Annotated in this window: 34 protein-coding genes and 4 pseudogenes; 8 read left to right on the forward strand and 30 right to left on the reverse strand. The window is 45.2% G+C overall.

What is annotated here, in order from left to right; translation table 11 throughout:
• Positions 1–274 (forward strand): annotated as a pseudogene (locus tag B9Z54_RS22305) (IS4 family transposase); the annotation flags it as partial.
• 171 nt (positions 275–445) lie between these two features.
• Here B9Z54_RS22305 and B9Z54_RS22310 read toward each other — a convergent pair.
• The 13 genes and pseudogenes from B9Z54_RS22310 to B9Z54_RS22370 form a co-directional block, all read right to left on the reverse strand.
• Positions 446–889 carry a GNAT family N-acetyltransferase gene (locus B9Z54_RS22310; protein WP_113930549.1) on the reverse strand — a complete coding sequence of 148 codons (444 nt, stop codon included), beginning with the start codon at positions 887–889 and terminating at the stop codon, positions 446–448.
• 103 nt (positions 890–992) lie between these two features.
• Positions 993–1,850: a stage II sporulation protein R gene (gene spoIIR / locus B9Z54_RS22315; RefSeq protein ID WP_113930550.1), complete on the reverse strand. Its 858-nt coding sequence runs from the start codon at positions 1,848–1,850 to the stop codon at positions 993–995.
• A gap of 886 nt (positions 1,851–2,736) precedes the next feature.
• Positions 2,737–3,603: a peptide chain release factor N(5)-glutamine methyltransferase gene (gene prmC, locus B9Z54_RS22320; RefSeq protein WP_113930551.1), complete on the reverse strand. Its 867-nt coding sequence runs from the start codon at positions 3,601–3,603 to the stop codon at positions 2,737–2,739.
• Positions 3,603–4,673, reverse strand: a complete 1,071-nt coding sequence (prfA, locus tag B9Z54_RS22325) for a peptide chain release factor 1 (protein ID WP_113930552.1) — start codon at positions 4,671–4,673, stop codon at positions 3,603–3,605. Before prfA ends, prmC begins: the two co-directional genes overlap by 1 nt.
• Before the next feature lie 91 nt (positions 4,674–4,764).
• Positions 4,765–5,196 (reverse strand): hypothetical protein, encoded by a 432-nt coding sequence (locus B9Z54_RS22330; RefSeq protein WP_113930553.1) that lies wholly within the window; start codon positions 5,194–5,196, stop codon positions 4,765–4,767.
• Between the two features lie 368 nt (positions 5,197–5,564).
• Positions 5,565–6,179 carry a thymidine kinase gene (locus B9Z54_RS22335; RefSeq protein WP_113930554.1) on the reverse strand — a complete coding sequence of 205 codons (615 nt, stop codon included), beginning with the start codon at positions 6,177–6,179 and terminating at the stop codon, positions 5,565–5,567.
• 332 nt (positions 6,180–6,511) lie between these two features.
• Positions 6,512–6,724, reverse strand: a complete 213-nt coding sequence (rpmE, locus tag B9Z54_RS22340) for a 50S ribosomal protein L31 (RefSeq protein ID WP_113930555.1) — start codon at positions 6,722–6,724, stop codon at positions 6,512–6,514.
• Positions 6,725–7,009: 285 nt separating this feature from the next.
• Positions 7,010–8,274 (reverse strand): annotated as a pseudogene (gene rho, locus B9Z54_RS22345) (transcription termination factor Rho).
• 580 nt (positions 8,275–8,854) lie between these two features.
• Complete coding sequence (glpX, locus tag B9Z54_RS22350; protein ID WP_113930556.1) at positions 8,855–9,817, reverse strand: class II fructose-bisphosphatase; 963 nt, start codon at positions 9,815–9,817, stop codon at positions 8,855–8,857.
• Positions 9,818–10,280: 463 nt separating this feature from the next.
• The gene (locus tag B9Z54_RS22355; RefSeq protein ID WP_113930557.1) at positions 10,281–11,567 is read right to left on the reverse strand and encodes a UDP-N-acetylglucosamine 1-carboxyvinyltransferase; all 1,287 of its coding nucleotides are present in this window, start codon (positions 11,565–11,567) and stop codon (positions 10,281–10,283) included.
• Between the two features lie 269 nt (positions 11,568–11,836).
• A complete protein-coding gene (gene fsa, locus B9Z54_RS22360; RefSeq protein WP_113930558.1) occupies positions 11,837–12,481 on the reverse strand; it encodes a fructose-6-phosphate aldolase in 645 nt (214 codons plus the stop codon).
• 127 nt (positions 12,482–12,608) lie between these two features.
• A complete protein-coding gene (locus B9Z54_RS22365) occupies positions 12,609–13,466 on the reverse strand; it encodes a class II fructose-bisphosphate aldolase (protein ID WP_113930559.1) in 858 nt (285 codons plus the stop codon).
• A 165-nt stretch (positions 13,467–13,631) separates the two neighbouring features.
• Complete coding sequence (locus B9Z54_RS22370; RefSeq protein WP_113930560.1) at positions 13,632–13,994, reverse strand: response regulator; 363 nt, start codon at positions 13,992–13,994, stop codon at positions 13,632–13,634.
• A gap of 515 nt (positions 13,995–14,509) precedes the next feature.
• Between B9Z54_RS22370 and B9Z54_RS22375 the strand changes: the two genes are divergently transcribed.
• Positions 14,510–15,031: a DUF2529 domain-containing protein gene (locus B9Z54_RS22375; RefSeq protein ID WP_113930561.1), complete on the forward strand. Its 522-nt coding sequence runs from the start codon at positions 14,510–14,512 to the stop codon at positions 15,029–15,031.
• A 442-nt stretch (positions 15,032–15,473) separates the two neighbouring features.
• On the opposite strand, the gene B9Z54_RS22380 is transcribed toward B9Z54_RS22375, so the two are convergent.
• The 10 genes from B9Z54_RS22380 to B9Z54_RS22430 form a co-directional block, all read right to left on the reverse strand.
• Entirely contained in the window at positions 15,474–17,075 is a 1,602-nt protein-coding gene (locus B9Z54_RS22380; RefSeq protein WP_113930562.1) for a CTP synthase, read from the reverse strand.
• A 431-nt stretch (positions 17,076–17,506) separates the two neighbouring features.
• Positions 17,507–18,076, reverse strand: a complete 570-nt coding sequence (rpoE, locus tag B9Z54_RS22385) for a DNA-directed RNA polymerase subunit delta (protein WP_113930563.1) — start codon at positions 18,074–18,076, stop codon at positions 17,507–17,509.
• A gap of 375 nt (positions 18,077–18,451) precedes the next feature.
• The gene (locus B9Z54_RS22390) at positions 18,452–18,643 is read right to left on the reverse strand and encodes a hypothetical protein (RefSeq protein WP_148954985.1); all 192 of its coding nucleotides are present in this window, start codon (positions 18,641–18,643) and stop codon (positions 18,452–18,454) included.
• Positions 18,644–18,877: 234 nt separating this feature from the next.
• Positions 18,878–22,144 (reverse strand): fused isobutyryl-CoA mutase/GTPase IcmF, encoded by a 3,267-nt coding sequence (gene icmF / locus B9Z54_RS22395; protein WP_113930565.1) that lies wholly within the window; start codon positions 22,142–22,144, stop codon positions 18,878–18,880.
• A 221-nt stretch (positions 22,145–22,365) separates the two neighbouring features.
• Positions 22,366–22,995 (reverse strand): TetR/AcrR family transcriptional regulator, encoded by a 630-nt coding sequence (locus B9Z54_RS22400; RefSeq protein WP_113930566.1) that lies wholly within the window; start codon positions 22,993–22,995, stop codon positions 22,366–22,368.
• A 434-nt stretch (positions 22,996–23,429) separates the two neighbouring features.
• On the reverse strand, positions 23,430–24,569 hold the full coding sequence (locus B9Z54_RS22410; protein ID WP_113930567.1) for an acyl-CoA dehydrogenase: 1,140 nt from the start codon (positions 24,567–24,569) through the stop codon (positions 23,430–23,432).
• A gap of 85 nt (positions 24,570–24,654) precedes the next feature.
• Complete coding sequence (locus B9Z54_RS22415; protein ID WP_113930568.1) at positions 24,655–25,791, reverse strand: acyl-CoA dehydrogenase; 1,137 nt, start codon at positions 25,789–25,791, stop codon at positions 24,655–24,657.
• 66 nt (positions 25,792–25,857) lie between these two features.
• On the reverse strand, positions 25,858–26,709 hold the full coding sequence (locus B9Z54_RS22420; RefSeq protein WP_113930569.1) for a 3-hydroxybutyryl-CoA dehydrogenase: 852 nt from the start codon (positions 26,707–26,709) through the stop codon (positions 25,858–25,860).
• 218 nt (positions 26,710–26,927) lie between these two features.
• On the reverse strand, positions 26,928–28,115 hold the full coding sequence (locus B9Z54_RS22425) for an acetyl-CoA C-acetyltransferase (protein WP_113930570.1): 1,188 nt from the start codon (positions 28,113–28,115) through the stop codon (positions 26,928–26,930).
• A gap of 245 nt (positions 28,116–28,360) precedes the next feature.
• Positions 28,361–30,478 carry a 4Fe-4S dicluster domain-containing protein gene (locus B9Z54_RS22430; protein WP_113930571.1) on the reverse strand — a complete coding sequence of 706 codons (2,118 nt, stop codon included), beginning with the start codon at positions 30,476–30,478 and terminating at the stop codon, positions 28,361–28,363.
• A gap of 794 nt (positions 30,479–31,272) precedes the next feature.
• Between B9Z54_RS22430 and cls the strand changes: the two genes are divergently transcribed.
• From cls to B9Z54_RS22450, 3 genes are read left to right on the forward strand one after another with little or no spacing between them, the layout of a single operon-like run.
• Positions 31,273–32,475: a cardiolipin synthase gene (cls, locus tag B9Z54_RS22440; RefSeq protein WP_113930572.1), complete on the forward strand. Its 1,203-nt coding sequence runs from the start codon at positions 31,273–31,275 to the stop codon at positions 32,473–32,475.
• A gap of 48 nt (positions 32,476–32,523) precedes the next feature.
• Positions 32,524–33,477, forward strand: a complete 954-nt coding sequence (gene uvsE, locus B9Z54_RS22445) for a UV DNA damage repair endonuclease UvsE (protein WP_113930573.1) — start codon at positions 32,524–32,526, stop codon at positions 33,475–33,477.
• A 15-nt stretch (positions 33,478–33,492) separates the two neighbouring features.
• Positions 33,493–34,155: a Dph6-related ATP pyrophosphatase gene (locus tag B9Z54_RS22450; RefSeq protein ID WP_113930574.1), complete on the forward strand. Its 663-nt coding sequence runs from the start codon at positions 33,493–33,495 to the stop codon at positions 34,153–34,155.
• An 818-nt stretch (positions 34,156–34,973) separates the two neighbouring features.
• On the opposite strand, the gene B9Z54_RS22455 is transcribed toward B9Z54_RS22450, so the two are convergent.
• The 3 genes from B9Z54_RS22455 to B9Z54_RS22465 all read right to left on the reverse strand — a co-directional run bounded on the left by B9Z54_RS22455 (position 34,974) and on the right by B9Z54_RS22465 (position 37,818).
• Entirely contained in the window at positions 34,974–35,153 is a 180-nt protein-coding gene (locus B9Z54_RS22455; protein WP_113930575.1) for a XapX domain-containing protein, read from the reverse strand.
• Between the two features lie 536 nt (positions 35,154–35,689).
• Positions 35,690–37,360 carry an arginine--tRNA ligase gene (gene argS / locus B9Z54_RS22460; protein ID WP_113930576.1) on the reverse strand — a complete coding sequence of 557 codons (1,671 nt, stop codon included), beginning with the start codon at positions 37,358–37,360 and terminating at the stop codon, positions 35,690–35,692.
• Complete coding sequence (locus tag B9Z54_RS22465; RefSeq protein WP_113930577.1) at positions 37,357–37,818, reverse strand: YwiB family protein; 462 nt, start codon at positions 37,816–37,818, stop codon at positions 37,357–37,359. Before B9Z54_RS22465 ends, argS begins: the two co-directional genes overlap by 4 nt.
• 177 nt (positions 37,819–37,995) lie before the next feature.
• Here B9Z54_RS22465 and B9Z54_RS25065 point away from each other — a divergent pair, with 177 nt between their 5' ends.
• A complete protein-coding gene (locus B9Z54_RS25065; RefSeq protein WP_162785331.1) occupies positions 37,996–38,490 on the forward strand; it encodes a hypothetical protein in 495 nt (164 codons plus the stop codon).
• Between the two features lie 179 nt (positions 38,491–38,669).
• On the opposite strand, the gene speB is transcribed toward B9Z54_RS25065, so the two are convergent.
• Together speB and speE are read right to left on the reverse strand one after the other, a co-directional pair.
• Positions 38,670–39,542 (reverse strand): agmatinase, encoded by an 873-nt coding sequence (gene speB, locus B9Z54_RS22475; RefSeq protein WP_113930579.1) that lies wholly within the window; start codon positions 39,540–39,542, stop codon positions 38,670–38,672.
• A 450-nt stretch (positions 39,543–39,992) separates the two neighbouring features.
• Complete coding sequence (gene speE / locus B9Z54_RS22485) at positions 39,993–40,823, reverse strand: polyamine aminopropyltransferase (RefSeq protein ID WP_113930580.1); 831 nt, start codon at positions 40,821–40,823, stop codon at positions 39,993–39,995.
• Between the two features lie 223 nt (positions 40,824–41,046).
• Here speE and B9Z54_RS22490 point away from each other — a divergent pair.
• Positions 41,047–43,114, forward strand: a pseudogene (locus B9Z54_RS22490) (transglycosylase domain-containing protein).
• A gap of 405 nt (positions 43,115–43,519) precedes the next feature.
• On the opposite strand, the gene B9Z54_RS22495 reads toward B9Z54_RS22490, so the two are convergent.
• Both B9Z54_RS22495 and B9Z54_RS22500 read right to left on the reverse strand, forming a co-directional pair.
• Positions 43,520–44,029 carry a YwhD family protein gene (locus B9Z54_RS22495; RefSeq protein WP_113930582.1) on the reverse strand — a complete coding sequence of 170 codons (510 nt, stop codon included), beginning with the start codon at positions 44,027–44,029 and terminating at the stop codon, positions 43,520–43,522.
• A 19-nt stretch (positions 44,030–44,048) separates the two neighbouring features.
• A pseudogene (locus B9Z54_RS22500) lies at positions 44,049–44,710 on the reverse strand (site-2 protease family protein).
• 405 nt (positions 44,711–45,115) lie between these two features.
• On the opposite strand from B9Z54_RS22500, the gene B9Z54_RS22505 reads away from it, so the two are divergent.
• On the forward strand, positions 45,116–45,304 hold the full coding sequence (locus B9Z54_RS22505) for a 2-hydroxymuconate tautomerase (RefSeq protein ID WP_113930583.1): 189 nt from the start codon (positions 45,116–45,118) through the stop codon (positions 45,302–45,304).
• Positions 45,305–45,936 lie beyond the last annotated feature (632 nt).

The following is a 45,936-nucleotide window of genomic DNA, read 5'->3' on the forward strand; positions in this document are numbered from 1 at the left end:
CACAAAGCCCCAAGGAATCTGGAATCAAATGTTCTTAGCTGTCATTGCCTTTGGTTTATCTGTGATCGTTAAGCTTATGACACGATCCACCAAGACTACATGGGGATTCTTTCAATCACTTCAAACCTATCTCTATAAAACGTATAGCGATCTATTATTAGAATTAGGTAGAAAGAAGAAAGAATCAAAAGGCAGACAAAAAGTTCCGATCCCTTCGAAACCTAAACCTGATTTTGGAACTGTAGCCATGGTAAAAGGAAAACGACGAATTTAACTATAAGTATGTAAAAAAATGGGAACAAGGTCTTTTACAACCATGTTGCCCTTTTTTAATTCTCGAGCTAGAAATAACTGTAAAATTTTTGAATAAATTTAAGAAATTTACATAGATGCATTGCTAGTGACATTCCCTCTCACTGCTTTAATGCGTTAACATGTTAAGTTATCAGAATTGGAAGTGCATGATTGTACAGTTATCCACTGTGGATACTGCTTTTGCATGCGTGAATTGCTGTAACTCTTCTACGCATTTAGACTTATCCACTTGTTGAAAACCCAGCAAGTGAAAAAATTGGACCGACGCCTGTTTATTGGACACGAGATACAGCGTGGATAACTGCTTTTCCCTGCCCAACTGGAGGATATTCTGGAAAAGAGCGAATAAATCGTCTCCATCCATTGTCGGCTTAACCACCAATGACCTCAACAATCCGGTCCTTTCCAGAATCTCAAGGCCCAGCGTTCCTTCAATCTCGAATGCTTCATTCTCCACGATTAAAAAGTTATCAATGCTGTCCTCGATCCCCACGGTACTTAATTCTGCACGTTCAAGGAATCTCTTGATTCTTTCGCTGTCTTTTTCCAAAGCTCTCCTGATTGTTTTCAACATATTCAAGCCCCTCTCGCATTTATCTATATAGTTAATAGATATGTAATGAGAGAGTGAATAGAACAAAAAAGAGATTCTTTTACAGAAGAATCTCTCTTTCACCTTAATTCACAAGTCCTTTCAGGAAATCTACCACGAAGAATCTTACCTCCACTTCGCTTTCCTCTTCTTCTACAAAAAGCTGTTCTTCTGATAATGCTTTCTCTGCTTCAACCTTTTCTGCTATTGGTTTATCCACAACTTGTCCACCCGCTGCGTTAATTTCATTCTCTTCAACGATATATGACCCTGCTTCACCTGCAACCGCTTCTTTTTCTGCACTCTGAACTTCCACCTGTTCCACTTCATCCGAAGCAGTAAGTGATTCACCAGAACCTTCCGTTACAGGCACATTAACTTCCTGTTCCACTTCACTTGCTTCAGCCGTTGATTCAAATCCAGGACTTCTGACAGCCGTTCCGCTTGAAAAATCCAGGAAACACAGCGGCGGATAAAGAACACACCACCAGTTGGCTCCTTGGCCGCTTCCCAACGTAATCAGGATCGCTTCGTATTCACCCGCAGGATATAAAAACTGGCCATAAAGCTTCGTAGGAAAATCGACTTTCCCAAATTCAACGTTAACCGATTGCGACAGCCCTTCCTCTTCCATCACTTGTTCGGCAATCTCCTGTAGTTCTGGAAGACCCGCCTTGATTGTAGAGCGTGCTTCCTCAAGTGAAACAAGGCTTTCCACCCATTCTGTTATTTCCTCATTGACTCTGTCACGGATCAAGCGTTTTACTGCCTGATCTTCTTCCTTGTCGCTGTCAGCCAGAATCCTCAATCGGATCGCTTCATTCGGAATGACTTGAACCTCCTGCTGAGCAGAAATTGACTCCTGTTTCGGTATATATAAACTTAAGATTGTTCCAATACTTAAAGTGATTATGTACATCCAGGCTAATTTAGTTGATTTCATTTCCTCCACCGTCCCTTCAGTAAAACAGTGTGGACAGAAATCTCAATTCTTAAACTAGCAAAATTGAAAAAATTTAAACTAGCATTCTACTAAAGTTATAGTTATATGATTTTCTGCTCATGCTAATCACAAAGATTGTGGCTGTTGAAAAGCAATGGATTTCCGCTCCAGCCGCACGACTCCGCGGGGCGGGCGGTGAGCCTCCTCGGCTTTATATAAAGTGGAAGCGGCCGTTCAGCGACGTACAGATTTTAGGGCTCTCGCATGAGATAAAGGAATCACGAGGAGCGATAGCGATTCGATGATGACTTATCGCAAGGAGAGAGACCGAAATCTGCTAGTCGCTGGCCGCTGGAGCTAGATTTGCCTGCGGGGTCTCACCTGTCCCGCTAGTCCCGCAGGAGGTCGCGCGGCTTCCGCTCCAATCCTCCTACCTAAAAATGGGGTGGAGGATAATAAAGTATTCAAAGGCAACAATCTTTTTGAAAGGCTGTTTTCGCATATATTAATGCTTTCAAAAAAATCCCAAGAGCCGGATTCTTCTCCGGATACTAAGAGTTTTATCTCTTATCGGGGGAGACTTTTCGTTGTTACCAGTTTTCACCCCTCTTAATATGGTTACTTTTCCGGAATTAGTATCAAATAGCAACAAGGTTTGCGAAAAGAGCCTTTAGAAAGATCCTTTCATAATCTTTGTAAGTAAGTATACTCCTTAATTCTCTATGAAAATATTCATACCTGCAAGAAAGAAAACCCCTAGTATTAAGGTAATAAAAAAAGCAGAAGAGACAGCCTCCTCCAGCAAAGCAACGCGTTAAATGCGCTGCCAGGCTAAAAGGGACTGTCCCTATTAGTGCTTTAATGGACTAAAGTTCAATTGAACCCTTCATCCTCTTGTACTGAAAACCATCCGGTCTTTGCCATTGATGTCGTGGATAATTTCCGTGCGGGCATCAGGGAATGCGCCTCTGAGCATTCCGGCAACCGCTTCACCCTGTCCAACCCCAATTTCAAATCCGATCAGATACCTGCTATTCATGACTTTTGGAAGTTCTTCCATAAAACGCTGGTAGAAATCCAAGCCGCTTTCGCCTCCAAAAAGTGCCGAGTGCGGCTCATGGTCCTTCACCACTTCCGATAAAGAATCCAGGTCGCTCAAGGGGATATAAGGCGGATTCGAAACAAGCACATCCAGCTTCTCCTCAGCCAAAATTATAGGCTGTAGCAAATCGCCTTCTAAAAACGAAACCTGCGCACCCAATGCCTCGGCATTTTTCTCCGCCACCGTCAAAGCTTTCGAGGAAATATCTACTGCCGATACAGCCAGCTGCGGTTTCTCCAATTTCAGCGTCACCGCAATCGCACCGCTCCCTGTTCCGATATCGGCCAGTTTCAATTGATCCTGCCCGGCAAAATGCTTCTTGATTTTATCTAAAGTATGATACACCAGTTCCTCAGTTTCAGGACGTGGAATCAGGACATGCTCACTGACGCGAAATCTCCGGCCGTAAAACTCCTCATGGCCGATGATATGCTGAATCGGTGTTCCCTGGATATGACTGGTGATTCCACGAACAAACTCAAGCTTCACCTTGTCGCTCAATACCAGTCTTTGATTAGCCAGCAGCTGGGACCTGTCCATCTCTAAAAGATGCTTCATTAATAGTTCTCCCGCATTTTCATCCCGCTTATTTTCTTTCAAAAAAGAAGAAGCCCATTTAAGGGCTTCAAAAACAGTTTTGCAACTGCTCATTATTCTTCCAATCTCTCTAGCAGTTTAGATTGGTCTTCAAGGATGAGTGCGTCGATGACGTCATCCATTTTCCCTTCTAAAATCTGATCGAGTTTTTGAATTGTCAAACCAATGCGGTGATCCGTTACGCGATTCTGCGGGAAATTATACGTACGGATTCGCTCGGAGCGGTCGCCGGTACCGACAGCTGACTTACGATTGGCATCATATTCTGCCTGTACTTCTCTTTGGAACTTGTCGTAGACACGGGCACGAAGGACTTTCATCGCTTTTTCTTTATTCTTGATCTGGGATTTTTCATCCTGACATGAAACGACAACACCAGTAGGCATATGCGTCAAACGCACAGCTGACATCGTAGTGTTAACACTCTGTCCGCCCGGTCCGCTGGATGCGAATGTATCGACACGGATATCTTTTTCATGGATATCGATCTCCACTTCTTCCGCTTCAGGAAGACATGCAACGGTTGCCGTTGACGTATGGATACGTCCGCCTGATTCTGTTTCAGGAACACGCTGTACTCGGTGTGCGCCATTTTCATATTTCATTTTGGAATAGGCGCCATTTCCAGTAATCATGAAAATGATTTCCTTATAACCGCCGACACCAGTAGAGTTCGCTTCCATGACTTCGGTCTTCCAGCCTTGAGCTTCCGCAAAACGGCTGTACATACGGTAAAGATCGCCGGCAAACAATGCCGCCTCGTCTCCGCCTGCTGCTCCGCGGACCTCCATGATTACGTTCTTGTCATCATTAGGGTCTTTAGGAATAAGAAGAATCTTCATTCTCTCTTCCAATTTCCCAATTTGTTCTTCCAATTCGGAAACTTCCTCTTTGACCATTTCACGCATCTCCGAATCAAGCTTTTCTTCAAGCATTGATTTGGCGTCTTTGAACTGGGACGTAGCTTCCTTATATTCACGATATGCTTCAACAGTTTCCTGGATGTTAGATTGTTCCTTGGAATATTCTCTTAGCTTCTTTGGGTCATTCACAATTTCCGGATCGCTCAAAAGCTCATTCAGCTTTTCATAACGATCTTCCACTGCCTGTAAACGATCGAACACAGCTATTCACCTCAATTTTAATCCATAACAGTCTAATTATATTATATGCCGGCCTCAAACACAAGAAACGGTAAAAGGACGAGTCTCCCTTTTACCGTTCATGGATCTGTACATTCACCTTATATCTTGGAAATGCCCTTGTCAGACGCTTGCCAAGTTCTGCTTCTTCTTTATTCCTTTTGTCCTGCGCCATCTCGTCATGAGTATAGGCAGTGACCCACATCTGCTGGCCGTTAAGCCAAACCTGACCGGGCTCAAAGTCTGTGTACTCTTCTATGACATCCCTCGCCTTATTGACATCCGTGCCTTTATTCGGCTGCGTTTCTGCTAAATCAATAAAGTTGGGGTTTTGATTCGTCTCCATCGGCTGGTCGACATTTTGATTCGTATCCACATCATTTAAATCATTATTGACGAACCTTCTCCCGCCTTGATCTTCATCCCGCACGTAAAGATTATCATTTTGTGCTCCACATGCTGTCAGTAAGATGGTAAGAGCCGCTAAACTTAAGACCTTCCTCATCTGAAACACCTCCTGAGCATAGGTTGTCCCATGAATTGAAGGTTATACAGCCTGCTTTTTGACAGTGAAAAAATGCGAGAAACACTTTCAGGACGAAAGCGTCGAAAGAAGAAAAATATCTTACCTGCGAATTGGAGCTGGGGTTGCAGATATTTAAGTAAAGGAATTCTCTCCATGCACACAATGGCTTTCGTAAGAGACAAACCTTTCTCGAATAGCTTTTGCCTGAAAGTATTAGGAAAAAGGAAACTAAGCACTTGAGTAACTAGCCTTAAAAAATAAGGGAACATTTTACCGCAAATTTATTACACGCGATATACTTCGTGACAAATAAAAAAACCGAGAGCAGAACGGCTCCCGGCAAAAAATTATATTTTCTTCACGATCGATTCCTGGCTGACACTGATACCCTTAGGCACCTGGTGATGATGCCTGCATCTTGGTTCATACGCTTCCGAAGCTCCCACAAGGATGATTGGATCATCATATCCAGCAGGACGACCATCGATCAGGCGCTGTGTACGGCTTGCGGGGGATCCGCAAACAGAACATACAGCCTGGAGCTTGGTCACTTGTTCAGCAGCCGCCATCAAGCGGGGCATCGGACCAAATGGTTCTCCGCGGAAATCCTGGTCAAGCCCTGCAGTGACGACACGATGACCTGCATCGGCAAGTTTCTGCACGACTTCCACAATACCTTCATCAAAAAACTGGACTTCGTCAATAGCAACGATATCGACACTGGCTGTCACCTCTCCGAGAATCTCCAATGAAGATTCAACAGGCTTGGCGATCACAGATGTTCCATTATGGGAAACTACAGCTTCCTCACTATAGCGGTTATCTAATTTCGGTTTGAAGACCATGATTTCCTGCTTGGCAAATTGCGCTCTTCTGACGCGCCGAATCAACTCTTCAGATTTTCCAGAGAACATGCTTCCGCAAATTACTTCCAACCATCCGGTCTGTTTCATGAGATACATGAAATTAGCCCTCTCCTTCCTCGATCGATGAATTTATGAAATACATCCTATGTATTCCGAACAGCACCTTTAATAATATAAAATAAGTGCAATAACAGGCAGTGCAGCCGGAAAAGAATGTCTTAAAAGGTCTGATTCAGAAAAAAAGAGGCGCAGTCTTATTTACTGCCTCCACTTGATTTTTCCTTATTTTCTCATAAAAGAGAAATAAAAAACAGGCAAGCATAATTCCTTGCCTGTTTTCTTTAAAGATTAGAAAGGGAGAATTCCAGGGAAGCTGTTAAGCACATATGCTTACAGGAACCCTGAAACGCTCCGCTGTTTTTCTAAAATTATTGTTGTTGGTTTTTAAGGCCGTATTTCTTGTTGAAACGATCAACACGTCCGCCGGCATCAGCGAATTTTTGACGACCAGTGTAGAAAGGATGGCACTCAGAGCAAACCTCTACTTTCACTTCGTTCTCAACAGAACCTGTTTCGAACTCGTTACCGCAAGCACATGTAACCATCACTTTTTTGTAATCTGGATGAATTCCTTGTTTCATTCTTTTTCATCTCCTTCCGCCCTGAATCATCTGAGACAGAGTTATATATTCCAAAATATGCGATATGAGCGTAAGCCATTTGACCAGCCCCTTACCGCATCCAATTTAAAAACACACTGACAATATTATAACAAGTCCATCAATGAAATGCAACCTGGTTTTCAAGCTGGATATATTTCACTTCACCACTTTAAACTGCAGAAAGAGACAGTCCCTTTATGCGGTTTAACGCTCTAAAGCAACAAAAGGGACTGTCCCTTGCGCTGCTTTAAAGGAGGCAAGCGCTTAGGAGCGCCTGCCTTTGGATTCTTCATGCAGGATTTCGAAGAACTCTTCGTTTGTCTTGGTTTTCTTCAGCTTGCGCAGGAATTTTTCCGCAAAGTCCGGAGCGTCTGACATCGCTTTTCGGATTGCCCATAACTTATCCAGGTTTTCAGCAGGAATAAGAAGTTCTTCTTTTCGTGTTCCGGAACGGCGGATATCGATTGCAGGGAAGATTCTTCTTTCTGCAAGAGCACGGTCAAGATGAAGTTCCATGTTTCCAGTTCCTTTGAATTCCTCATAAATGACATCGTCCATACGTGAGCCGGTATCAACAAGAGCCGTTGCCAGTACAGTTAAGCTTCCGCCCTCTTCTATGTTACGCGCAGCCCCGAAGAATCGTTTCGGACGGTGGAACGCAGCCGGGTCGATACCGCCGGAAAGCGTTCTTCCGCTTGGCGGAATGACCAGGTTATAAGCACGAGCCAAACGTGTGATACTATCCATAAGAATGATAACATCGCGTTTATGTTCAACAAGACGCATCGCACGCTCCAATACGAGCTCAGCCACTTTAATATGATTTTCCGGCACTTCATCAAAGGTCGAGCTTACTACTTCCGCCTCGACAGAGCGTTCAATATCTGTTACTTCCTCTGGACGCTCATCGATAAGAAGGATGATCAATTCCGCTTCAGGATTATTGGTTGTGATTGAATTCGCTATTTCCTTTAAGAGCATCGTTTTCCCTGCTTTTGGAGGAGCGACGATCAAGCCACGCTGACCAAAGCCGACAGGAGAAATCAGATCCATGATGCGTGTGGAAATTTTACTAGTTGTCGTTTCAAGTTTAATCTGACGGTCAGGATATAAAGGAGTAAGAGCAGGGAAGTGAACACGGTCCTTGGATGCTTCCGGTTCGACGCCATTGACCATTTCTACATGCAGCAATCCGAAATAACGCTCATTTTCTTTTGGAGGACGCACTTTTCCTGAAACCTTGTCCCCATTTCTCAGATCAAAACGGCGGATTTGGGATGCGGAAATATAAATGTCCTCGGCACTCGGCGAGTAATTGATCGGACGCAGGAATCCGAAGCCTTCCGACTGAATGATTTCCAATACCCCTTCCATAAAGAAAAAGCCTTCTTTTTCAGCTCTGACTTTAAGGATCGCAAAAATCAGTTCTTTTTTGTCAGCTTGCTATAGTAGGAAATCTTATACTCTCTTGCTAATTCGTACAGTTCTTTTAATTTCATGTTTTCTAAGCTTTTAATCGTTAATTCCATAATGACACCACTCTTTAATTATTTGAAATCTACCATATGGAGAACGTTATGATAGGAAAAATTACCGGATAATGAATAAGAAGAAATATCAGAAGCAATTTCTTGTGAAGTATATTTATCTATGGCTCTTTTCGCAAAGATTGCGGCTGTTTAATAGTGATGGCTTACCGCTCCAATCCTTATTCGTAAAAGGGTAGAGGATAAAATAGCATCAATTTTTTAAAAAAGAGCCTTTTTAAAACTTGTTACTAATTGAATTTCGAATATTATCGCCCTGATTCACGGAAATATCAGTTTCCTGGAGATTGGATAGCATTTAATATATAGGAAAATAAAACAACTACTATCTAATCATATTTTTCAGTTGAAATCAACAATGGAATTGAAAGGAAGGAAAAAGTCATGATGGGCGGAGGAATACCCTCATCTCTCTCTGTATATAGGAAATGTCAGCTTCCATGGGAGAATTCCATGGAAGCTGACTGTATTTGATGATCACTTAGGTGTTCAGAAGGCTGTCGGCTTCAAAATAGTTACTGCTGAAGCAGCCAGAATCTAAGAAACACCTTTACAAAAATCTTTACTTCATCACCAGATTCGGTTTCTTTTGCAAGCTGTGGCGGCCGTCAATAAAACGGACCGTCCCGGATTTCGCTCTCATGACAACAGAATGCGTCAAGCCATGGGTCCCTTTTAATTGGACACCACGCAAAAGCTCTCCATCCGTTACACCTGTTGCGGCAAAGATGGCATCGTCGCCTGTAACAAGGTCTTCCATGCGGAGGATCTTGCTGCAATCAAGGCCCATTCTCACACAACGGTCTGCTTCGGCATCATTCTGAGGGAGAAGCTTTCCTTGGATTTCCCCGCCAAGGCACTTCAGCGCAACAGCAGCCAGAACGCCTTCGGGAGCGCCGCCTGAACCGAACAGGATATCTACACCTGTATGATCGAAAGCTGTATTCATGGCGCCTGCTACATCACCGTCATTGATCAGCTTGATTCTCGCTCCCGCTTCTCTCAATTGGGCGATGATGTGAGAATGACGCTCACGGTTAAGGACCGTCGCCACAACGTCTTCAATGTCTTTATTTTTCGCGCGGGCGACCGCTTTCAGGTTATCCAGTACAGATGCATTAATATCAATCTGTCCGACCGCTTCCGGTCCAACCGCTATCTTGTCCATGTACATATCCGGCGCATTCAACAGGTTTCCGTGGTCAGCAACAGCCAGTACGGCAAGGGCATTCCAGCCGCCGGAAGCTACTATGTTGGTGCCTTCCAGGGGATCGACTGCTACGTCAACGCGAGGCCCATAGCCTGTCCCTAATTTTTCACCGATATAGAGCATCGGGGCTTCATCCATTTCCCCTTCCCCGATTACAACTGTCCCTTTCATCGGTACAGTGTCGAACACATCTCTCATTGCGGAGGTTGCTGCATCATCCGCCTCATCTTTCTTTCCTCTTCCCATCCAGCGGGCTGAAGCAAGCGCTGCCCCTTCTGTCACTCGTACAAGTTCCATCGATAAACTTCTTTCCATCTGTTTCTCCCCCTGTGTCATAAATATATTTTTATATGCGAATTGTATAACATAATAATAAATATATTGTAACACATTAAAGGAGAGGGGAAAGGATTTTTTTAGAATGCTCTATTTCGAGCCATGACTTTGCTCTGTATAAGAGTAATGGATTTCCGCTCCAGCCGCGCGACTCCGCGGGGCGGGCGTTGAGCCTCCTCGGCTTCATAAAAAGCGGAAGCGGCCGTTCAGCGACGTACAGATTTTAGGGCTCTCGTATGAGATAAAGGAATCATGAAGAGCGATAGCGATTCGATGATGACTTATCGCAAGAAGAGAGACCGAAATCTGCTAGTCGTTGGCCGCTGGAGCTGGATTCGCCTGCGGGGTTACGTTCCAGTGGGTACGTAACCTTGGTCTCACCTGTCCCGCTAATCCCGCACATTTTCCGCTTCAGACCTGCGAATCCCTGAGGCGAATATCACTAGGAACTTTTAAGCTGCTCCAATTCCTCAGGAGACATCTTTTCACGCCAAATGGTCGCGCCAAGTCCTTCCAGCTTCTCAACAAGGCTGCTGTAACCACGGTCGATGTGCTCGAGGCCGGTTACTTCTGTGATGCCTTCAGCCATTAGGCCCGCTACGACTAGTGCAGCTCCTGCTCTCAGGTCGCTTGCCTTCACTTTTGCACCCTGCAGCTGTATCGGACCGTTGACGATAGCGGAACGGCCTTCCACCTTAATGTTGGCATTCATTCTGCGCAGCTCATCAATATGCTTGAATCGGGCAGAATAAATGGTATCCGTTACGACTGCCGATCCCTTGGCCCTTGTTAAAAGTGAGGTGAACGGCTGCTGAAGATCAGTCGGGAACCCTGGGTACACAAGGGTCTTGATATCGACAGCATTTAAATTCTCCGCCTTGCCGATGAAAATCTGCTCATCGCTTGTCTCAATAGGCACGCCCATTTCACGCATTTTCGCAATCAAAGATTCCATATGAAGCGGGATGACGTTATCGATCAGCACGCCTTCACCTGCAGCCGCACCTAAAATCATGAACGTACCCGCCTCAATGCGGTCGGGAATGATGGTATGGCGGCATCCGCTCAGGTTTTCAACTCCATCTATACGGATGACATCTGTACCGGCCCCTTTGATTCTGGCACCCATATTGGTCAGCAAAGTAGCCACATCAATGATTTCAGGCTCTTTCGCTGCATTTTCTATAATTGTCTGGCCTTTAGCCCTCACGGCTGCCAGCATAATATTAATGGTAGCTCCGACACTTACCACATCAAGGTAGATGCGGGCTCCGCGAAGTTCTTCCGCTCTAAGATAGATGGCGCCCTGCTCGTTCGTCACTTCGGCACCCAGAGCTTCAAAGCCTTTGATATGCTGGTCGATCGGACGGGGACCCAGGTGGCATCCGCCCGGAAGTCCGATTGCTGCTTTTTTGAAACGCCCAAGCATGGCACCCATCAAATAGTAGGATGCTCTCAGCTTTTTAACTTTTCCGCTTGGCATCGGCATTGAAATCATTCGTGACGGATCCACTCTCATCTCACCATCGGCAAAAGAAACTTCTCCACCGATTTCTTCAAGCAGAGATTTCAGTGTCTGTACATCTGAAATCTCGGGTAAACCTTCGATTGTTACCGGAGAGTCGGCAAGGATCGTTGCCGGGATAAGGGCCACAGCGCTGTTTTTCGCTCCACTTACCTTTATTGTCCCTTTCAGTGGATAACCGCCTGCTATTTTAAGCTTTTCCATTTTAGACTCCCTTCCAAATTCCTTGATGAATTTTCCATAAACTAAGCAACATTTTATACTTGATGTTTATATGGTTATTTTTACCAATAAAATCGATTCTAAGAAGTATTGTCTACTAGTTTATACATAATTCGTCAAAACATGTATAGAAGAATAGATTTTTTTAAAAATTATACCTTTTTTACTATTAATCTGCATCTGGCGTGTCGATTTCCGCTGCAGGTGCAGAACTGAGGACATCTGCATCATAATAACCAATCCAGGGATGGCTAGCTTCTGTTATTCCAATCATCCAGGAATGCCTGGATGCCTTTGTCAGTAAGAGGATGCTTGAACAACTGCCCAAGGACTTTATAAGGAGTGGTCGCAATATGAGCCCCTCTTAAAGCAGCATCCGTAATATGCTGCGGATGCCTGATTGAAGCCGCGATGATTTCAGTTTCGATGCCATGGATGGCAAAGATTTCAGAGATTTTTTCAATCAGCTCCATCCCGTCATGGCCGATATCGTCCAGTCTTCCAAGGAAAGGAGAGACATATGCGGCACCCGCCCTTGCTGCCAGCAATGCCTGATTGGCGCTGAAAACCAGGGTTACATTCGTTTTGATTCCTTCTTTGGAGAAGACTGCAACCGCCTTTAGTCCTTCAGGAGTCATCGGTACTTTCACTGTGATATTCGGTGCGATTGCCGCAAGCTCGCGGCCCTCTTTGATCATTCCTTCAGCATCGAGTGCGATCACTTCCCCGGAAACCGATCCGGGAACAAGATCAGCAATCTCTTTTAAGCGGTCATGAAAAGATACCCCTTCTTCTTTAGCAACCAATGAAGGATTAGTTGTGACCCCTGAAATGATGCCCCATTCAAAAACTTCACGGATCTCATCCATATTTGCCGTATCAATAAAAAATTTCATTGCCCATTCCACTTCCTTCGACTAAATTTTCAAAACAATTAAAATGAACGGAAACCGCCTTATGGTTTAAGGCGGTTTCTATAAGCGTTGTTATTAGATTCTGTGATATCTATAGAGTTCTATAAAATTATGCTTGGTTTGAAGAACCAAATTCACGCATTTTGCCGATAACCGTTTGCTTGATTGCTTCACGCGCAGGTCCAAGATATTTACGTGGATCATATACTTCAGCATCCTCAGCAAGCACTTCGCGGACCTTTCTCGCAGAAGCGATTTGGTTTTCAGTGTTTACGTTGATTTTAGCTGTACCGTAAGATACCGCTCTTTGGATGTCTTTAGTCGGAATTCCAGTACCGCCGTGAAGTACCAGAGGCACTCCAGTAGCCGCGCCGATTTCTTCCATCTCCTTGAATCCAAGGTTAGGCTCGCCTTTGTATGGGCCGTGAACAGAACCAAGGGCAGGTGCCAATGTATCGATACCAGTGCGCTCAACAAGCTCCTGGCACTCTTTAGGATCTGCGTAGATAACGCCGTCTGCTACTACGTCGTCCTCTTGACCGCCGACAACTCCAAGTTCAGCTTCAACAGAAACACCTTTAGAGTGTGCATACTCAACAACTTTAGAAGTGATTTCGATGTTTTGCTCGAAAGGACCGTGAGAAGCATCGATCATGACAGACGTGAAGCCTGCATCGATTGCTTCTTTACATTTATCGTAGCTGGAACCATGATCAAGGTGAATAGCTACAGGCACTGTGATTTTGTAATCTTCCATAAGGCCTTCCACCATTTTGACGACCGTTACGAAGCCGCCCATATAGCGTGCCGCGCCCTCAGAAACACCAAGGATTACCGGTGATTTTTCTTCTTCCGCAGCTTGAAGGATCGCTTGAGTGAACTCAAGGTTATTTAAGTTGAATTGTCCTACAGCATAGCTGTTATCTTTTGCTTTGATAAGCATTTCTTTCATTGAAACTAAAGGCATGAAATTTTTCCTCCTTTTATTGAGTCAGTATGTAAACTGTTTACCCGTTTCTCAGTGTTTGCAATTTCATCTGTATAATACCAAAAAGGTCAACATTTTACCAACCGACTGCCCTGTTTTAACAAAAAGAAGTATTATTCCGTATTTTCAAATTCTTGGAAAGGGTTACATCGTGGCGTACTGTTTCACTGCCTGCCTGATATCGTCAATATCAAAAGGCTTGGCGAAATGAGTGATCGCTCCCAGGTCCTTTGCTTCCTGGATCATATCAAGTTCACCATAAGCCGTCATGATGATGACACGGATATCAGGATCCTTTTCCTTCATTCTCTTTAAAATTTCAATGCCGTCCATTCCCGGGATTTTCATATCTAGCAATACCAGATCAGGGGAATGTTTATCTACGATATCAAGGGCTTGAATCCCGTTAGCCGCTTGAAAAGTGTTGTAACCTTCTTTTTGCAATACTTCATTCAATAAAATCCGTATACCAAATTGATCATCTACAATGAGGATGTTTTCCTTCATCTAGTCCACCTCTTCCCCTCTTAATAAAACCTGAAACGTGGTAAAAGCTTCCGTCTTTTGATCGGCCTTCTTTCGTGAATCTTGCTGCTCTTTAATAAGGCATCTGATTCCCGCTCAAGGATCACGGCTTCAATGGCCGAAACTCCCTCCGCTTCTCTCAACTCTTTTTAAAGGTTGTATCTCTCCAGCAGCATTTCAGGAAAGAGCCAATGATTATCAGCCGGATGCCCCTTTTATATTTACAGTCTTCTACATTGCTGCTTTCCGCGGCAGGATTCTTTGCAATCAGCAATCCTGGGCACCGCCATTTCAGGCGGTAAACAGAGAACAGCTTCTATTAAAAATGATAAGTATAATGTATATGGACCCACAAGTATACTTCTACATAAGACCTGCCAACTCCTTCTTCTCTTGATAATTTTACATCCAGGTCTGCCGCTTTTATAATTTAGTACATATACAGCGGGCAATTTCGCTTGTGCGATAAAAAAAACGGATTAAAAGGAGCACATACCATGATTAAAATGTTTACTACACAGCTATCGGGGCTTTTCAACCGGATTGCTGATAAAGAAGAATTCAGCATTGAAGACGGGGCCCGCCTGCTTGCACAGGCATCCGTTGGCGAAGGCAGCATCTACATCAAAGGTTTTGCCGAGATGGACAGTGTCACTCTTGAAGCCCTGAATGGACACGAGCCTCTGCAGGGAGCTAAAGCCCTGGTCAATATGGAGGATCTGACAGAAGCGGACCGGGTGCTTTTAGTATCCCGTTTTTCCACTGATGAAGAGGCAGTTTCACTTGCGAAACAGCTTGTTGACAAAGGAGTTCCATTCGCTGCTGTATCTGGGGTGATTTCTGCAGAAGGTGAAAACCTCGCAGACCTGGCAGATATCCATATCGATACCAAATTGATAAAAGGAATGCTTCCAGGGGAGGAATTAGGAGAGCGCGTCGGCTTCCCATCCAGTATGGCAGCACTCTATATCTATTTCCTGATTAAGTTTTCGCTTGAAGAGATGCTGGAGGAGTATTGATTATAAATTTTCACTAAATAATGAGTTTTATGGTGCCCCACCAGTGTGAACTGGCGGGTTTGCTCTGCTGTTGGAAGCCTCTCTTACCAGATTCGGACTGTAAGCCCCACTAATTGGAGAGAAATAAGGGGAGAAATTCCCCTTATTTGCTTAAAAGATGCAGAAATGGTCCTTTTCGCTGTGCTTAAGCGGAAAAACTCCGCTTATTTACCTCAAAACTAACTCTATTCCGTAGTTTAACCGGAAAACTTCCGCTTATTTAGATGGGATTATTCATGTCCTTCACAGGGCATAGCTCTTGCTGAAATTGAACGAAGTGATCGGAAAATCCACTTCGCTATAAGCTCTCTGGATCCCCCGGTATAGCAGGGGTTTTCAGGACCATGAAACAAAAAGAGCCGGTCCCCAAACGGGAACCGGCTCTTTCTCATCTATATAATTATTATTCAGCATTCTCCAAAGCCGCATTGATGAAATCACGGAATAACGGCTGCGGGCGGGTTGGGCGGGAAGTGAATTCCGGATGGAATTGTGACGCCACAAACCACGGATGATCCGCAAGCTCAATGATTTCCACCAATCTGCCGTCAGGGCTTGTCCCTGAGAAGATGAAGCCTGCCTTTTCCATTTCTTCTCTGAAATGATTGTTGAACTCATAACGGTGGCGGTGGCGTTCGTAAACTACCTCACCTGCATAAGCCTCATACGCTTTAGTTCCCGGAACGAGTTTACAAGGATACAATCCAAGACGAAGGGTTCCGCCAAGATCCTCGATATCTTTCTGCTCAGGAAGCAAATCGATGACCGGGTATGGCGTTGCTGCGTTCAATTCTGCTGAGTGAGCTGTTTCGTAGCCCAGTACATTTCGGGCATATTCAACAGAAGCCAGCTGCATTCCAAGGCAGATTCCAAGGAAAGGCACCTTGTTCTCACGGGCATACTTAGTCACGGTGATTTTCCCTTCAACACCGCGGTCTCCGAATCCACCCGGTACCAGGATACCATCTACATCACTCATCAGCTCGTCAACATTTTCAGAATTCACCAGCTCCGAGTTCAGCCATTTCACTTCTACATCTGTATCGAAGTTATACCCCGCATGTTTCAGGGCTTCCACAACAGAAATGTAAGCATCTTGCAGCTCGACATATTTACCGACAAGCGCAATTCTTGTTTTCTTGCTTAAGTTACGGACTCTGTGAAGGAGTTCATTCCACTCTGTCATGTCGGCTTCTCCGCAGTCAAGCTTCAAATGATCGCACGTGAGCTGGTCAAGCTTTTGTTCCTGAAGGGCAATCGGAACCGCATATAATGTATCTGCATCCATTGCTTCAATCACGGCACGTTCATCGATGTCACAGAACAACGCAATTTTATCTTTCATATCCTGAGTCATCGGCATTTCGGTACGCACGACGATTACATTTGGCTGGATACCAAGGCTTCTCAGTTCTTTCACACTGTGCTGCGTCGGTTTTGTTTTCATTTCACCGGCAGCCTTGATGTAAGGAACAAGCGTACAGTGGATGTACATAACATTATCACGGCCTACATCGTTCTTGATCTGGCGGATGGCTTCCAGGAATGGCAGGGATTCGATGTCCCCTACTGTTCCGCCGATTTCCGTGATGACGATATCCGCATTGGTTTCGTTGCCGGCACGGAAAACTCTTTCTTTGATTTCATTTGTTATATGTGGAATAACCTGAACTGTTCCGCCTAAATAGTCCCCGCGGCGTTCTTTTTTCAATACAGTTGAGTAGATTTTCCCTGTTGTCACAGAGCTGTATTTATTCAGGTTGATATCAATGAAACGCTCGTAATGCCCTAAGTCAAGGTCCGTTTCAGCACCATCATCTGTAACGAAAACTTCTCCATGCTGATAAGGACTCATTGTGCCAGGGTCCACGTTGATATAAGGATCAAACTTTTGGGTTGTCACTTTCAACCCCCGGTTTTTCAATAGTCTTCCAAGTGATGCAGCTGTAATTCCTTTTCCTAACGATGAAACTACACCGCCTGTTACAAAAATATACTTTGTCATGCAAAGTACCCCCTTCTTCAAGTTAGTGTCTAAAAAAAGTATGTTCAGCAGGGCTGAACATTAATCTCTTACGATGAAATTAATCCAAGGACTGTTTCATTAAGGAGGTGTATCTATTAAAAAGGCTAGTTGATTTCCGCTCCAATCAACCCTGCATTAAGTCAGCAGAGCTGAAGAGTTAATTTCAACATTCTCTTAAAAACTTCCTTATCGATATGCTTTTTATCCTGCCCCAGAAGCCTTCATCCATTTACAAGATCGACCGGGGAACGTTGGAGCATTCTCAGTATGAAACAGCATGAAAGGGGTGCAAAAAACAAAAAACGCCCCCGCTTACCGTAGTAAGGGGAGCGTTGAGTTAATAGTCTGATCCTTTTAAAAGGAGCCCAAATAACATACTACCTTCCTCGACATGAGATGTCAAGAACTGATTATTTGTCTTCTTCCGATTCGTTTTCTTCTTCGGGTTCGTCTTCTTCGTCGTCGTCATCCTCGAGATCATACTCATCTTCATCGATCAATTCTTCTTCGATTTCCTCATCATCTGCATCCAGATCTTCATCGTCGTCGAGGTCATCGTCATCATCCTCGTCATCAACAGCTGTCAGATCTTCTTCATCCAAATCATCCAGGTCGTCGAAATCAAGATCTTCTTCTTCAAAATCTTCATCAAGATCTTCAACATCAGCCTTCTTAGCTTTTTTCTTACGGGTTTTCATTGTCGGAACCGTTTCTTCTTCAATCTGGTCAACAGGATACCATGCCCTGATTCCCCAACGGTTCTCGCCCATTGCGATAAAACGGCCGTCAACATTCAAGTCAGTGTAGAACTGGACCATGCGGGAACGAACTTCCTCTTGTGATAATTCCAGCATTTTCCCCATTTCTTTCAGCAAATCATCAAATGTCACAGCCTGCTTTTTTTCTGTAAGCAGTTCAAATGCTAATTCTATGAAGGATTTTTGACGCAATTCTTCAGCCGATAATTGCTTTAATTTCATCTGACGCACTTCCTTTCTCTATTTCACATTCTATTAAGAGGGTTTTCTGTGACTGCACATGCTCCCCTTCTCCCGAATATCATAAAAGCAATCTATAAACCAAGTGAAGGAAAAGGGATATTCAGAGCAGCAACGTTGTGAAAAGAGCCTGATAGAATGAATAAAAGGGCATAATTCACGAATTTGCCTGAAACCATATTATTCATTATAAACAATATGAATGGGTTTATGCTAGATTTATGCCATTTTTCTTTTATTTTTTTCCATGCTTCATCATTAGGGATATGAGGTGTGGATGTGGATTTTATTTACGGAGAAATGATGGGGTATTTGAAAAGGGGACTGCCTTCCATTAGCTCCATTGGATTGAGGGCTTCAGGGCGTTTCCCCTTTTTCTAATTCAGTATGACGCTGTTTCATTGCATTCGAATATATTTCGCTGAAAGCTTCGTAAAAAAAGTAGAAAGCCAGCAGCAACAGGGGAATCGCTCCCAATAGATGCTGATAGAGATAAAATGAAAGTCCGCACCCTGCCAAGAACAGGCCGTATCTAAGAAAATATTTCACAATGTCACTCCCTGCCATTTGTCCTGTGCACCAAAACGTTACTCTTCTCCTATTATAGTAGAAAATCTGTCTCAGTAATGTTAAATCTGTGTTAAAAATTAGGAATTACTCCGCACTTTAGTCCTTTAAAGCATGAAGAGGGACCGTCCCTCTTCGCGCTTTAAAGCGCTAAAGCTTCTCTATAAGAGGAAAACTGATCCAAGGAATATACCCTCTGGATCAGTTTCATGAGAATTACATGTTTCTTCTATACTGGCCGCCTACTTCATAGAGGGCTCTTGTGATTTGGCCGAGGCTTGCGACTTTGACGGTTTCCATAAGTTCTGCGAAGATGTTTCCGTCATTCACTGCCGCTTCCTTCAGCTTTTTTAACGATACTTCTGTTGTGTCCTGATTGCGTCCCTGGAAGCTTCTCAGGTTTGTGATCTGTGTTTCCTTTTCTTCTTTCGTAGCACGAGCAAGTTCCATGCTGTCCATCTGATCTTCTGATGGCGGGTTTGGATTCAGGTAAGTGTTCACCCCGACAATCGGAAGTTCCCCGCTGTGTTTTTTCATTTCATAGAACATGGACTCTTCCTGTATCTTGCCTCGTTGATATTGAGTCTCCATCGCACCCAATACTCCGCCGCGGTCGTTGATGCGTTCAAACTCGGTCAGCACCATTTCTTCCACTAGATCTGTCAGTTCTTCAACGATAAAGGATCCTTGCAGCGGATTTTCGTTTTTCGATAATCCATGCTCTTTTGTGATGATCATCTGAATCGCCATTGCCCTCCGGACCGATTCCTCTGTCGGAGTCGTGATCGCTTCGTCATATGCATTCGTATGAAGCGAGTTACAGTTATCCTGAAGGGCCATCAGCGCCTGCAATGTCGTACGGATATCATTAAAATCGATTTCCTGAGCATGCAGGGAGCGTCCGGAAGTCTGTATATGATACTTCAGCTTCTGGCTTCGCTCGTTGGCACCGTACTTATCCCTCATGACAGTCGACCAGATACGGCGCGCCACCCTGCCGATGACAGTATATTCAGGATCAAGTCCATTCGAGAAGAAGAAGGATAGATTCGGAGCAAAGTCATTGATATCCATGCCCCTGCTCAAATAGTACTCCACGTACGTGAAACCGTTGGCAAGTGTGAAAGCCAGCTGTGAAATTGGGTTGGCTCCCGCTTCCGCGATATGGTAGCCCGAAATCGATACAGAATAATAGTTTCTTACTTTGTGATCGATGAAGTACTGCTGGATGTCACCCATCATTCGTAAAGCGAATTCAGTTGAGAAAATACATGTATTCTGACCCTGATCTTCTTTTAAAATATCCGCCTGGACCGTTCCGCGCACCACGTTCAGCGTCGCTTCCTTCACCTCAGTGAATTCTTCCAGGTTCAGTGTCCTTCCAAGCTCTTCTTCTTTCTTCTTCACCTGCTGGTCGATGGCTGTATTCATGAACATGGCCAAAATGATCGGCGCAGGTCCGTTGATCGTCATCGATACAGAGGTGGAAGGTGCACAGAGGTCGAAACCGGCATACAGCTTCTTCATATCATCCAGCGTACAGATGCTGACACCGCTTTCTCCGACTTTTCCATAAATATCAGGACGGTGATCCGGATCTTCTCCATATAGAGTGACCGAGTCGAATGCCGTACTCAGGCGCTTGGCATCATCATCTTTGGATAAATAATGGAAGCGGCGGTTCGTTCTTTCCGGTGTCCCTTCGCCGGCGAATTGGCGCTTCGGATCTTCTCCCTTGCGTTTGAACGGGAATACGCCGCCTGTGTAAGGGAATGCCCCAGGTACATTTTCTTTATAAACCCAGCCGAGGATTTCTCCAAAGTCCTTATATCTGGGAAGTGCGACTTTCGGGATGTTAAGCCCGGACAGACTCTTTGTTTTCAGTTCCGTAATGATTTCTTTATCCCTGATTTTGGTTACATACTGGTCAGCACCATATTTCTCTTTGAATTCTTCCCAGCCATCAAGGATCCTTTTGGATTCAGGAGTCAGCTTCTCTTCCACATTTTTTCTAAGGTTTTCAAGGGAAGTCAGCACCTCTTCATTCGCTTCCTGCTCCTTCACCGCTTCAATTGCTCCTTGAAGCTGGAACATCTTGCGGGCAAGGCCGGCCTGCTCTTCCGCTTTTCTATGATAATTTCTTACCGTTTCAGAAATCTCTCTTAAGTAATATCGGCGGTCATTCGGGATGATGACATTTTGCTTTTCAACATTCACATCTTTTGAAAAAGGCGTTGACCATTCCAAACCGAGTTTGCTGTTGATTTTTTCGACAAGAGCTGCGAACAACGCGTTTGTGCCAGGGTCATTGAACTGGCTTGCAATCGTTCCATATACCGGCATCTCATCCAGATCTTTATCAAACAGCATGTGGCTGCGCTGATACTGCTTCTGCACTTGTCTTCTTGCATCCTCTGAACCTTTTCGTTCAAATTTGTTGATGACAATCAGATCGGCAAAATCAATCATATCAATTTTTTCCAGCTGTGAAGGTGCACCGAACTCGCTTGTCATGATATACATGGACAGATCACAGATCTCGGCGATTTCCGCATCTCCCTGCCCGATACCGGATGTCTCAACTATTACTAGATCATAGCCTGCTGCTTTTACGACGTTGATAGAGTCCTTGATCGCCAAGGAAAGCTCTGTCTTCGATCCGCGAGTCGCCAAGCTTCTCATGAATACGCGTTTATTGAAGATGGCATTCATGCGGATACGGTCGCCAAGAAGGGCTCCGCCTGTTTTCTGCTTTGTCGGATCGATAGAAAGAATCGCAACCTTTTTCTCAGGAATTTCATTTAAGAAACGGCGGATCAATTCATCTGTAAGCGAACTCTTCCCGGCTCCTCCTGTCCCTGTAATCCCCACGACCGGAACGGATGCTGCCAGCGATTTCACTTCAGAGAGAACCGATTGGGCCGTTGCGGCTGCTTCTTCATTGGAGTTGATTTGGTACTCTGCCAGTGAAATCAGCTTGGAAACGGTATTAATATCTCCCTCCTGTAATTTATCCAGCTGCTCGCCAGCTGAAGAAGTAACAGTTGGAAAATCACACTCTTCTATCATTCCATTGATCATGCCTTGAAGGCCTTGAGTACGCCCATCTTCCGGAGAGAAAATCCTCGCAATTCCATAAGCATGAAGCTCTTTGATTTCCCGCGGAATGATGACTCCGCCTCCGCCCCCGTAAATACGGATATGGGAAGCGCCTCTTTCCTGTAACAGATCGTACATATACTTGAAGTATTCAACATGTCCTCCCTGATAAGAGGAAATCGCGATTCCTTGAACATCTTCCTGGATCGCGGCATTCACAACTTCTTCAACGGAACGGTTATGGCCCAGGTGAATAACCTCTGCCCCGCTCGCCTGTATGATTCTTCTCATGATATTGATGGAAGCGTCATGTCCGTCGAACAAACTGGATGCCGTCACAAAACGGACATGATGCTTTGGTTTATAAATCTCAACAGTGCTCATATTTCTCCCCCTGTTCGCATTTTATTTCAAGGCTGTTTTCGTATGACATGTTGCTTTCGGACACACCCCAAGAGCAGGATTCCCCCCGGATACCAAGGTTTCTCCCTAATCGGAGTAAGTAGCTCTTTTCTTTCTTCCTTACTAGGATATTACAGGTGAATTATGGCGTTATCCTGCCTGCCAATTTCATATTGAAAAGCAACAAAGTTTACGAAAAGAGCCTATTCTAAAAAACCATTGATGCCTGAAAACAGCAGATCGGTCTGAAGCTCGATGTATTCCTCCAGTGAATATTTTTTCTGAAGCGCCCAGCGGCGGAATCCCCACATCTGCCCCTGAACGAAAATATTCTGAGCCAGCAGGTGTATCCTGCTTTCATCAAGCTTTAGTTCGCCATTTTCACAGCACCTTTGGATCAATGTCTCAAACATCCCGACCATTTCGAGCTCTTTTTGCAGCACATATGGAAGGGCGTCCTTTGACAGCGACTTCGCCTCCTGATACATGACCAGCACTTCATCCTGCAGACTGTCCATTACCCTGAAGTAGTGGTCAATGCCAAGCTTCAGGCTGATAAGTGTCCCCTGCTCCGTATCCATTCCCTGAAGCTGGGAACGAACCTGTTCATAAATGCTGTCACATACCAGGTAAAGGACGTCTTCCTTGGTTCTGATATATTCGTAGAGTGTGCCGATACTGAAACCAGCTGCTTTGGCAATCTCTCTTGTCGTTGTCCGGTGAAACCCCTTCAGCTTGAAAAGCGAAACGGCTCCCCGGACCATTTCGTCCCGCCTTTTTTCAACAAGCCGTTCATCTTTGACAGAAGCATGAACTTCCCTCTTCTTATTCACATTAACCGACCGCCTTTATTGACCACCATTTCTCCCTTAAAACAAAAGTGGAAGCGCCTTGTTCAGCCCCGACAGGCAAATGTTCCTGATAGAAAAAAGGCGGTTTTCCTTTTATTCTATCAGGGTTATTTGACCCCGAGGGGCTAGGCGCTGGAACTAGACGTCACCAAAAGTGGAAGCGCCTTGATCAGGCCCGACAGGTAAATGTTCCCGAGAGAAAAAAGGCGGTTTTTCCTTTTATTCTCTCAGGGTTACTTGACCCCGAGGGGCTAAGTCCGTTCCAGTTGGTACGGACCCTCGGTAGCTGAAACTAGACGTCACATTTTTCCCGTAAGATTCCTCACCTTCAGCTCCATTAAATACATATAAAAAATAGTTAAAAATCCTGATTGATCTATATAGAACTTCCCCAAATTCTTACAAATCAAAAATAATTACTTCGTCACCATACGGGAGATGACCAGGCGCTGGATTTCCTGCGTTCCTTCATAGATCTGTGTGATTTTTGCATCTCGCATATAACGCTCAACCGGGTAATCCTTTGTATAACCGTAGCCTCCGAAGATTTGGACGGCTTCCGTTGTAACCTTCATTGCCGTGTCTCCGGCCATCAATTTGGACATTGCCGATTCTTTTCCATAAGGAAGACCCTCAGACTCAAGCCATGCTGCCTGGTATGTCAGCAAGCGTGACGCTTCAACACCTGTTGCCATATCCGCAATTTTGAAAGAGATTCCTTGGTTCGCAGCAATCGGCTTGCCGAACTGTTCACGTTCTTTTGCATAAGCGATGGAAGCATCAAGTGCACCCTGTGCGATACCGACTGCCTGTGCAGCGATTCCGTTACGTCCGCCATCAAGTGTCATCATGGCAATCTTGAATCCTTCCCCTTCTTGCCCAAGGAGATTTTCTTTCGGTACACGGCAGTTATCGAACACAATTTCCGTTGTTGGTGAAGAACGGATCCCGAGTTTCTTTTCTTTTTTGCCGACCGAGAAGCCTTCAAATCCGCTTTCAATGATGAAAGCCGATGTTCCTCTTTGTTTTTGAGAAGGATCCGTCAAGGCGAATACTACATAAATATCAGCGATGCCACCATTGGTGATGAAGATTTTGGAACCGTTTAAAATATAATCATCACCGTCACGCTTGGCAGTCGTTTTCATTCCGCCTGCATCGGAGCCTGAAGCTGGTTCAGTCAGACCGTAGCCGCCAATTTTTTCCCCTTGCGCCATCGGTTTAAGATACTTCTGCTTCTGCTCCTCATTACCGAATTTAAAGATCGGCCAGCCGGCCAAGGAAGTGTGGGCCGATAATGTTACTCCTGTAGAAGCACACACTCTGGAAAGCTCCTCAACTGCGATACAATAAGCCAGATAGTCACTGCCGATTCCGCCGTACTCTTCCGGCCAAGGAATACCCGTCAGGCCAAGCTCCGCCATTTTATCGAAAAGCTCTCTGTCAAAGCGCTCCTCTTCATCACGTTCTGCAGCAGTCGGTTCCACTTCATTCTTCGCGAAGTCACGTACCATTTTGCGGATCATTTCATGTTCTTCTGATAGTTTGAAATTCATTTCTCTTCCCCCGTTTGTCTCATTAATAGGTTGTTTGATTGCTTCAGACCACTTTATCGCTTTAGAGTGTTAAAGATCCCTCTATTTATTTCAAGAGATGCTTACTGATGACGACTCGTTGGATTTCACTTGTTCCCTCGTAGATTTCAGTTACTTTGGCATCACGGAAGAGCCTTTCTACCGGATATTCTTCTGTGTAGCCATATCCGCCGTATACCTGGATGGCTTCGGTCGTCACATCAACAGCTGCTTTAGACGCGAAAAGCTTCGCGACCGATGCTTCCCTGCCGCAGTTCAAGCCTTCACTTCTCATATTGGCGGCCCGATAGACGAGTAATTTGGCTGCTTCGACACTCGTTGCCATATCAGCCAGCTTGAAGCCGATTCCCTGCTGTGCCGCAATCGGTTTTCCGAATTGGACTCGCTCTTTTGCATAAGCTGTGGAATGATCCAGGGCTGCCTCAGCAATCCCTAATGCTTGTGCCGCGATTCCAATACGTCCGACATCAAGGTTGGCCATCGCAATCTTGAATCCTTGGCCTTCTTCACCCAGAAGGTTTTCTGCTGGCACTTTCATATCTTCAAACGTAAGCTGTACCGTTCTCGAGCCGTGAAGGCCCATCTTTTTTTCATCTTTTCCAATGATGAGTCCAGGCGTATCCTTTTCAACAATAAACGCTGAAACTCCGCGCCCGCCTTTATCCGGATCTGTCGAAGCAAAGACGATATAAACATCCGCCTCGCCGCCATTTGTGATAAAAACTTTAGCGCCATTGATTATATAATGATCGTCTTTTTTAACAGCACGTGATTTCAGGCTTCCCGCATCAGATCCTGCACCCGGTTCTGTCAGGCAGAACGCCCCCAGGTACTCACCGGATGCCAGCTTTGTCACATACTTTTGTTTCTGCTCCTCCGTCCCAAAGTAGAGGATCGGGTTCGTTCCGACCGAAGTATGCACTGACAGGATAACCCCAACCGTTGCACTTACCTTCGACAATTCATGGATGGCACTGATATAAGAAGTGAAATCCATTTCCGAACCGCCGTATTTCTCGGGTATGGTAATTCCCATCAAGCCGAGATCGGCCATCTTTTTGAGAATCTCCGTGGGAAACTCTCCCTTTTCCATTCTTTCAACAAATGGGGCAATTTCCGTTTGTGCAAAATCGCGCACCATCTTTTTCATCATCTGCTGCTCTTCTGTGAACCGTAGATCCATCCTGTTTTCCTCCCCGATGTTTGTATAAATGATGCCGGGTTTCAGGTCCCGTTTGTTTATAAAAAGTTACTCGTAACTGTAGAACCCGCGTCCCGTTTTCCTTCCGAGCCAGCCTGCTTTTACATACTTGCGCAGAAGCGGACATGGACGGTATTTATCGTCACCGAACCCTTCATGCAGGGTTTCCATGATGTACAGGCAAGTATCAAGGCCGATGAAGTCTGCCAATGTGATTGGTCCCATTGGATGGTTCATGCCCAGCTTCATCACTTCATCGATCGCCTCTTTCGTAGCAACGCCTTCGTAAAGTGTATAAATCGCTTCATTGATCATGGGCATCAGTACACGGTTGGATACAAACCCAGGGAAATCTTCCACCTCGACCCCGACTTTATTCAGCGTTTTCGTCATATCCTCGATTTCCTGGTACACTTCATCCGATGTCGCAAGCCCGCGGATGATTTCCACCAGTTTCATAACAGGTACCGGATTCATGAAATGCATACCGATCACTTTTTGCGGCCTTGAGGTCGCTGCTGCCACTTCCGTGATGGGAAGGGAAGATGTGTTGGTCGCCAGGATAGCATGTTCAGGCGCAATTTCATCAAGCTGTTTAAAAATCTTTGTCTTGATTTCCATGTTTTCAACAGCCGCTTCTATTACAAGGTCGACATCACCTGCATCATTAAGATCGGTTGACTGAGTGAGGTTGGCCAGCACCTTGTTTTTATCTTCTTCTGTCATTCTTCCTTTTTCTACAGAACGGGAAAGGTTCTTAGTGATGACCCCCATCCCTCTCTGTACAAAATCCTCTTTCAAATCGTTCAGCTTTACATTAAATCCAGCCTGGGCACAGACTTGGGCTATCCCCGAACCCATCTGTCCAGCGCCCACTACCATTACTTTTTTGATACTCATCTATTTTTTCTCCCCTTTGTTTGAACCTTGAGTGGTGATTTTGTTGTTTGTATCAGCGTTTTTGAATATTTATCGGCAGTTTTCTTAAGTTTATCGGCGATAATCAGACAGTTATCGGCTATTTTTAGAATTTATCGGCAAAGCATATAATCCGACACCACCGCTCTCCGGCCGTCGACAAGCGGCCGCTCCCAAAGTCACCGCCAGGCTCTCTCAACCTACTTCTTCGGCACCTCGATCATAATCGCATCTCCCTGGCCGCCGCCGGAACAGATGGAAGCAATCCCGATTCCGCCTCCGCGTCTTTTCAGTTCATAGGCAAGTGTCAAAATGATCCGGGCTCCGCTTGCTCCGATTGGGTGTCCGATTGCGACCGCGCCGCCATTGACGTTCACCTTATTTTCATCAAGGCTGGCAATTTTCCCGCTTGTTAAGGCAACTGCGGCAAATGCTTCATTTATTTCAAACAGATCGATCTCTTCAAGCGTTTTTCCTGTCTTTTTCAAAAGTTCATTGATGACTAATCCTGGAGTTTGCGGGAAATTTTCAGCTTCCAGCGCTATAGCCGTATGGCCTAAGATATAAGCTAATGGTTCTTTCCCTCCTTTAGAGGCGCGTTCTTCACTCATCAAGACCATAGCGACTGCTCCATCATTCACACCTGGTGCATTGCCGGCTGTAATCGTTCCATCCGAGCCAAAAACAGGAGACAGTTTTGAAAGTTTTTCTAGGGATGTGTCTTTTCTTGGTGCTTCGTCGCGATCCACTATGATGGGGTCACCTTTGCGCTGCGGTACTTGAACAGCGGCTATTTCTTCTGAAAGAGTGCCATCTTCTGTGGCTGTTACCGCCAATTTATGGCTTCGTTCTGACCAGCGGTCCTGCTCTTCACGTGAGATTTCGAATTCTGTAGCCGTGCTGTTTCCGTACGTGCCCATATGGACATTGTTAAAGCTGCAAGTCAGCCCGTCATGAACCATCATATCTTTCACTTGAGAATCGCCCATTCGCATTCCCCAGCGTGCTTTTGGCAGAATATACGGCGCATTAGACATAGACTCCATTCCACCGGCCACAATCACTTCGCCATCCCCTGCACGGATGATTTGATCAGCCATCGTCACACTTCTCATACCGGAAGCACACACTTTATTGATTGTTTCGGTCCTTACATTCCAAGGAAGATCCGCATGGCGTGAAGCCTGACGGGAAGGAAGCTGTCCTTGTCCGCCTTGAAGAACCGATCCAAGGATAAGCTCTTCCACTTCATTTCCTTCGACACCGGCTCTTTTCAACGCTTCTTTAACTGCAAATCCACCAAGCTCGGATGCTGTAAAAGAACTTAAACTTCCTCCGAACTTACCAAAAGGTGTACGAGCACCATCAAGAATGACTGTTTTTCCCATTTCAATCTCTCCTTTTCTATTAATCTATCGTTTTCTCACAATTGACACCGCTTTCAAAAATTTCGACTGAACGCTCGCTCAAAACGATTAAGTAAAGAAAGGGCCTGGCAGCCATAACATCGAATCGATACTATATTGGACCAGACCCTTTTATAATTCCTTTTGTAAGCCTTTACCATTCTATTCTAAATTAAAAATAGTATGAATGGAACAACTAACCTGAAAATTAACACTATTTATCTAAATCAGGAAGCGATTGTCGTATCTTTCGGATCGCCGCAAACCGCTTTTTCAAGAAGTTCCGCTACATCCAGTGTGGATACATTATCTTCTACTTCCTTGGCTTTCGTACCATCCGAAAGCATTGTCAGACAGTATGGACAACCTGAGCTGATGACGGAAGGATTGGTTTCAAGCGCCTGTTCAGTCCTTGCGACATTGACACGATGACCTTTGTCTTCTTCCATCCACATCAAGCCGCCGCCTGCACCGCAGCACATTCCGTTTTGTCTGTTGCGTTCCATTTCAACGAGGCTGACACCTGAAATCGCTTTAAGGATTTCACGCGGAGGGTCATAGACTTCGTTGTATCTGCCAAGGTAGCAGGAATCATGGAAAGTAATCGTCTCATTAACTTCATACTGAGGCTTCAAGCGCCCTTCTCTCACAAGCTCGGCCAGCACCTCGGTGTGATGATAGACTTCTGCTTCAAGGCCAAAGTCCGGATACTCATTTTTGAAAATATTATAAGCATGCGGATCGATGGTGATGATTTTCTTCACTTCGTTCTTTTCGAATTCCGCAATGTTGCTTGTGGCCAGTTCCTGGAATAAAAATTCATTACCCAGTCGGCGCGGTGTATCCCCGGAGTTTTTCTCTTTGTTTCCAAGGATAGCGAATTTTACATCCGCTTCGTTTAAAAGCTTTGCAAATGACAAGGCGATTTTCTGGCTTCGGTTATCGAAAGAGCCCATTGAGCCCACCCAGAACAAGTATTCAAATTCTTCTCCGGCTTTTTTCATTTCTTTCACTGTCGGGATGTGAACGTCTTCACGTCCCTCACGCCAGTTTTCACGCTCTTTACGGTTAAGTCCCCAAGGATTTCCCTGACGTTCAATGTTCTGCATCGCACGCTGGGCGTCCGCATCCATCTTTCCTTCAGTCAGTACAAGATAACGGCGGAGGTCAATGATTTTATCAACATGTTCATTCATTACAGGACATTGGTCTTCACAGTTACGGCATGTTGTACAAGCCCAGATTTCTTCCTCTGTGATGACATCGCCGATCAGGCTCGGGCTGTAAGCCGATGCTGCAGCAGATTCCTGAGCACCCTGTCCGGCAGCAGCCATTGCCAGCTGGTTGCCCTTTGTATTATTAAACGCCATGGTCGGCACCCAAGGTTTTTTCGACGTAACAGCCGCGCCATGATTCGTTAAATGGTCGCGAAGCTTTACAATCAAATCCATAGGAGAGAGCATTTTGCCTGTGCCGGTGGCCGGACACATATTCGTACAGCGGCCGCACTCCACACACGCATAGAAATCGATCATCTGCAGCTGATTGAATTCTTCAATTTTTCCTACTCCGAAGCTTTCAGCTGATTCATCTTCAAAATCGATCGGAAGCAATCTCCCCGGATTGTCCAAACGATGAAAATAAGTATTAGCGGGACCTGCAATTAAATGGGCATGTTTTGACTGCGGTACGTATACCAGGAATGCGAGCAGGAACAGCAAGTGAATCCACCAGGCGACATAGAAAATGACGATGGAAGCTGTTTCACCGATCCAGCCAAGTCCGCCGGCAATCAGTGATGCTATTGGCTCAGACCACCCTAATTCATGCTCATGCCAGATGAGGCCCATTCCATTTCCGAGAAGTACAGAAAGCATCAACCCGCCGATGAACAGCAGGACAAGCCCTGATTTAAACCCTCTCTTCAATCTGACAAGCTTTTCAACGTAACGGCGGTGAAAAGCCCACACAACTGCTACAAGGATCATCAATGTAACAATCTCCTGGAAGAACGTGAATCCAGGATAAAGCGGCCCTAACGGCAGATGAGACCCCGGCGCAAGACCTTTCCAGATAAAATCGATGGCCCCAAATTGTACTAATATAAAGCCATAAAAAAACATGACGTGGATAATACCGCTCTTTTTATCCTTTAAGAGCTTCTTCTGTCCAAACACGTTAACGGCAATTTTCTTCATTCTTTCTTTCACATTATTATCAAACTCGGTCTTTTTCCCCAGCTTGATAAACTCGATCCGTGTCTTGACAACATATACAAACAAACCGACAGCGTAAGCGGTTACAAGAATGAATGCAATCCAGTTAATCCACAACAAAACATCCATCTTTCAGACTCCCCCTCTTCTTCGTGATTTCTTATCCCTTTGTTGTAAAGTTTAAAAAGGAAATAATATTCAGAATGTTCCTTACTTCCATTATATACTGAATGAGCATTCAGTCAATGATTTTACTGCTATTTTTTTGTCGTTAATTTTAATAGCCAGGGTGGAGAGACTACTCTCCTTAACTTATTTAAAAGATGATTTCCACTACAGGTGCTCCGATTTCGCGGGGCAGCCGGTAACTCGGCTTTGCCTGCGGGGTCTCACCCGTCATCAAAAGTGGAAGCGCCTCGGTCAGCCCCGACAGGCAAATGTTTTTAAGAGAAAAAAGGCGGTCTTTCCTTTTATTCTCTTGAGGTTATTTGACCCCGGGTGGCTTGGCGCTGCAACTACACGCCCGCTAGTCCCGCTGGTGATCGCATACCTTCCGCTCCTATCCACTAAAAGATTAAATGTATAAATAATAAGTATAAAACAAACAAAGGAAATTTCTCAGGGTAAACTCACCGCCTTTTAAGTTTATTCTGAGTGTCCCTTTCCCTTTATGTAATCTTGAAGTCCCTGCTGTTCCTGTAATTATTTCCTTAAATCATCCATAGCCTTCTTCATTCAATTTTTCAATTGTGGCGGAGCCTGCTTTTACATCGTTCAAGGCTTTCTTCAACAAATTAGAATTTTTTTACTAAATTCGAGTTGCTTTCCCGCCACATACGTTTGATTGGGACTTTTAGAGGGGAAACGATGAATAAAGGATTATTGGACATACTAATCCTTATCAGTAATGAAAGAGTGATAATATGTGGATTTTGACCATTTTTATTATATTGGCTGCCATCATTCTTTGGTGCATCCTCGATTTCCATTTCGGCCGGAAAGCTTTTGTCCGGACAGCCTACAGACGCGACTACCAAAAGCGGCACAGTGATATGGAGCTGATTTCTACCGGCCCTGCTTTTTTTGAGAGGCTGTTTGCTGATATTAAAGAGGCGAATACGTCGATTCACTGTCTCTTCTATATTGTGGAAAATGACCATTTGGGAAGGCAGTTCCTTGACCTGCTTCAGCAGAAGGCCAGAGAAGGTGTGGAAGTACGTCTTTTGATGGACCGCCTGGGCAGTTTTAAAATCAAGAAGAAAATGGTGAAGGAGTTAGAGGATAATGGCATAGCCGTCTACTTTGCCGAAAAACCAAAGCTTCCTTACCTGTTCTTCAGCACCCAGCAGCGGAACCACCGGAAGATCACCGTTTTGGATGGGGAAATCGGATACCTTGGAGGTTATAACGTCGGCAAAGCCTATATCGACGAAGATCCCAAGCTTTCGCCTTGGAGAGACTACCATATGCGGATCGTCGGAGAAGGTACTTCTGATCTGCAAAGAGAATTTGGCGTGGATTGGAAAAGGGCAACCGGCGAGGACATCATCAACAAGCCCGATTACTTTCCCGCAGATTTAAAAAAAGGCGCTATGGAACACCGCTTCTTTCCTTCTGAAGGATTCAAAATCGAGAGCCAGTTTGTTCAGTTTATAACCAATGCCAAAAAATCCATCTTCATCGGCACTCCCTATTTCATTCCTTCCGAAGAAGTGCTGGATGCTTTGGTCAAAGCATTGAATCGGGGAATAAAAGTGACCATCGTCAGCCCGGAAAAGCCTGACCATCCCCTTGTTAAGGAGGCTTCTTTTAAATATTTCCGGAAACTCATCCCTCTAGGTGCAGAAATCTATCACTATCAAACCGGATTTTATCATTCCAAGTTGATTATACTCGATGACGAATTCTGTGACCTTGGAACCGCAAACTTTGACCTAAGGAGTTTCTATGTGAACTTGGAGCTGAATAACTTCACTTATACTCAATCCTTCGTGGACGAGGTGCGTAAAGAAGTCCAGAAGGATATCGAAGGCTCCAAGAAACTGTCGCTGGAGCAGCTGAACTCTGTCAGCATATTCACCAGATTTAAAGAAGGAATTGCCTCGATGGTTTCGATATTATTATAATGACCCTCTTTTCACCGAGGGAGAATTTTTTTATCCGGGAGTGAAACGATGCAATTACGACTTGGATTTGTCGCCAATGCCCTGTCTTTATGGGATGCAAGCCCCTCCAAGACGATGACATTCAAGAGATACGGCGAGCTTTCAGAAGAAGAACGGGATCGGAAGCTGCTTGAGGTGACATCAGCCAACTTGGAACACACAAAAAGGATTCTTTATTACCTGGCTTCACACGAAATCCCCCTCTACCGGATGTCGAGCTCCATGGTCCCGCTGGCCACGCATCCGGAAGTAAAATGGGATTTCGTTTCTCCTTTTAAAAAAGAATGGGAGGAACTTGGCCGCTTAATCAAGAAGTTCAATATAAGGACAAGCTACCATCCCAACCAGTTTACCCTGTTTACAAGCCCGAAAGATACCGTCACGGATAATGCAGTCGAGGATATGGTCTTTCATTATAAAATGCTTGAAGCCATGAAGGTCGAGGAGCAGTCGCTGATCAATATCCATATCGGCGGAACATACGGCAACAAGGAAGAAGCCCTGGCCCGGTTTCATAAAAACCTGCAGAAGCTGCCTTCTCATGTAAAAGAAATCATGACTCTGGAAAACGATGATAAAACTTATACGGTGGAAGAAACCCTCGAAGTCTGTGAAAAAGAAAGAATTCCTATGATCCTCGATGTCCATCATCATCAAGCTAATCAGAGCACTGAACCGCTGCAAACTTATTTACCAAGAATCCTGGCTACATGGAAGCACCGGGACCTGCGCCCGAAAATCCATGTATCATCCCCTAAATCGGAAAAAGCTTTCCGGTCCCATGCGGATAATGTTGATATCGACTTCGTCCTCCCTTACCTGAAAATGCTGAAAGAGCTTGATGAAGACATCGATATTATGATTGAAGCAAAGAATAAGGACATCGCCATGCTGAAGTTAACCGAAGATATCGCGAAAATCCGCGGAGTGAAACGGGTAGGCGGCGGCACTTTGAATTGGTAACAGAAAGGACAGGTTATGAAAAAGAATATTTGCTTATCGTGGAGCGGCGGACGTGACAGCATGGTCATGCTCGACCGTCTCCACTCTTCTAAAGAATGGAACCCTGCCCGGCTGTTGACCACACTGGCAGAAGAAGAACAGCGGGTCATGATGCATGATATCCCGCTCTCCCTATTGAAGAAACAGGCAAAAGCGTTGAACCTGCCTCTCTTGCCCATACTGATGAAACAGGGAGCTGACAATGCAGAATACGAAGCAGGCATGAGCTCCGCATTGGGGTCGCTTAGTGAACAAGAGATCACAGCAGTGGCTTTCGGCGATATTTTCCTGGAAGATATCAAGGCTTACCGGGAAAGACAAATGAGCCAAACACCGCTGGAACCTGTTTTCCCTCTATGGGGAGATTCCACCTTAGATTTAAGCAGGGAGTTTATCGATAAAGGCTACAATGCCGTTTTAGTCTGTGTCGACGGTTCCAAGCTTGATCCCTCCTTCCTCGGCCGGGAATACAATGAAAACCTGCTGCGCGACCTGCCGCAGGGTATCGACCCATGCGGAGAAAACGGAGAGTTCCACACCTTCGTCTACGACGGACCGCTGTTTAAAGAGCCAGTGAATTTCACCAATAAAGAAACCGTTCAAAAGTTTGAGAGTTTTCATTATTTGCATGTTGAATAAAAAGCGGAAGCGGCCGTTCAGCGCCGTACAGATTTATGGGCTCTTGCATGAGATAAAGGAAACACGACGAACAAAGTGAGTCGATGTTGTTGACTTATCGCAAGGAGAGAGACCAAAATCTGCTAGGCGCTGGCCGCTAGAGCTGGATTGAATAAAAAGCGGAAGCGCCTTGATCAGCCCCGACAGGCAAATGTTCCAAAGAGAAAAAAAGGCGGGCTTTCTTTTTATTCTCTTTGGGTTATTTGATCCCGAGGGGCTAGGCGCTGGAGCTGGATTGGATAAAAAGCGGTAAGGCCCCGTTCAGCGGCGTACGGACTGTACCGGCCCCGCATTGAGATATAGGAAGCACGAAGAGCGACAGCGATTCGATGCTGACTTATCGTAAATGTGATTCCCTTCTCTGCCCACTGTTTTTATATTGAACCCGCGAAAAAGCATGCCGATCAATTATTGGGGAGAAATAAGGGGAGAAATTCCGCTTATTTAAGAAAATGGCATTAAAAAAGTTAAAATAAGCGGATAAATTTCCCTTATTTAGTTTTAAAATGAGAAAATTGGCCATTATTCTGGGCTTAAGCGGAAAAATTCCGCTTATTTACCCCAAATTCAAATCTATTCCACAGCATAACCGGAGAATTTCCGCTTATTTCTTTCCTATTATAGGTATAATCAAAAACCCCGGCGGACTCAGGGTCTGCCGGGGATTTCTGTGTATTTCATAAGCTTCTCTAAAACCGAATATCCAAAAACCATTATCCCTGATTTAACCTGGCTTTGCTTTTGTAATTTCGGCCTTAAGCTGCCTGTACCTGCACCCGCTATTTCATTACCGACTCAATCATCGGCTGTGCCCAGGCATATACTTTGAAGCCGAGGTAGATGCCGATGATTCCCGCCACACCGGCAAAAGCCGGAGGTGCCGGAATCGGCAGTTTTAAAAGAGCAAATAAAAAGCCTACAATAAAGCCTGTTAGTACAGCTAGTAATACTGTTTTCATCATGAAACCTCCATCATTGTCTATGTTCCTAGGTTACCCAGTGCAGAGCAAACTATTTTTCATATAACGGACTCCTATCATGGTGTGATTTCATGGTGGCAGCGTAAGCGCCCCTTTTAGCCCCGGCAGGAAAATGTTTCCTTTGGTTATTTGACCACGACCACGAGGGATTGAGCGCTGGAGCCAGATTCAGAAATGCTGCCTAATTTTCACTCTGAATATATACGCTCTTATCTTTTTAAGAGATTCTTTTCTAAAAACTTGCTGCTTTAGAATGCGATTTTACCTTCATCCCCCTTTACTTAGGAGGATTGGAGCGGAAGGTGTACGATCTCCTGCGGGACTAGCGGGACAGATGAGACCCCGCAGGCGAAGCCGAGGAGGCTCAACGCCCGCCCCGCGGAGTCGTGCGCCTGAAGCGGAAATCCATTTATTTTATAACAGCCAGCCATAATCTTGGCGAAAATAGCGTTTTAAAAAGACGGCGAAGCACAATCCTTCAGCCGTCTATCTAAATGAGTTGGTGTGCTTTTTAGTTACATCTTCTCCGGAGCAGATACCCCAATCAATTTCAATGCGTTTTTCATTGTGATGCGCACTGCTTTGATCAAGGACAAACGTGCTTTGGTCAATTCCGGGTTCTCCATGTCCAAAACTTTCTCCGCATTGTAGAAGCTGTGGAACGTCGATGCCAGTTCATTGATATAGTTCGCGATGCGGTGCGGTGTCCGTTTTTCAGCAGCATCCGCTACGATTCCAGGGAAATCTCCCAGTTTTTTCAGCAGCTCGATTGTTTTTTCAGCTTTTAGAAGGGAGTAATCCGCACCCTCTTCAAAGCTGATTCCCTGTTCTTCCGCCTGGCGCAGGATACTGCAAATGCGGGCATGGGCATATTGCGCGTAGTACACAGGATTTTCATTCGACTGGGACACTGCCAGGTCCAGGTCGAAATCCATATGCGTGTCGGCACTTCTCATCGCAAAGAAGTAACGCACTGCATCAAGGCCTACCTCTTCCACCAGGTCACGCATCGTCACAGCTTTTCCCGTCCGTTTGCTCATCTTCATTTTTTCACCGTTCTTAAACAAGTGGACCAGCTGAATCACTTCAACCTCCAATTGATCGCGGTTATAGCCAAGCGCCTCAATAGCCGCCTTCATACGCGGAATGTATCCGTGATGATCAGCTCCCCAGATATTGATCAAAATATCATGGCCGCGCTCAAACTTGTCGCGGTGATAGGAAATATCCGGTGTCAAATAAGTGTAAGTGCCATCGTTTTTGATCAGCACACGATCCTTGTCGTCACCCAATTCAGTCGAACGGAACCACGTTGCACCGCCTTCTTCAAAGACATGATTATTGTCTTTAAGAGCTTTTAAAGCATCGTCAATTTTTCCATTCTCATAAAGAGATGTTTCAGAATACCAGACATCAAACGGCACACGGAAATCTTCCAGATCTTTTTTCAGTTTTTCCATCTCATATTTTAATCCGTACTCACGGAAGAATTTATAGCGCTCTTCTTCAGGAGATTCGATATATTTATCACCGAATTCCTCCGCCAGCTTTTTACCGATGCCGATAATATCAGCACCCTGGTAGCCGTCTTCAGGAACAGCCTTATCATGGCCAAGAGCCTGGAAATATCGCGCTTCAACGGATAAAGCCAGGTTGTGGATCTGATTCCCTGCATCATTGATATAGTACTCGCGGGTTACCTTATAACCTGCTTTATCCAGCACATTGCAAAGGGAGTCACCGACAGAGGCACCGCGTGCATGTCCAAGGTGCAAGTCGCCAGTCGGGTTGGCTGAAACAAACTCGACATTGATTCTTTCCCCTTTTCCTGCCTCTGAACGTCCGTACTCATCGCCTGCTTGTAAAACATTGGCTACAAGTTCTGTCAGATACTCATTCTTCATGAAAAAGTTGATGAATCCAGGGCCGGCAATATCGATTTTTTCGATGGATGCTTCTCCCTGATCAATATTCGCCGCAATCTCATCCGCAATCATCCTCGGCGCTTTTTTCGCGATACGAGCCAGCTGCATCGCCATATTCGTGGAATAGTCCCCATGCGACTTTTCCTTCGGGGTTTCCAAAATAACGTCAGGCAGTTGGTCTTCCGTTGCCAATCCTGCTTTCAGGACCGCCGCTTTAATCTCTGATTTTAATTTGTCTTGAACTTTTTCTGCGATATTCATTGCTCTCTTCCTTCCTCCTTGTACGAAATGTTCATCTCATACCTTCCAACCGGGCTTCCCTGCATAAATAACTGATAGGATAAGACTATTTCACCGTCATTTCTAGTTCTATCCACAGTGTGTGTCAATTTAGATGTTTTTGTAGTAATCATCAAAGTGCCAAGCTGGCTTTCATAAGAGCCTACCAGTTCTTCGTCCTCTTTAAAAACCATCCTCATCTTCACCACTCCGCTGCGCAGTATCAAAGCTTCTTCGTCCTGCTTCATCTTGACGATTGTATGTATCGTTCCTTCTTCTTGAACTTCATCATATTTCAGGAAAATCGAATCCCCTTTTTCATAGTAACTGCCATCCGAGAACAATTCAAAAGAGTCTTTTTCCTCACCATGCTGTATGCGGGTTTTCAAGTGAATTTTGACCTCAGTCTGTTCATTTCCTCCACCTTTCAAACCTCTCACATCCTTTGTAAAATTTGATTCGCCTTAAACCGTACGTCCTTAACCCATTAAGTATATGAACAATCAGATAAAATTGCAATGAAACGGGCAGAATTCGGTTATTTCTGATACTTTCCCGGAGGTGGGGCTGCACTAATGAAACCGATTCAGGTTTCTTTCTAAGTGGTTAGCGAGTTTTTGACCTGGGTTGGAGTTCTGTCAGCCAGGTCGGGCATTCTATCAACTGATTTTGCTTTTCTATCAACCGATTCGGGCATTCTATCGGCTCGTTTCGCTCTTCTATCAACCGGGTTCGCTCTTCTATCAACCGGGTTCGCTCTTCTATCAACCGGTTCAGGCATTCTATCAGCCACTTGGACGCTCTATCAACGAAATGGGAGGTTCTATCGACGAAAATTGTCCTTCTATCAACGAGTTCTGCTGTCCTATCGACGAAATGTGCACTTCTATCAACGAAAAGCAGCATTCTATCGACGAATCGGCTTCTTACTCAGTGCAGCGCCGCTACACGCCAAGCGTCTTTCAACGGGGCCGGAGCTCCTGCCAGCACAATCGACACTTTTTGACAAAAAACGGGTGGTGACTGTCACCAAAACAAAAAACCGCCCCATCGATTCCGTGACTCTCAAGGGGCAGTTGTATTTTAAAAGCAGGCTATTTTCTCATATATAGTTGCTTACGGAAAAATCCCAAGAGCCGGATTTTTCCCCGGGTACTAAGGTTTTCACTCTAATCGGAGGGATCAGCTCTTTTCTTTTCATGTTAACTAAGTTATCCCGGAGAATTAAGGTTGTTTTTCTCGGGAATTAGTAATCAATAGCCACAAAGTTTACAAAAAGAGCCTAAAAGTATTATTTCACCCAGCCCAGCATCATTTCGCGGATGAGTTTGCTGGCTGTGTTGGCTGTTTGTTCGGATGTGTCATAGATCGGTGCCACTTCAACGAGGTCGGCTCCGACTACGTTCACTTTAGATCGGGCTATTTCATGGATGGAGGCAAGAAGTTCACGTGATGTGATTCCGCCTGCATCGACAGTGCCTGTTCCAGGTGCATGCGCCGGGTCAAGGACATCGATGTCGATTGTTACATATACCGGACGCCCTGCTAGCGTTGGCAAAATTTCTTTCAACGGCTCCAGCACTTCAAACTTGGAAATGTGCATGCCGTTTTCCTTTGCCCATTGAAACTCTTCTTTCATGCCGGATCGAATTCCGAAAGAGTATACATTTTGGGGTCCGATATGCTCGGCGATTTTCCTGATTGGTGTGGAGTGTGATAAAGGCTCGCCTTCATAGTTTTCACGAAGGTCTGTATGGGCATCAAAATGGATGATGGCCAAATCTTTGTGTTTTTTATAAACAGCTTTCATGACTGGCCATGAAACCAGATGTTCTCCGCCCATGCCAAAAGGAATTTTTTCATCCTTCATCAAGCCATCGATATAATCCTCGATGATATCGATGCTTTTCTGCGGATTACCGAACGGAAGCGGGATATCTCCGGCATCATAATACTTGATCTCTTCCAATTCCCGGTCCAGATACGGGCTGTATTCTTCAAGGCCGATCGAAACCTCGCGGATGCGGGCAGGGCCGAAACGAGAACCCGGACGGTAGCTGACCGTCCAATCCATCGGCATGCCGTACAGCACAATTTGGCTGTCTTCATAGGAAGGATGGCTGCCGATAAACACATTACCAGAATAAGCTTCATCAAAGCGCATGTTTCAACACTCCTTAAAAAATTCGTTAGGTTACTATTTATACTTACTAAACGGGTTAAGGGGCTTGGGCTGAGTAAATAGAGTTACTGTTAGCCGAGCTCTATTCCAATACCTAAAATTAGGCTTTGGAAAGAATGCACTCTTAATTGTTTTTGTTTAAAGTACTATTTTAGTTTATAAACGTTGATTGGAGCGGAAGGTGTACGATCTCCTGCGGGACTAGCGGGACAGGTGAGACCCCTAATCTAGGTGCAGCGCCCAGCCCCTCGGGGTCAAATAACCCAAAGCGAATAAAAGGAAAACCCGCCTTTTTTCGCTTTGGAACATTTGCCTGTCGGGCCTGATCAGGGCGCTTCCACTTTTTGTACAGGCGAAGCCGAGGAGGCTCACCCCCGCCCCGCGGAGTCGTACACCTGGACCGGAAATCAAACAACATTTTTAAATTTTAGTTTACTCCGTCAAGTCCTTAACAAACTTAGGCAGTGCAAAGCTGGCTTTGTGAAGCTCTTTTGTATAATATTTCGTTTCGATTTCATGGAAACGGTCATCGCTTACTTCCAGCGGATCATGTTTCTTGGAGCCGACTGTGAACGCCCACAGGCCGCTTGGATAAGTCGGGATGTTTGCCGTGTACAGGCGCGTGATTGGGAAGATCTCTTTTACATCACTTTGCACCTGGCGGATCAAATCTGCTTTGAACCAAGGGTTGTCACATTGAGCGACGAAGATTCCATCTTCTTTCAGCGCTTTCGAGATTCCTGCGTAGAATCCTTTTGTGAAAAGGTTCACTGCCGGACCTACAGGCTCAGTGGAATCAACCATGATGACATCGTACTCATTTTCACTTTTCGCGATATGCATAAAGCCGTCGCCTACCTGTACTTCCACTCTTTCGTTTTCAAGCTCGCCCGCAATTTCAGGAAGGTACTTTTTGGAGTACTCGATCACCTTGCCGTCGATTTCCGCAAGGACTGCTTTTTTAACAGAAGGATGCTTCAGCACTTCACGGATGACGCCTCCGTCTCCGCCGCCGACAACCAGCACAGTTTCAGGGTTAGGGTGCGTGAATAACGGCACATGTGCGACCATTTCATGGTAAACGAACTCATCTTTCTGAGAGGTCATGACCATTTCATCTAGAAGCAGCATGTTCCCCCACTCTTCGGTTTCCACCATATCAAGCTTTTGAAATTCCGTTTGCTCTGTATGTAAAGTTTTGTTGATTTTCATTGTAATACCGAAATTTTCCGTTTGTTTCTCTGTGAACCAGAATCCACCCATTTTACTTCATTCCTTTTCTAATTAATTCTCGCGGCCGGGGACAAGCATCAACATAAATATCCTTCCCCAACTGCATAAATACAAACATGAGAAAAAGTATAGTCTAATTTGGCGAAAATACAAGAATAATTATTAATTTTCTTCCTATATGTTTAAAAAAACCCTCTGCTTTCCATAATGGATACTAATAAAAAACAAGATTCATAGGAAATGAGGGATCCACTTGGAAATCATCACAAGTTCCCGTTTACAAAAACGAAAAATACTTGCGCGCCGCAATCATTCTTGGCCTGCTCTCCACCCTGTTGATCCTGGCTGGGCTGGCAGGCTTATTGACATACGCGAAAATTCAGGGCCCGCCCCCGCTTTCCGTTCCCCAGTCCACGCTGTTCTACGGAGCGGATGGATCGATCATTGGCGAAAGCAACAGCGGCGAAAAGAGATACTGGGTGCCGCTGGAAGATATCTCTCAAGACTTGGTCGATGCCACACTGGCTATTGAGGATAAAGGATTTTTTTCTCATCACGGATTTGATTTCAAGCGAATTACTGCCGCAGGACTTGCTGATTTAAAGGCAATGGCCAAAGTCCAGGGAGCTTCAACCATCTCACAGCAATATGCACGGAACCTTTTTCTCACTCATGATAAAACGTGGAAAAGAAAGATTTCAGAAGCACTATACACTTTGCGTCTGGAGATGAATTATTCCAAGGAGCAGATTCTTGAGGGATATCTAAATACCATTTACTACGGCCACGGAGCTTACGGTGTTGAGGCCGCCAGCCAGTTTTATTTTGGAAAAGCCGCCGACACATTGACCGTCGCGGAAGCCGCCTTGCTTGCGGGAATTCCGAAGGGACCGAGCCTTTACTCTCCCATTGACTCCTTACAAAAGGCAAAAGACCGTCAAAGCTTGATCCTGAATGCCATGAAGGAAGATAAGCTGATTTCCGATATGGCAGCTGCCGAGGCGAAGGCGGAGACGCTGAAAATTGTGGGAGAATATCCTCACGAATCAGTGGAAACTGCTCCTTATTTTCAGGATGTGGTAAAAAATATTCTCAGAAACCAACTGGGCATTGATGAGCGCACCGTCGAGCTCGGAGGCCTGAAAGTATATACCACCTTGAATCCGAAACACCAGAATGCAGCGGAAAAAGTAATCGAAAGGGAGATTGGACCGGAATCTGACATTCAGGTCGGGTTCACGGCGATCAACCCTAAAAACGGGCATGTCACCGCAATGGTCGGGGGCAGGAATTATGAAGAAAGTCCATTCAATCGCGCAGTCCAGGCAGTCAGGCAGCCGGGGTCGACCATCAAGCCGCTCCTTTATTATGCTGCCGTTGAGAAAGACTTCACCCCATCTACAACGATGAGAAGCGAACTGACCACGTTTAAATTCGATGAGGGACAAGGTGAATACACTCCACACAATTTTAACAACAAGTATGCAGGGGATGACATTACACTGGCTCAGGCAATCGCAATTTCGGATAATGTGTACGCGGTCAAAACACATCTATTCCTTGGAGAAGAAGCCCTCACCGATACAGCCAAAAAATTCGGACTGTCGACACCTGTAAAAAAAGTGCCTTCATCCGCTTTGGGAACTTCAGGCGCGAGGGTCGTTGATATGGTCAATGCTTATGGGATGTTCGCCAATGGCGGGTACAAAATCAGCCCCGTCTTCATTACAAAGGTGGAAGGATTCAGCGGGGAAACCATCTATGAAAACACATTGGAAAAAGAACAGATTCTCGATCCGGATGCCGCATACGTCATGACTCACATGCTCAGCGGCATCTTCGACCCCAAGCTGAACGATTATTCCACGGTTACAGGAATCACCATCCGAAAAGATGCGACAAGGCCCTATGCCGGGAAATCCGGCACAACCAATTCGGATAACTGGATGATTGGATTTGCGCCCCAGCTCACGGCCGGCGTATGGATCGGTTACGATAAAGGAAAAGAAATTTCGTTAGTGGAGGATAAATACTATGCCAAAAATATCTGGGTCCAATTCATGGAAGAGGCTTTAAAGGGCGAACCAGTCAAAGCCTTCAAGCCAACCCAGAATGTAAAAGGCTATCTCGTCAATCCGCATAATGGAAAACTCGCAACTAAAGGCTGTCCCGTCCAGCGTTTCACTTATTTCATAAAAGGAACCGAACCGACTGAATTCTGCGATGAACACCTTCATGAAGAAGCACCTGCAGAGCCTCCGGCAGAGGAACCGAAGGAGAAAAAGACACCTTGGTATAAAAAATGGACGGAGTGGTTCTAGGCTGAGGAAACTGCCCTGAAAGCTGCCGGAAGCACTCGTATATAAGGCCCCAAGGAGACTCTGCAGCTGAACGAGAATCATCTTTACGAAATCTCTTTGAATGATGCAACCCGCTAAGCAAGTGGAATTTTATTAAAAAGAAATACATGCGTCCCAACTCTACACGATGATTTCCTCGGAAGGCGGCTGTACACCGGGTCCTGAAATCAATAAGCATAACCTCATCTAAAAAAGCATAAGAAAAACCCCGGGTTTGTGCGAACCCGGGGTCTTTCATGTCCTAGTTTGATTTGTGCAAACTGTGATTTAAGTTTACTTTTTTTCTGGCCAATGAGCAAGATGCGATCGATTTTTTCTAATAAATGTCACATTCTGTTCAATATATTGTCATAATTTGTTATTTTATTAAATAGAAAGATCTTCTTTCAGCTTGGCTTCAGATCTCTCCCACATGCCTTCATCATGGGTGATGAGATAGTCTTTTAAGATGCCTTTTGAGCGGTCATCCATGACATCGACAATAATATGGCGCTTGATTGATTTGTCCATTCGGTTCACGTGTTCAGGCAGGGATTTATAGCCTCTGCGCTTCTCCGTATTGACGACCATTTCACATGCTGTAACACCGGCATAGTAAGGGCCTTCCGCTTTGCGATCGATAGTCACCCAGACAAGCCAGTAAGGTTTTCCGCCTTCAGAATCTTCGCGGTTATTCGTGAATTTGATTCTTTTTTCCACCGAACTGCGGGCATGCATCGCACCGATGTCGACAAAAGCTTCTCCTTCTTCCACATCAACGAATACAGGGGACACATTATCCAGGCTCAATGAACCGATTCCGAAGCCGCCATGCCCGTCTGTCGGATCACTCTTGATAATATTAAAGCCTACATTGTTCTTCTTTTTTTCATCCATCTATATCGCTCCTTCTGCTTTAAGAAAATAATGAAAATACCGCATAGTAAATCGTATTGAAAGTCTGTCCCACGGCACTCATCCCGCCGTTGATCACCGGCCAGATCGTATAACGGTCAAGCGGGGTTATGACCAATATTAAAAACAGCAAAACGCCGTATTGTTCATACTGCGACATCTGTGACCGCAGCCGCGGTGAAACAAGGTCCTCGATAATCCGGTATCCGTCCAAAGGAGGAAACGGCAATAGATTAAATATGAACAATAGAATGTTCAGATATACAATCATATTGAACAGGTCGATGAAAAACTGGGGAACGACCGTGCCAAAACCGAATGTGATAATAAAATAAAAAATGCCGTAAGCGATGAACGCAATCAGGAAGTTGCTCAGCGGCCCCGCCACTGAAACCAGAACTCCCGCAAGCTTCGGTTTTTAAAATTAAAGCGGTTCACAGGAACAGGCCTTGCCCAGCCGAAACCGGCAATCAAGATAAAAAGGGTCCCGATCGGATCTAAATGCTGAATCGGATTAAGGGTCAGCCTTCCTTGATCCTTCGCTGTATCATCCCCGAATTTGTGGGCTACATAGGCGTGAGCATATTCGTGAAACGTGAATGCCAGAATCAGGGCAATGATCACGAATGGAAGTTCTTTTAAATTAAAGGCTAAAAAGTCCAATGTCCGTTCTCCTTCATATACATAAGTGTTTTTTTTGCTCTTTTCAAAAAGGTTGTTGCTTTTGAATGTTTTATTCTCCCCATTATAACGTAGGAGGATTGGAGCGGAAGGCGTGCGACCTCCTGCGGGATTAGCGGGACAGGTGAGACCCCGCAGGCAAAGCCGAGGAGGCTCACCGCCCGCCCCGCGGAGTCGTGCGGCTGGAGCGGAAATCCATTACTTTTAAAACAGCCACCATCTATGCGAAAACAGCCTTTTTAAAATAGGTAATATCTCTATTCACATATTCTCTATCATCCAGACTTGCTCCTTCTGGAAAATACGATAAACTTTTAACTGGAAGATATTTTTCTCAATATCGTTCCATAATGATTGTAACAAAATTATAGAACAGGAGCGAAATCCATGCCTTATGTAACCGTTAAAATGATCGAAGGACGCAGTGAGGACCAAAAGAAAGCCCTGGTGGAAAAGGTAACTGCAGCTGTCAGCGAAACAACAGGTGCCCCTGAAGAGAAAGTCGTCGTATTCATAGAGGAAATGAGCAAGAACCATTATGCCGTGGGCGGAAAGCGTTTAAGTGACGAAGAATAGTTCCTTTTTGCCTGGCTCACCAGTCGCCGGTCCATTGTGACTGGCGGCTTTTTTTGAGCTTCCTTGGACCCCTCCCAAGCAAATTCCACTGGCCTTGGGTCTCTAAAAGCTCCCTTAAGACCTCTCCACTGCTAATTCCACTGCCCTTCGGTCTCTAAGAGCTCCCTTGAGACCTCTCCCAAGCAAATCTCACTGCCCTTGGGTCTCTAAAAGCTCCCTTGAGACCTCTTCCACGCAACTTCCATGCCCTTGGGTCTCTAAAAGCTCCCTTGAGACCTCCTCCCAAGCAAATTCCACTGCCCTTAGATCTCTAAAAGCTTCCATGAGACCTTTCCCACGCAAATCTCACTGCCCTTGGGTCTCTAAAGGCTTCCTTGAGACCTCCTTCCAAGAAAATTTAACTGCCTTTGGGTCTCTAGAAGCTTCCTTGAGACCTCTTCCAAGCAAGTTCCACTTCCCATGGGTCTCTAGAAGCTTCCTTGAGACCTTTGCCAAGCAAATTCCACTACCCTTGGGTCTCTAAAAGCTTCCATGAGACCTTTCCCACGCAAATCTCACTGCCCTTGGGGTCTCTAAAGGCTTCCTTGAGACCTCCTTCCAAGAAAATCTAACTGCCCTTGGGTCTCTAAAAG

Origin of the sequence: Bacillus sp. P14.5 (genome assembly GCF_003316765.1) — a bacterium.
Classification (GTDB): domain Bacteria; phylum Bacillota; class Bacilli; order Bacillales; family Bacillaceae_B; genus Rossellomorea.

Excerpts from the sequence above, each read along its gene's own strand:
- B9Z54_RS22310 (WP_113930549.1), bottom strand. The coding sequence starts at position 889 with ATGTTGAAAACAATCAGGAGAGCTTTGGAAAAAGACAGCGAAAGAATC.
- spoIIR (WP_113930550.1), bottom strand. The coding sequence starts at position 1,850 with ATGAAATCAACTAAATTAGCCTGGATGTACATAATCACTTTAAGTATT.
- prmC (WP_113930551.1), bottom strand. The coding sequence starts at position 3,603 with ATGAGCAGTTGCAAAACTGTTTTTGAAGCCCTTAAATGGGCTTCTTCT.
- B9Z54_RS22330 (WP_113930553.1), bottom strand. The coding sequence starts at position 5,196 with ATGAGGAAGGTCTTAAGTTTAGCGGCTCTTACCATCTTACTGACAGCA.
- B9Z54_RS22335 (WP_113930554.1), bottom strand. The coding sequence starts at position 6,179 with ATGTATCTCATGAAACAGACCGGATGGTTGGAAGTAATTTGCGGAAGC.
- rpmE (WP_113930555.1), bottom strand. The coding sequence starts at position 6,724 with ATGAAACAAGGAATTCATCCAGATTACAAAAAAGTGATGGTTACATGT.
- glpX (WP_113930556.1), bottom strand. The coding sequence starts at position 9,817 with ATGGAAAGAAGTTTATCGATGGAACTTGTACGAGTGACAGAAGGGGCA.
- B9Z54_RS22355 (WP_113930557.1), bottom strand. The coding sequence starts at position 11,567 with ATGGAAAAGCTTAAAATAGCAGGCGGTTATCCACTGAAAGGGACAATA.
- fsa (WP_113930558.1), bottom strand. The coding sequence starts at position 12,481 with ATGAAATTTTTTATTGATACGGCAAATATGGATGAGATCCGTGAAGTT.
- B9Z54_RS22365 (WP_113930559.1), bottom strand. The coding sequence starts at position 13,466 with ATGCCTTTAGTTTCAATGAAAGAAATGCTTATCAAAGCAAAAGATAAC.
- B9Z54_RS22370 (WP_113930560.1), bottom strand. The coding sequence starts at position 13,994 with ATGAAGGAAAACATCCTCATTGTAGATGATCAATTTGGTATACGGATT.
- B9Z54_RS22375 (WP_113930561.1), top strand. The coding sequence starts at position 14,510 with ATGATTAAAATGTTTACTACACAGCTATCGGGGCTTTTCAACCGGATT.
- B9Z54_RS22380 (WP_113930562.1), bottom strand. The coding sequence starts at position 17,075 with ATGACAAAGTATATTTTTGTAACAGGCGGTGTAGTTTCATCGTTAGGA.
- rpoE (WP_113930563.1), bottom strand. The coding sequence starts at position 18,076 with ATGAAATTAAAGCAATTATCGGCTGAAGAATTGCGTCAAAAATCCTTC.
- icmF (WP_113930565.1), bottom strand. The coding sequence starts at position 22,144 with ATGAGCACTGTTGAGATTTATAAACCAAAGCATCATGTCCGTTTTGTG.
- B9Z54_RS22410 (WP_113930567.1), bottom strand. The coding sequence starts at position 24,569 with ATGAATTTCAAACTATCAGAAGAACATGAAATGATCCGCAAAATGGTA.
- B9Z54_RS22415 (WP_113930568.1), bottom strand. The coding sequence starts at position 25,791 with ATGGATCTACGGTTCACAGAAGAGCAGCAGATGATGAAAAAGATGGTG.
- B9Z54_RS22420 (WP_113930569.1), bottom strand. The coding sequence starts at position 26,709 with ATGAGTATCAAAAAAGTAATGGTAGTGGGCGCTGGACAGATGGGTTCG.
- B9Z54_RS22425 (WP_113930570.1), bottom strand. The coding sequence starts at position 28,115 with ATGGGAAAAACAGTCATTCTTGATGGTGCTCGTACACCTTTTGGTAAG.
- B9Z54_RS22430 (WP_113930571.1), bottom strand. The coding sequence starts at position 30,478 with ATGGATGTTTTGTTGTGGATTAACTGGATTGCATTCATTCTTGTAACC.
- cls (WP_113930572.1), top strand. The coding sequence starts at position 31,273 with ATGTGGATTTTGACCATTTTTATTATATTGGCTGCCATCATTCTTTGG.
- uvsE (WP_113930573.1), top strand. The coding sequence starts at position 32,524 with ATGCAATTACGACTTGGATTTGTCGCCAATGCCCTGTCTTTATGGGAT.
- B9Z54_RS22450 (WP_113930574.1), top strand. The coding sequence starts at position 33,493 with ATGAAAAAGAATATTTGCTTATCGTGGAGCGGCGGACGTGACAGCATG.
- B9Z54_RS22455 (WP_113930575.1), bottom strand. The coding sequence starts at position 35,153 with ATGAAAACAGTATTACTAGCTGTACTAACAGGCTTTATTGTAGGCTTT.
- argS (WP_113930576.1), bottom strand. The coding sequence starts at position 37,360 with ATGAATATCGCAGAAAAAGTTCAAGACAAATTAAAATCAGAGATTAAA.
- speB (WP_113930579.1), bottom strand. The coding sequence starts at position 39,542 with ATGCGCTTTGATGAAGCTTATTCTGGTAATGTGTTTATCGGCAGCCAT.
- speE (WP_113930580.1), bottom strand. The coding sequence starts at position 40,823 with ATGGGTGGATTCTGGTTCACAGAGAAACAAACGGAAAATTTCGGTATT.
- B9Z54_RS22495 (WP_113930582.1), bottom strand. The coding sequence starts at position 44,029 with ATGGATGAAAAAAAGAAGAACAATGTAGGCTTTAATATTATCAAGAGT.
- B9Z54_RS22505 (WP_113930583.1), top strand. The coding sequence starts at position 45,116 with ATGCCTTATGTAACCGTTAAAATGATCGAAGGACGCAGTGAGGACCAA.